General features: G+C 70.1%; 39 protein-coding genes and 1 pseudogene (1 of these 40 cut by a window edge). 25 read left to right on the top strand and 15 right to left on the bottom strand.

Features of this window, described 5'->3' with window-relative positions:
- The 10 genes and pseudogenes from IPV09_RS06140 to IPV09_RS14630 form a co-directional block, all read left to right on the top strand.
- A partial coding sequence (locus tag IPV09_RS06140; RefSeq protein WP_207474355.1) for a hypothetical protein occupies nucleotides 1-528 on the top strand: 528 nt, incomplete at its 5' end.
- Nucleotides 525-1412, top strand: a complete 888-nt coding sequence (locus IPV09_RS06135) for a hypothetical protein (protein ID WP_207474354.1) — start codon at nucleotides 525-527, stop codon at nucleotides 1410-1412. The genes IPV09_RS06140 and IPV09_RS06135, both read left to right, overlap by 4 nt.
- Nucleotides 1413-1535: 123 nt before the next feature.
- The gene (mtrA, locus tag IPV09_RS06130; RefSeq protein ID WP_207474353.1) at nucleotides 1536-2240 is read left to right on the top strand and encodes an MtrAB system response regulator MtrA; all 705 of its coding nucleotides are present in this window, start codon (nucleotides 1536-1538) and stop codon (nucleotides 2238-2240) included.
- Nucleotides 2241-2261: 21 nt separating this feature from the next.
- On the top strand, nucleotides 2262-3905 hold the full coding sequence (mtrB, locus tag IPV09_RS06125; protein WP_207474352.1) for an MtrAB system histidine kinase MtrB: 1644 nt from the start codon (nucleotides 2262-2264) through the stop codon (nucleotides 3903-3905).
- Nucleotides 3902-5668, top strand: coding sequence for an LpqB family beta-propeller domain-containing protein (locus IPV09_RS06120; protein ID WP_207474351.1), 1767 nt, complete (start codon nucleotides 3902-3904; stop codon nucleotides 5666-5668). Before mtrB ends, IPV09_RS06120 begins: the two co-directional genes overlap by 4 nt.
- Nucleotides 5669-5748: 80 nt before the next feature.
- The gene (locus tag IPV09_RS06115) at nucleotides 5749-6396 is read left to right on the top strand and encodes a ComF family protein (protein ID WP_207474350.1); all 648 of its coding nucleotides are present in this window, start codon (nucleotides 5749-5751) and stop codon (nucleotides 6394-6396) included.
- A gap of 184 nt (nucleotides 6397-6580) precedes the next feature.
- Nucleotides 6581-7210: a ribosome hibernation-promoting factor, HPF/YfiA family gene (gene hpf / locus IPV09_RS06110; protein ID WP_207474349.1), complete on the top strand. Its 630-nt coding sequence runs from the start codon at nucleotides 6581-6583 to the stop codon at nucleotides 7208-7210.
- A 92-nt stretch (nucleotides 7211-7302) separates the two neighbouring features.
- On the top strand, nucleotides 7303-8571 hold the full coding sequence (locus IPV09_RS06105) for a winged helix-turn-helix domain-containing protein (RefSeq protein ID WP_207474348.1): 1269 nt from the start codon (nucleotides 7303-7305) through the stop codon (nucleotides 8569-8571).
- A gap of 76 nt (nucleotides 8572-8647) precedes the next feature.
- Nucleotides 8648-11375 (top strand): annotated as a pseudogene (gene secA, locus IPV09_RS06100) (preprotein translocase subunit SecA).
- The gene (locus IPV09_RS14630) at nucleotides 11372-11521 is read left to right on the top strand and encodes an SEC-C metal-binding domain-containing protein (protein WP_370590238.1); all 150 of its coding nucleotides are present in this window, start codon (nucleotides 11372-11374) and stop codon (nucleotides 11519-11521) included. Before secA ends, IPV09_RS14630 begins: the two are co-directional and overlap by 4 nt.
- Before the next feature lie 9 nt (nucleotides 11522-11530).
- Here the strand turns inward: IPV09_RS14630 and IPV09_RS06095 are convergent, their stop codons facing one another.
- From IPV09_RS06095 to IPV09_RS06085, 3 genes are read right to left on the bottom strand one after another with little or no spacing between them, the layout of a single operon-like run.
- Nucleotides 11531-11980 (bottom strand): Rv3235 family protein, encoded by a 450-nt coding sequence (locus tag IPV09_RS06095; protein ID WP_207474347.1) that lies wholly within the window; start codon nucleotides 11978-11980, stop codon nucleotides 11531-11533.
- 56 nt (nucleotides 11981-12036) lie between these two features.
- The gene (locus tag IPV09_RS06090) at nucleotides 12037-13341 is read right to left on the bottom strand and encodes a hypothetical protein (protein ID WP_207474346.1); all 1305 of its coding nucleotides are present in this window, start codon (nucleotides 13339-13341) and stop codon (nucleotides 12037-12039) included.
- Entirely contained in the window at nucleotides 13338-13715 is a 378-nt protein-coding gene (locus tag IPV09_RS06085; protein WP_207474345.1) for a hypothetical protein, read from the bottom strand. Before IPV09_RS06085 ends, IPV09_RS06090 begins: the two co-directional genes overlap by 4 nt.
- A 133-nt stretch (nucleotides 13716-13848) precedes the next feature.
- Between IPV09_RS06085 and IPV09_RS06080 the strand changes: the two genes are divergently transcribed.
- The 3 genes from IPV09_RS06080 to IPV09_RS06070 are packed head-to-tail and all read left to right on the top strand — an operon-like array spanning nucleotide 13849 to nucleotide 15331.
- Complete coding sequence (locus IPV09_RS06080) at nucleotides 13849-14298, top strand: hypothetical protein (RefSeq protein WP_207474344.1); 450 nt, start codon at nucleotides 13849-13851, stop codon at nucleotides 14296-14298.
- Nucleotides 14298-15122: a Ku protein gene (locus IPV09_RS06075; protein ID WP_207474343.1), complete on the top strand. Its 825-nt coding sequence runs from the start codon at nucleotides 14298-14300 to the stop codon at nucleotides 15120-15122. The genes IPV09_RS06080 and IPV09_RS06075 overlap by 1 nt, the downstream gene beginning before the upstream one ends.
- Nucleotides 15122-15331 (top strand): hypothetical protein, encoded by a 210-nt coding sequence (locus IPV09_RS06070; protein WP_207474342.1) that lies wholly within the window; start codon nucleotides 15122-15124, stop codon nucleotides 15329-15331. Before IPV09_RS06075 ends, IPV09_RS06070 begins: the two co-directional genes overlap by 1 nt.
- A 31-nt stretch (nucleotides 15332-15362) precedes the next feature.
- Here the strand turns inward: IPV09_RS06070 and IPV09_RS06065 are convergent, their stop codons facing one another.
- Entirely contained in the window at nucleotides 15363-15839 is a 477-nt protein-coding gene (locus IPV09_RS06065) for a DUF2505 domain-containing protein (protein WP_207474341.1), read from the bottom strand.
- Between the two features lie 107 nt (nucleotides 15840-15946).
- Between IPV09_RS06065 and IPV09_RS06060 the strand changes: the two genes are divergently transcribed.
- Nucleotides 15947-16798 carry a PHP domain-containing protein gene (locus tag IPV09_RS06060; protein WP_207474340.1) on the top strand — a complete coding sequence of 284 codons (852 nt, stop codon included), beginning with the start codon at nucleotides 15947-15949 and terminating at the stop codon, nucleotides 16796-16798.
- 77 nt (nucleotides 16799-16875) lie between these two features.
- Entirely contained in the window at nucleotides 16876-18015 is a 1140-nt protein-coding gene (gene trpS / locus IPV09_RS06055) for a tryptophan--tRNA ligase (protein WP_207474339.1), read from the top strand.
- Here the strand turns inward: trpS and IPV09_RS06050 are convergent.
- The gene (locus IPV09_RS06050) at nucleotides 18009-19568 is read right to left on the bottom strand and encodes a DEAD/DEAH box helicase (protein ID WP_370590240.1); all 1560 of its coding nucleotides are present in this window, start codon (nucleotides 19566-19568) and stop codon (nucleotides 18009-18011) included. The genes trpS and IPV09_RS06050 overlap by 7 nt on opposite strands.
- Nucleotides 19569-19798: 230 nt before the next feature.
- Here IPV09_RS06050 and IPV09_RS06045 point away from each other — a divergent pair, with 230 nt between their 5' ends.
- Nucleotides 19799-20446 (top strand): ferritin-like fold-containing protein, encoded by a 648-nt coding sequence (locus IPV09_RS06045; RefSeq protein ID WP_207474337.1) that lies wholly within the window; start codon nucleotides 19799-19801, stop codon nucleotides 20444-20446.
- Nucleotides 20447-20757: 311 nt separating this feature from the next.
- Here IPV09_RS06045 and IPV09_RS06040 read toward each other — a convergent pair whose 3' ends face one another.
- From IPV09_RS06040 to ligD, 4 genes are all read right to left on the bottom strand, one after another.
- A complete protein-coding gene (locus IPV09_RS06040) occupies nucleotides 20758-21675 on the bottom strand; it encodes a type IV toxin-antitoxin system AbiEi family antitoxin domain-containing protein (RefSeq protein ID WP_207474336.1) in 918 nt (305 codons plus the stop codon).
- A 256-nt stretch (nucleotides 21676-21931) separates the two neighbouring features.
- Nucleotides 21932-22156, bottom strand: a complete 225-nt coding sequence (locus IPV09_RS06035) for a DUF3107 domain-containing protein (protein WP_207474335.1) — start codon at nucleotides 22154-22156, stop codon at nucleotides 21932-21934.
- A gap of 243 nt (nucleotides 22157-22399) precedes the next feature.
- On the bottom strand, nucleotides 22400-23368 hold the full coding sequence (locus tag IPV09_RS06030) for a PP2C family serine/threonine-protein phosphatase (RefSeq protein WP_207474334.1): 969 nt from the start codon (nucleotides 23366-23368) through the stop codon (nucleotides 22400-22402).
- 58 nt (nucleotides 23369-23426) lie between these two features.
- Complete coding sequence (ligD, locus tag IPV09_RS06025) at nucleotides 23427-24398, bottom strand: non-homologous end-joining DNA ligase (protein ID WP_207474333.1); 972 nt, start codon at nucleotides 24396-24398, stop codon at nucleotides 23427-23429.
- 99 nt (nucleotides 24399-24497) lie between these two features.
- Here ligD and IPV09_RS06020 point away from each other — a divergent pair, with 99 nt between their 5' ends.
- From IPV09_RS06020 to nudC, 3 genes are all read left to right on the top strand, one after another.
- Complete coding sequence (locus IPV09_RS06020; RefSeq protein ID WP_207474332.1) at nucleotides 24498-27737, top strand: ATP-dependent DNA helicase; 3240 nt, start codon at nucleotides 24498-24500, stop codon at nucleotides 27735-27737.
- Nucleotides 27734-30994 carry an ATP-dependent DNA helicase gene (locus IPV09_RS06015; protein WP_207474331.1) on the top strand — a complete coding sequence of 1087 codons (3261 nt, stop codon included), beginning with the start codon at nucleotides 27734-27736 and terminating at the stop codon, nucleotides 30992-30994. The genes IPV09_RS06020 and IPV09_RS06015 overlap by 4 nt, the downstream gene beginning before the upstream one ends.
- A gap of 73 nt (nucleotides 30995-31067) precedes the next feature.
- Nucleotides 31068-31961 (top strand): NAD(+) diphosphatase, encoded by an 894-nt coding sequence (gene nudC, locus IPV09_RS06010; protein WP_207474330.1) that lies wholly within the window; start codon nucleotides 31068-31070, stop codon nucleotides 31959-31961.
- An 11-nt stretch (nucleotides 31962-31972) separates the two neighbouring features.
- Here the strand turns inward: nudC and recD are convergent, their stop codons facing one another.
- The 3 genes from recD to IPV09_RS05995 are packed head-to-tail and all read right to left on the bottom strand — an operon-like array spanning nucleotide 31973 to nucleotide 40376.
- Nucleotides 31973-33826: an exodeoxyribonuclease V subunit alpha gene (gene recD, locus IPV09_RS06005; protein ID WP_207474329.1), complete on the bottom strand. Its 1854-nt coding sequence runs from the start codon at nucleotides 33824-33826 to the stop codon at nucleotides 31973-31975.
- A complete protein-coding gene (locus IPV09_RS06000; protein ID WP_207474328.1) occupies nucleotides 33823-37146 on the bottom strand; it encodes a UvrD-helicase domain-containing protein in 3324 nt (1107 codons plus the stop codon). Before IPV09_RS06000 ends, recD begins: the two co-directional genes overlap by 4 nt.
- Nucleotides 37146-40376, bottom strand: coding sequence for an exodeoxyribonuclease V subunit gamma (locus tag IPV09_RS05995; RefSeq protein ID WP_207474327.1), 3231 nt, complete (start codon nucleotides 40374-40376; stop codon nucleotides 37146-37148). Before IPV09_RS05995 ends, IPV09_RS06000 begins: the two co-directional genes overlap by 1 nt.
- A gap of 140 nt (nucleotides 40377-40516) precedes the next feature.
- On the opposite strand from IPV09_RS05995, the gene IPV09_RS05990 reads away from it, so the two are divergent.
- From IPV09_RS05990 to IPV09_RS05980, 3 genes are all read left to right on the top strand, one after another.
- On the top strand, nucleotides 40517-42616 hold the full coding sequence (locus IPV09_RS05990) for an ATP-dependent DNA helicase UvrD2 (RefSeq protein WP_207474326.1): 2100 nt from the start codon (nucleotides 40517-40519) through the stop codon (nucleotides 42614-42616).
- 117 nt (nucleotides 42617-42733) lie between these two features.
- Nucleotides 42734-42919: a hypothetical protein gene (locus IPV09_RS05985; RefSeq protein ID WP_207474325.1), complete on the top strand. Its 186-nt coding sequence runs from the start codon at nucleotides 42734-42736 to the stop codon at nucleotides 42917-42919.
- 101 nt (nucleotides 42920-43020) lie between these two features.
- Nucleotides 43021-43359, top strand: coding sequence for a WhiB family transcriptional regulator (locus tag IPV09_RS05980; protein WP_242681294.1), 339 nt, complete (start codon nucleotides 43021-43023; stop codon nucleotides 43357-43359).
- 10 nt (nucleotides 43360-43369) lie between these two features.
- On the opposite strand, the gene IPV09_RS05975 is transcribed toward IPV09_RS05980, so the two are convergent.
- The 3 genes from IPV09_RS05975 to IPV09_RS05965 form a co-directional block, all read right to left on the bottom strand.
- Complete coding sequence (locus tag IPV09_RS05975; protein WP_207474323.1) at nucleotides 43370-44188, bottom strand: hypothetical protein; 819 nt, start codon at nucleotides 44186-44188, stop codon at nucleotides 43370-43372.
- A gap of 160 nt (nucleotides 44189-44348) precedes the next feature.
- Complete coding sequence (locus IPV09_RS05970; protein ID WP_370590237.1) at nucleotides 44349-44510, bottom strand: DUF5679 domain-containing protein; 162 nt, start codon at nucleotides 44508-44510, stop codon at nucleotides 44349-44351.
- Between the two features lie 289 nt (nucleotides 44511-44799).
- The gene (locus IPV09_RS05965; RefSeq protein WP_207474321.1) at nucleotides 44800-46299 is read right to left on the bottom strand and encodes a zinc-dependent metalloprotease; all 1500 of its coding nucleotides are present in this window, start codon (nucleotides 46297-46299) and stop codon (nucleotides 44800-44802) included.
- 215 nt (nucleotides 46300-46514) lie between these two features.
- Here IPV09_RS05965 and IPV09_RS14625 point away from each other — a divergent pair, with 215 nt between their 5' ends.
- The 3 genes from IPV09_RS14625 to IPV09_RS05950 form a co-directional block, all read left to right on the top strand.
- The gene (locus IPV09_RS14625) at nucleotides 46515-47660 is read left to right on the top strand and encodes a S16 family serine protease (RefSeq protein WP_207474320.1); all 1146 of its coding nucleotides are present in this window, start codon (nucleotides 46515-46517) and stop codon (nucleotides 47658-47660) included.
- Complete coding sequence (locus IPV09_RS05955; RefSeq protein WP_255521253.1) at nucleotides 47657-48178, top strand: PPA1309 family protein; 522 nt, start codon at nucleotides 47657-47659, stop codon at nucleotides 48176-48178. The genes IPV09_RS14625 and IPV09_RS05955 overlap by 4 nt, the downstream gene beginning before the upstream one ends.
- A 65-nt stretch (nucleotides 48179-48243) precedes the next feature.
- Nucleotides 48244-48303, top strand: partial view of a UPF0182 family protein gene (locus tag IPV09_RS05950; protein ID WP_370590236.1) — the 5' end (the start) only. Its footprint extends 2775 nt past the window's final position; only the first 60 of its 2835 coding nucleotides appear in the window; the start codon lies at nucleotides 48244-48246; the stop codon falls past the right edge of the window.

Here is a 48303-nt window from a genome sequence, read left to right as displayed (position 1 = left end):
GCGGGCGTGGACACCGACGGTGACGGCGTGGCTGACACGTTTGCTGCTGGCGGCATTGACACCGACGGCGACGGCATTCCCGACCGCTGGCCGGGCGGCGGCATCGACACCGACGGCGACGGCATCCCCGACCGTTGGCCAGGAGGTGACCACACCGGCGCCCAGCAGCCGCCCGTGTCCCAGGCTCCCTCCGGTGGCGACCCGAGCACGGGTCCCGGCGACATTGACGTCGACCAGGGCAAGCTCACCAACGGTGCCAAGGAATGGGCCGAGATGTCCGAGCGGATGGCGGCGGTGCTGCACCGGGCCTCCAGCCGCGCTGCCGCCACCCACGAATTCGGCTTCGTCACCGGGCCCCACCAGCAGTACAACGAGATGACGGGTGCCATCACGGCCTGGTCGACGAGTGCGACCAGCGAGTTCAGCCTGATCAGCGACAACCTGGTGGCCGACATGCAGGCCTACCGACAGACCGAGGACGCCAACGCCGCCCAGACCACGGCGATCATCAAGGAGTGGGACGCATGACCAGGGGAACCACCGTCGAGGAGGTCCATCACGCGATCCTGGCGTTGCAGGCGCAGCTCCAGGCGACGTGGCAGGCCGAGAAGCAGCCGGCCGACCGTGCCCTGTCAAAGCTGGACTGGCGGCACTGCGCCGACAAGTCGCGCTTCCGGCGTGAGGTCGCCCGCCTCGAACAGGACCTGAGGCGGGCCACCGCGGACCTGCTGGACCTCTACGTCATCCACTTCGACCCCAAGAAGCGGGTCGTGGACAACCTGATGGACAACCACCACCGGGAGTGGTTCGCCGTGATGGGCGAGGTCGAGGGCCTGCGCAAGGACATCAACGAGCGGTTGGGGCACCTGGAATGGCAGTCGGTCGCCGGGGAGACCTACCAACAGGTGCTGCCCGCGCAGTTGGCGGCACTCGACGAACTGCACGGCGTCGCCATGGCCAATTACGAGGCCACCGAGCAGGTCGCCGTGCTGAACGCGAGCATCCACCAGGTCACCCGCGCGAGCATTGACGCGGTCCGCGAGACCATCAAGGACGACACCCAGCCCGAGGCCTACGCCGGGCGTGACACCGACTGGTTCGGGTTCGGCGCCGGTGGGCTGAAGGGGTACTACTACACCGCCTCCTACAATGCGGTGGCCCACCTGAACCAGCTGAACGCCTGGATCCGGGCCCTCGTCGACGGCTCGGAATGGGGACAGACCGCGGTCGACCTGGGGGACTCCCTCAAGACCGTGGAGACCTCACCGGCCAACCTCAAGCCCCACGGTGGCTGGCCGCGCGCCATCGCGCAGCAGGCCAATGCCTCCACTTTGGCGGCGCTGGGCAGCCACCAGAGCCAGGTGGCGACGGCGTCCACCTCGGCAACCGCCAAGGGGGTCAAGCTGCGCTGACCCGCCCCCGACCGGCCCGCGGCCCGCGGGGACAACGGGGTTCGGGGGCGTCAGTACCGCAGATGGCTACCATGGACTTGATTCGGGCCACGTGAGTCCGTTGTGGACACGAAAGGGTGGAGCATGGCAGACCCCCGTCACCACGTCCTGGTCGTGGACGATGACGCGGCCCTGGCCGAGATGCTGCAGATCGTGCTTGCCCAGGAGGGATTCGAGGCGACCTGGTGCAACACCGGGCTCAGGGCACTGCAGGTCTTCCGGGACTCCCGCCCCGACCTGGTACTGCTCGACCTGATGCTGCCCGGCCGTGACGGCGTGCAGATCTGCCGCGACATCCGCGCCGAGTCGGGCGTCCCCATCATCATGCTGACCGCCAGGGTGGACACCCGCGACGTGGTCACCGGACTGGAGGCGGGCGCCGACGACTACGTCTCCAAGCCGTTCAAGCCCAAGGAGTTGTTGGCCCGCATCCGCACCCGACTGCGTCGACTCGACGCCGACACGGCCCAGCAGGACAGCTACGCCATCGGTGACCTGACCATCAGCACCCGCAGCCACACCGTCAAGCGTGCCGGCGTCGACATCTCGCTGACGCCGCTGGAGTTCGACCTGCTGCTGGCGCTGGCGCGCAAGCCGCAGCAGGTGTTCAGCCGCGACGTGCTCCTCGAAGAGGTCTGGGGATACCGCCACGCCGCCGACACCCGGCTGGTGAACGTGCACGTGCAGCGGCTGCGCTCCAAGATCGAGAAGGACCCCGAACGTCCCGAGATCGTCGTCACGGTGCGCGGCATCGGCTACAAGGCGGGCGAGCCGGCCGCCCACGGCTGATCGCATGACTGTCGCAACCCCATGAAGCGCCTGCTGGCCGGCCCGCTGCGGCTGTGGTGGTCGTCGCTGCCGCTGCGCATCGTCGGCTCAACCCTCGTCGGTTCGGTACTGGTGCTGCTGCTGGGCGGCGCGTTCCTGATGCGGCAGGCCAGCGACGGCATCCAGCAGGGCAAGCGGGAGACCGCAGTGGCCGAGGCCAGCGTGGCCCTGGAGCGCATGCAGCAGCAGCTGCGCGACGCGGACCTGCAGACTGCTTCGCTCTACGACCGCTTTGGCCAGCTCGCCGACGAGGTGGGGGCCCAGCCCAACCAGTACTACCTGGTCATCCAGGGCCCGGTCTCGGGGTTCGTCGCCCCTGGCATCCGCTCCGAGAGCGTCCCGACCAGCATCATGACCACACTCAGCCAGCAGGCCCAGGGCATGTACGTCACCCCCACCGAGGTGCTCTACACCGATCCCGACCGCGGGTCGGTGCCGGGGCTGGTGGTCGGCGGGCTGCTGCTCAGCCCCAACGGCGTCGACTCCTACCCGGTCTACTTCATCTTCCCCATGGAACGGGAGCAGGCGACCGTCGAACTGCTGCAACGGGCCGTTCTCACCACCGGCGGGCTGCTGCTGCTGCTGCTCACCGTGATCTCCCTGCTGGTCTCGCGGCAGGTGGTGCGCCCCATCCGCCAGGCCAGCGTCACCGCCGGACGACTGGCCGAGGGACACCTCGACGAGCGGATGGGGGTACGCGGCTCGGACGACCTGGCCAGCCTGGCCAAGTCGATGAACCACATGGCCACCGAGCTGCAGTCCCAGATCGTCCAACTCGAGGACCTGTCCAAGGTGCAGCAGCAGTTCGTCGCCGACGTCAGCCACGAGTTGCGCACCCCGCTGACCACCGTCCGGATGGCCGCCGATCTAATCTACGAGGGCCGCGCCGAGCTGGACCCCTCCCTGCACCGGGCCACCGAGCTGTTGCGCAACGAACTGGACCGGTTCGAGGACCTGCTGGGTGACCTGCTCGAGATCTCCCGCTTCGACGCCGGTGCCGCCGTGCTCACCCTGGACGAGACCGACCTGGTCTCGTTGGTGCGCGACGAGGTGACCGCGCAAACGTCGTTCGCCACCTCGGCCGGTTCGTCGCTGCACGTCATCGCCGTCGCCCCCGCAACGGCGGAGGTGGACGCCCGCCGCATCCGACGCATCCTGCGCAACCTGATCACCAACGCCATCGAGCACGGCGAGGGCCGCCCCATCGAGGTGACGGTGGCGGCCGATGACCACGCCGTGGCCATCACCGTGCGCGACCACGGGGTCGGCCTGCAGGCCAGCCACGTCCGCGACGTGTTCCACCGGTTCTGGCGGGCCGACCCGAGCCGGGCCCGCCGCGTGGGGGGCACCGGTCTGGGCCTGTCGATCGCCATGGAGGACGCCCACCTCCACCACGGCTGGCTGGCCGCCTGGGGCCGTCCCGGACGCGGCGCGCAGTTCCGGCTGACGCTGCCCCGGCAGGGCGGTGTGGTGCTGCGGTCCTCGCCGTTGGCGCTGGCGCCGCCCGATTACACCACGCCGTTGGCGTTGCCCCCCGGGCCGACCCACCGGGACCCGGCCCCGGGGAACGATCGCGCAGCAGACGATCGCGCAGTGGATGATCGCGCAGTGGAGGAGGCCCGATGAGGATGCCGCGACGGACCCACCGCTGGCGTGCCCTGCTGGCCGTGCTGGTGACGCTGGCGGTGGGTGCCTGCGCCAACCTCCCCACCCAGGGGCCGGTGCAGCAGGTCGGGCCCAGCCCGACGGCGGCCGCCACCGGCGGTGTCGACATCGACCCCCAGCCGCCGGAGCCCGGCGCCGACCCTGAGCTGATCGTGGCCGGATTCCTCACCGCCATGAGCACCTTCGAACCCGACTTCGCCTCCGCCCGGCTCTACCTCAGCCCGTCCGCCCAGAAGGTGTGGAATCCCGACACCGGCACCACCATCTACCAGTCCGAGAACAGCCGGCCGATCACCACCGCCACCACTGCCTCGATCAACGTTCCGGTGGTGGGCACCCTCGACGCCGACGGCCGCTACCAGCCCTCGCAGGAACGACTCGTCCACGACTTCGAGATGGCCCAGGTCGACGGCGAGTGGCGGATCGCCAACCCACCCCAAGGGCTGCTGATCGCCCGCTACGTCTTCGACCGCTACTACTACCCGCTGCAGGTGAACTTCCTGACCGCCGACGGGGCCAGGTTCGCGGCGGAGTCGGTCTACCTGCACGCCACTGCCCTGACGCCCACGGCGGCGGTGAAGGCCTTGCTGGCCGGGCCCTCACCCTGGCTGGCACCGGCGGTCACCTCGGCCATCCCGGGCGACACCCGGATGAGCGTCAATGCGGTCACCGTCCGCGACGGAATCGCCGAGGTCTCGTTGACCGAGCAGATCCTGACCCTGGCCGAGGTGCAGCGCACCCAACTGGCCGCGCAACTGACCGCCACCCTGTCGCGGTTCGACCAGGTCAAGGGGGTGCGCGTCCTGGTGAACGGCCAGCCGTGGCAGGTGCCCGGCCAGGGGAGCGACGGCGTGGTCACCCTGGCCGGGTTCAGCCAGTTCCGCCTGCTCGACGACCTGACCGACTCGGCCCTCTATGCCGTCCAGGGGGGCCTGCTGGGAGTGGTGGACCCCAATGACGCCCAACGGTTCCGCACCCTGTCAGGCGTCTTTGGCACCGGCGGCTGGGGCGACGAGCCGGGCCAGTTCGCCGTGCACCGCTCCGGTGACTCGATCGGCATGGTCAACAACAAGCGGACCGCGCTGTACCTGGGTGGCCCGGACGCGCCGAGGGTGACCCCGCTGCACGTCGGGGTCGACCTGGTGCGGCCGCAGGTGATGGCCGACCGTTCGGTGTGGACCGTCGACCATGCCGGGGGCAACCCCGTGCTGGTGGTGGTCTCGGCGACCGGCCGGGTCACCGAACTGGCCCTGCCTGAACTGGCGGGTCGCACCGTGACGTCCTTCCGGGTCTCGCCCGACCGCACCCGGCTGGCCCTGGTCGTCAACCAGGGCAAGACGGCGCAGTTGGGCGTGATGCGCATCCGGGGCACCGACACCCTGGTCGTCGATGCTTGGCGCCCGCTGCAGATGACCTCGACCTCCGGCCCGCTGACCGCCACCCGGGACGTGGCCTGGTCCGATCCGGAATCGATGCTGGTGGTCGCGGCGACCAACTCCGCCAGCGCCTTCAACGTGTACCGGGTGCGCGGTGACGGTGCCTCGGTGGAGAACCTCGGCCCGTCCGGTGCCGGCGGGCAGCCAATGTCGATCGCGGCGTTCCCGCGTCGGCAGGGCACGTCGGCCAGTTTCCTCAGCGACGCCAATGAGGCGTTCCGGCTGGAGGGCGCCTATCGCTGGCAGCGCATCACCGGGGAGCTGACGGCGGTGGCCAAGGCCGGCTGAACCTGTGGACAACCAGCGGGTGCGGGTCCCGCCTGTGGATGGGCGCTGGTGCGTCCGGCAGCAGGGGCATCGTGGGCATCATGCGCACCATCGATGCCCTGGCCGACCTGCTGCTGGGGTCGGCGTGTCCCGGGTGCGGCGCGGCGGGGTGGAGCGTCTGCGCTGACTGTCTCCTCGAGGTGGCCGGGCCACGGCTGCAGGTGGACGTGGACGGGTTGGCCGTGGTGGGGCTCACCGGCTACCACGGGGTCGGTGGTCGGCTGGTGCGCTCCCTCAAGGACGGGGGAGCCTGGTCGGTGGCCAGGGTCTGCGGCCCCGGACTGTCGGCGGCGCTGGGATTGGTGGCACCAGTCGGCGTGGCGCTGGTGCCGGCGCCCTCGTCGGTCGAGGCGGTGCGTCGACGTGGCTTCCACCACTCGCGTGCCCTGGCCCGGGCTGGTGCCCGCGACGGGGACCGTGTCGTCGACGCGCTGCGCCGGGTGCGGCGGGTGCAGGACCAGGCCGGGCTCGACCACCGCCAACGCCAGTCCAACCAGCGGGGCAGCATGCACGCCGCACCCCCCGGGCGGGGCGGTGGACTGGCCGTCATCGTCGATGACGTGTGCACCACCGGGGCCACCGTCCTGGCCGCCCGTCAGGCGCTGGAGTCCAGTGGGTGGACGGTCCTGGGGGCGGTCGTGGTGGCCGTCACACAGAAACACCGTGATGCCACCAATTCGACGACCTAGTCAGTGAAATGGGGGCATCGGGGCGGTAGCGTTACGTCATGGTACGAGGCATCGTGAACCCACCCCCACGGGTGAGTTGCGGAGCCCGTGCCTTTTTTGCGCCCGTGGGGCCCAGCATCCCAGGGACCCGCCGGCCCACATCCGCAGCGGCAGCGATGCCACTGCCTGATCCAAGGAGGTCGCCATGGACATCATTGTGAGCGGAAGGCACTGCCACATCAGTGACACCATCCGCGAGCAGGTCACCGAGCGCGTCGCCACGGTGGAGCGGTTCAAGGACCGTGTCCAGCGTGTCGAGGTCGAGTTCACCGTGAACGAGACCAAGGGCTCACCCGATGACGCCGTCGAGGCGGAGATCACCCTGCGCAGCAAGGGTCCGGTCGTCCGCGCAGAAGCCACCGCCGAGGACAAGATGGTGGCCTTCGACAAGGCCATGGAACGACTCAAGACCCAGCTTCGCAAGGCCAGCGATCGCCGCAAGCACCACAAGGGGCTGCGCCACCACACCGGCGCGCTCAGCCACCCCGAAGTGCCGCTGGACTCGTTGCTGCCGACCGAATCCGACCAGGGCATCGACGCCAACGGGGCCGACAAGCATGTCGTCGCCGGCATCGAGGTCACTGGGGACGGACCGCTGGTGGTCCGCGAGAAGGAGTTCGCCGCCACACCGCTCACCCTCGAGCAGGCCCTGGACGAGATGGAACTGGTCGGCCACGACTTCTTCCTGTTCCAGGACGCCACCTCGGGGCGTCCGAGCGTGGTCTACCGCCGCAAGGCCTACGACTACGGGGTGATCCACCTGAACGTCAGCTGACCAGAGCCGGGCCGGGCCACGGTTCGGCGTCGCGCGAAGGGGGTGCCTGCGGGCACCCCCTTCGTCGTCCTCGGGGGCGCTAGTGTTTCGCCATGTCCGCCGCCCCGATCCCCCTGACCCTGGCCCAGGCGCGCCGGATCGCGCTGCACGCCCAAGGCTTCGGTCGACCCCGCCCCAGCGCCCGCCAGGTCACGATGCGCGACGTGCAGCACCTGATCACGCGGCTGGGGCAGTTCCAGATCGACACCATCAACATCGTCGAGCGGGCCCACTACTTCCCGTTCTATTCCCGTCTGGGGTGCTACGACAAGGCCCTGGTCGACCGGGCCCTGTCGCGGCCGCCGCGCCGCCTGTTCGAATACTGGGGACATGCCGCCAGCGTCATCGACATTGAGCTCCAGCCCGCCCTGCGGTGGCGGATGGCACGCAATACCGAACGGTGGGGGCCGGGTCTGGACACGGTGCTGGCCTCGCACCCGGGGCTCGACCGGATGGTCCTGGACGAGCTCGCCACCCGCGGCCCGCTGACCGCCCGCCAGATCGAGTACGACCAGGCCGAACGCGCACGAGACCAGTGGGGCTGGAACTGGTCGGCCGCCAAGTCGGTGCTGGAATCGCTGTTCTCCATGGGCCAGATCACCTCGGCGGGACGCAACGCCTCCTTCGAACGTCTCTATGACCTGCCGCACAAGGTGATTCCGGGCCGGGTGCTGGACACCCCCGACCCGACCGATGAGCAGTCCGCCGACGAGCTGGTGCGGCGCGCTGCCCAGGCGCTGGGCGTCGCCAGTGCCACCTGCCTGGCCGACTACTTCCGGTTGCGGCGCGACACCACCGAGCAGGCGATCACCCGGCTGGTCAGCGACGGCCACCTGGTTCGTGCGTCGGTGGACGGCTGGAAGCGTCCCGTCTGGCTGTGGCAGGACTACGTCGTGGGGGGCCGCGCCCGGGTGCCGCGACCGGTCCGGGCCCGGGCCCTGGTCAGCCCCTTCGACTCCCTGGTCTTCGAACGCCGGCGTGCCGAGGAGCTGTTCGGGTTCCACTACCGCATCGAGATCTACGTGCCCGAGCCGCAACGTCAGTACGGCTACTACGTGCTGCCCTTCCTGCTGGACGAGGAACTTGTCGCCCGGGTCGATCTCAAGGCCGACCGCGCCACCAGCACCCTGCTCGTCCGGGCCGCCTGGTACGAGGCCGCGGCCAGCGCGTCCGTCGAACGGATCGCCGTCGAACTGGCAGCCGAGTTGGGCGAACTGGCCCAGTGGACCGGCTGCGAACGGGTGGTCGTCCAGCCCCGGGGAGACCTGGCCGAGCGACTTTCGGCTGCCGTCGGTTCCGGGTGGGGACCCCATGACGCGTAGCCTCTAGGATGGAATGGTGCCTCCCTGCGGAAGTGGGGACGAGTCTCCTTAGACAGAAGGAAGCCAAGTGAGCTTTATCGATCGTCTGCTCAACACCGGCGACGGGAAGATGCTGAAGAAGCTGTCCCGTATTGCCGATCAGGTCAACTCCATCGAAGAGGACTTCGAGGAGATGACCGACGCCGAGCTGCGTGCCATGACCGACGAGTTCAAGGAGCGGCTCGAGAACGGCGAAACCCTGGATGACATCCTGCCCGAGGCCTTCGCCACCGTCCGTGAGGCCTCCCGCCGGGTGCGCGGCCAGCGTCACTTCGACGTGCAGGTGATGGGTGGGGCAGCGCTGCACCTGGGCAACATCGCCGAGATGAAGACCGGTGAGGGCAAGACCCTGGTGGCGACCCTGCCGTCCTACCTGAACGCGCTGACCGGCAAGGGCGTCCACGTCATCACGGTCAACGACTACCTGGCCAAGTACCAGTCCGAGCAGATGGGCCGGGTGCACCACTTCCTGGGCCTGGACACCGGCGTCATCCTCACCTCGATGACCCCGGCCGAGCGTCGCCGTGCCTACAACGCCGACATCACCTACGGCACCAACAACGAGTTCGGCTTCGACTACCTGCGCGACAACATGGCGCTCAGCAACGACGACCTGGTGCAGCGTGGCCACCACTTCGCCATCGTCGACGAGGTCGACTCGATCCTGGTCGACGAAGCCCGCACCCCGCTGATCATCTCCGGCCCGGCCGAGGACAACCAGCAGTGGTACCCCGAGTTCGCCAAGCTGGTGCTGCGCCTGAACCGTGACCGCGACTACGAGGTGGACGAGAAGAAGCGCACCGTGTCGGTGCTGGCTCCCGGCATCGCGGCCGTCGAGGACCGTCTGGGCATCGAGAACCTCTACGAGTCGGCCAACACCCCGCTGATCGGTTACCTGAACAACGCCATCAAGGCCAAGGAGTTGTTCAAGAAGGACAAGGACTACGTCGTCATCGACGGCGAGGTGCTGATCGTCGACGAGCACACCGGCCGTTCGCTGGCCGGGCGTCGCTACAACGAGGGCCTGCACCAGGCCCTCGAGGCGAAGGAAGGGGTGACGATCAAGGACGAGTACCAGACCCTGGCCACGATCACCCTGCAGAACTACTTCCGCATGTACGACAAGCTCTCGGGCATGACCGGCACGGCCAAGACCGAGGAGTCGGAGTTCCAGAAGATCTACGGCCTGGGCGTCATCCCCATTCCGACGAACCGGCCGATGGTGCGCCTCGACCAGAAGGACCTGATCTACCGCACCGAGGACGCCAAGTACGACGCCATCATCGAGGACGTCACCGAACGCCACGAGAAAGGCCAGCCGGTGCTGATCGGCACCGCCTCGGTGGCGAAGTCGGAGCGCATCTCGGCGGCCCTGAAGAAGGCCGGCATCCCGCACCAGGTGCTGAACGCGAAGCACCACCAGTCCGAGGCCGCCATCGTCGCCCTGGCCGGGCGCAAGGGCGCGGTCACGGTGGCCACCAACATGGCCGGTCGCGGCACCGACATCATGCTGGGTGGCTCCTCGGAGTTCCTGGCAGACCAGGTGCTGAAGGAGAAGGGCCTGGACCCGGTCGAGACCCCTGACGAGTACGAAGCCGAATGGGAGCAGACCCTCGAAGAGATCGAGGTGCAGACCAAGGCCGAACACGAAGAGGTCGTCGAGGCCGGCGGCCTGTACGTGATCGGCTCCGAACGCCACGAGTCGCGCCGCATCGACAACCAGTTGCGTGGCCGCTCCGGTCGTCAGGGTGACCCCGGTGAGAGCCGTTTCTACCTGTCGCTGCAGGACGACCTGATGCGCCTGTTCCAGCCGGAGGTCATCGAACGGGCCATGCTCACCTTGAAGGTGCCCGAGGACCAGCCCATCGAGCACAAGTGGATCTCGTCGTCCATCGAGAATGCCCAGAAGCAGGTCGAGGCGCAGAACTTCGAGATGCGCAAGAACGTGCTGAAGTACGACGACGTCATGAACCGCCAGCGCCACGCCATCTACGGCGACCGGCGCCAGGTGCTGGACGGTGCCGACGTCGAGGAGCAGTTGCGCGACACCGTCAGCCGGGTGGTCGAGGACACCGTCCGGGGCCGCACCGAGGGCTTCCACGACGAGTGGGACCTCGAGAACCTGGTCACCGACCTCAGGACGCTGTACCCGGTCGGACTGGACACCGACGAGATCGAGGAGGTCACCGAGCAGGACGCCCTGGTCGAGGCCTTCGTCGAGGACGCCCAAAAGGCCTACGACAAGCGCGAGGAGTCGCTCGGCGAGGACACCATGCGGGAACTCGAACGGCAGGTGCTGTTGACCGTGCTGGACCGCAAGTGGCGTGAGCACCTCTACGAGATGGACTACCTGCGCGAGGGCATCGGTCTGCGCGCCATGGCCCAGCGCGACCCGTTGGTCGAGTACCAGCGCGAGGGCGGCCTGATGTTCAACTCCATGATGGAGGCGTTCATGGAGGAGGTCGTCGGGTACCTGTTCAACCTCGAGGTGAAGACCGAGGTCGAGGGCGTCGGTCTGGTCGACCAGCCGAACCTGCCCACCCCGAGCGCCCCGGCCGACGAGGACGTCCCCGTCAAGCCGTTGGCCAAGGGCCTGGGCGGCCGCAAGGCTGCGAACCTCAGCTACAGCGCCCCCGACGAGCAGGGCGGCACCGAGGTCAAGCGTGAGGCCACTGCGGCACGGTCGAAGCGCCCGTCGCGGCGTCCGGCGGCCAAGGGGGCACCGGCCAAGGCGGCACCGGCCAAGGCGGCACCGGCCAAGGTGACGGCGGCCGCCACGGCGTCCGGGTCGGCGGGTACGAGCACGGCGACGGCCGAGGCGGACGAGCCGAAGAAGTTCGCGGGCACCGGGCGCAACCAGCCCTGCCCGTGTGGTTCGGGCAAGAAGTACAAGGCCTGCCACGGAGCCTGAGACCCGGCCCTAGCCGGGGCGGGTTGGCAGCAGTGGGCCCACGGGCGCCAGGCGGACACACGTCCACCGGCGCCCGTTGTGCTCCATGCGGCAGACGAAGGTCTGGCGTCGGCCCCGGCGCTGCACCGTGAAGGAGCCCTCGACGGCACGCTCGGTGGCCAGGTCGCCGCGGGCCGCCAGCAGCGTCGCCGAGGACCAGTCGAGGAGCGCACGCCACTGCTCGAGGGCCGTCTCGACGTCGAGGGTGACGGCCCGTCCCAGACCCGCACGGCCGCGGCGCCGCTGCAGGAACTCCAGCACGGAACGCGCCAGGTGGGCGACCAGGGTGCTGGCCGCCTGACGATGGTCGGCGCCGTCGGTCTCGGCGACGAGTTCGGTGACGACCAGGCCGTCGGCGGCCAGGACGACGTGGGTGGGGACAACAGCCCCGGGGCGCAGTGGTGCTGGGATCTCGGACATGGCCCCAGCCTGCGAACCGGACGAGCGCTGCGCAAGCAGTCCTGTGGACAACTCGCTCAGGCGAACAGCAGCAGCAGCCCGGCGCAGGTGTAGAAGACCATCACCAGCAGCAGTGGCACCTGGGCGGTGGTGCGACGTGCCGCCGGCAGCGTGCGCAGGGCGATGTCGTGGACCGCGGCGACCCCCAGCACGTGGCCACCCACGATGAGCAGCACCTGCGCCCAGGCCACCAGGCTGGCGTAGTCGTAGATGGCGCCGTTGACGCCCAGCTCGGCCGTGCCGAACCAGTTGTCGCCGCGCCCCAGGGGGTCCGACAGGTTGATCGCCACCCGCTGCCCCTCGATGATCAGCAGGGTGGCGTAGTGGGCCAGGGCGTAGGCCGCCACGATCGGCACCAGCGAGCGTCCCAGGGAGTCGAGCTGTGGGCCCCGGTCGGTGATGCCCGAGGCGCGGGCGACGACCAGCGCACCCACCAGGTAGGTGCCACCGACCAGCAGCAGGCAGCCGAGCAACCCCACCGAACCCCAGAAGACGCTGGGCAGCGACGAGGACTGGACAGCGCGCACCCACCAGACCCCCCCGCTGAGCGAGTCGAAGGCGGTGCCGCCGAGCAGGACGCAGCAGAGCGCCCACAGGCCCCGGGGTGGCTCAGCGCTGGAGACCTGCCGCAGGGGACTGGTCAGGCCGATGACGCCGTCACGTCGCTGCCACGGGCTCAGCAGGGCCACCGCCCCGGCGTAGGCCTCGAACGGGTCAGCCGAGGCCAGCCAGCGACCGCCGCGGACCAGCGCCCCCGCGATCGTCCACAGGGCGTAGCCGAGGACCCACCACCTCAGCACAGCGGTGGTGGCGCGGTCGGGCTGGACCAGTTCCAGCCAGGTGAAGGCGACCAGGGCCGCGGCAGCAGGGTAGAGCCCCAGCGCTGTCGGCCGGTCGGCGTCGGGGCGGTGGGCACCACGCCAGGCCATCAGGGTGCGCACCGGTGAGAGGGTGCGCCACGCCCGGCCGAGGAGCAGCGAGACCGGCACCAGGCCCACCCAGATCCAGACGAACAGGTAGCCCGGGAACGGGTTGCTGATCTTGTCGGGGCCGAGCAGCAGGGCCACCAGGGCCACGGCCGTCACGGCAGCGACCAGCAGTCGGGCGACCCACAGCAGCACCGGGTGGTCGACCAACCGGGTCAGACCGGGCAGGGGGCGTCCGGCCGGATGCTCCCAGCGGGGCTCACGCCACGCCCACACCAGCAGGACGAAGGTGATCGCCACCGCCACCGCGGCACCGACGACGACCAGTTCGAAGGGCAGTGGCAGGTCCTGCCGTGACCCCACCCCGTGCAGCGGCACCAGTCCAGCGGGACTCACTGCGCGTCACGCACGACGACCTGGGCGACCAGCTTGGTCGGGTCATGGGTCTCGAGTTCGAAGGTGCCGACCAGGTCGGCGACGAATGACAACGAGGCCGGGACGCCGGGGCTGGCGTCGATGGTCTGGTCGTAGCCGTGCAGGTGGACGTGCAGGGCGGCGTCGGAGTCCACGGTGACGGTGACGGTCGCGCCCTGGGCGACCTCGACCTTGACCGCATTCGGCGTGAGCACCCCGTCCCGGTAGGTGACCGCGATGGTGACGTCCTCCGGGGGCTTGGCCTCGGTCGCCTGGTCGCCACAGCCGGCGAGCAGCACCGCTGCGGCGCTGCCTCCCACCGCCGTGGCGAGGAACGATCGGCGGCTCGCACGCATGGTCAGCACTCTCCTGGGGGACGATTCCGTGCCGAAGACACCCCCCGGCAGGCTAGTTTTGATCCTAGCCCGCCGCTGTGGTGGGCCCAGAATGCTGCAGGGCGCCGGACACGGTGACCGGGAAGGACATGCGATGACCGGGGTCCTCGTCTGCATCCCCGCCGACCGCGACGATCCGCAGGCGCTGTTCGCCGGGCCGGTGCCGGCCATCACCGCCAACCAGGCCCTGTACGAGACCCTCGACTACGGCCCCGACGCGGACGAGGAGGCCGAGTACGCCGCCCTGGTCCTGGCTTCGGTCTGGGCGCTGACCCGGCACGGTCAACGCTTCGTGGTCACCGCCGAGGTCGACCCCGGCCAGATCGGTGTCGGCGAGGAGGCCGACAACGGGGGAGTCATCGTCACCGGTCTGCGCCGCAACCAACTGGTCGCCTGCTTCGCTGACGAGTCGGCTGCCCTCGCGCAGTCCGCGGCTGCGGCCGTGACGGGCCAGGGCATCGACGAGGCCTGGGCGCACGAAGAGGTGTCCGCGTTGCTGCAGCACGAACTGCTGTGGCACACCATCGAGGAATGGGGAGTCTGATGGCACCACGCTCAATCTGGAAGGGTGCGATCTCGTTCGGCCTGATCACGATTCCGGTCAAGGTCTACGGAGCCACCGAGGAAAAGGACATCAGCTTCAACCAGGTGCATCCGGCCGACGGTGGCCGGATCAAGTACAAGCGGGTCTGCGAGAAGTGCGGCGAGGAGGTCCCCTTCGCCGAAATCGCCAAGGGCTACACCGCCGCCGACGGCAGGGTCGCCATCCTGGAGAAGTCCGACTTCGACGAGCTGCCGCTGTCGTCCAACAAGTCCGTCGAGGTCGTCCAGTTCGTCGAGGCCGAGGCGGTGGACCCCACCTACTTCGCCAAGACCTACGTGCTGGAGGCCGAGGGGTCGGGCGGCAAGCCCTACGTGCTGCTGCGTGACGCCATGGTGAAGACCGGACGGGCCGCGGTGGTCAAGGTCTCACTGCGCCAGCGCGAGTCGGTGGCGCTGATCAGGGCCCGGGACAATGTGCTGGTGATGCACACCATGCTGTGGCCCGACGAGATCCGCGACGTGAGCTTCGCCGAACCACCCGGCGACGTGAAGGCGTCCAAGGCCGAGGTGGCCATGGCAACCTCCTTCATCAACGAGTTGGAGTCCGAGTTCGACCCGACCGAGTTCACCGACTCCTACCGGGAGGCACTGGAGAAGGTCGTCGAGGCCAAGCTGTCGGGCGTGCCGATGGCCGAAGCGGATCAGGAGGAGGGGGAGACCGCCGAGGTGGTCGACCTGGTGGCGGCGCTCAAGGCGTCGGTTGCCGCGGCAAAGAAGAAGCGTGAGGCTGCTGCCGAGGCCTCCAAGAAGAAGGCGGCTGGCTGATGATCGCGCGTATCCACCTCGATGACGAAGCCGAGGCGACGAAGTTGGCCGAGGCCCTCGACGGCCGCGGCCACGAGGTGGCCATCATCAAGGAACGCTTCGCCGGTGAGGACGACGGGGAGGCCGTCAGCTTCGTCGTGTGCACCCCCGCAGACCAGAACGTCCTCGCCGACCTGATCGGCGAGGACGTCTTCGTGGAGTACGACTGAGGGCAGCTGCCCCCGACGGTGGGGCGGTGGGTCAGGCCCGCTGGGCCAGGTAGTCCTTGCCCACCTGCTCCTGGGCGTCCAGGGCCCGCTTGGCGACCGGGGCGGCCTCCTGCTCGAGCTTCTTGCCCAGCAGCGGGATCTTGACGCTCATGTCGGCCTCGTAGACCACCTCGGTGCCCTGCCCGCCCGGACGCAGCACCGCCGTGCCGGAGACGTTGACGGGCATCTTGTCGACGGTCATGGTCAGGGTGCCGTTGCGGGTCCCGTCGGCGGCGGGTTCACCCCAGGTGATGATCTGGTTCAGCGGCAACACGGCACCGATGAACTTCTGCACCTGCGCTGGGGCGGGCAATTTCATGTTGACGGTGGTGGTGTTGCCGTCCACGGCAATGGTGCGTTCCTTGGCGCCGAACCGGTCGCAACAGGCAGCGAGGTAGGCCTCGTCGGTCATCATGGCGAAGACCTGGTCGGGGGTGGCGGCATAGGACTGCTGGGAGTTGATCTGCATGGTTCCCATTGTGGCCGACCGGGACGGCCCGGCGGGCGAGGTCCGGCGGGAATCCACCCCCGGGGGTCGGCCCATCCTGAGGGGTGGGGGTGCGGCATGATGTTGGCATGCGCATCGACCTGCACACCCACTCGACCGTCTCCGACGGCACCGACACCCCCACGGCCCTGGTGCACAAGGCCCATGATGCCGGGCTGGACGTCATCGCCCTGACCGACCATGACACCTTTGACGGCATCAGCCAGGCGGTCGAGGCCGGCAAGCGGCTCGGGGTCACGGTGGTGCGCGGTGTCGAGATGAGTTGCGAGGTCGACGGTTCCTCGGTGCACCTGCTCGGGTACGGCTGCGATGCCTCGAACCGGGCGCTGGCGGCCGAACTGGCCAAGAACAGGGCCGGACGCGCCGGCCGGCTGCAGGCATTTGCCGATCGCTTCACCGAGCTCGGGATGCAGCTCAGCGTCGCCGACATCAAGGAGCAGTCGGGGCTGTCGCCCTCGGTGGGGCGCCCCCACGTGGCGGACGCGCTGGTCAAGAAGGGCTACGTGGCCGACCGTCGGGAGGCCTTCGAGACGTGGCTGGCAGATGACAAGCCGGGTTACATCGGTCGTTACTCGACCCCGCTGGAGGACGGCATCGACCTGGTCCACGGGGCCGGCGGGGTGGCCGTGCTGGCCCACCCCTGGGGACGCAACAGCCGTGACCACCTCACGGTGGAGTACATCGAGCAGTTGGTGCGCGACCACGAGCTGGAGGGCATCGAGGTCGACCACGTGGACCACGACGAGGAGACCCGCAGCCTGCTGTTCGACATGGGGGCCCGGCTCGGACTGATCCGCACCGGTTCCAGCGACTACCACGGCACCGGCAAGCAGGGGGTGCCGCTGGGTCTGAACACGACCCGTGAGAGTGCCTACCGCGAGCTGGTGGTCCGCATTCGCCGCCGCGGGGGCAAGGTCTGAGCATCGCCACTGGCTAGAGTTGTCCCCGGCCCGCCGGCAGGGGTGGGTCAGGCGTTCCAGCAACCGGGAAGAAGACGATGAGCGTGACCGAGGACAGCAGCACCACCATGGCGGGCGAGGACACCACCGGCGACGAGATCGCGCAGAGCTCGAGCGGTGCGTCCCTGGCCCGGTCGGTGGCACGCAGCGCCCAGATCGCCGCCGACATCCGCGTCAATCCCGGCCGCTACCGGATGCTCACCGGGGATCGACCCACCGGCAACCTGCACATTGGCCACTTCTTCGGCTCGCTGCAGAACCGGGTGCGGCTGCAGCAGTTGGGCATCGACTCCCTGGTGCTGATCGCCGACTACCAGGTCATCACCGACCGCGACGGCGTCGGCCAGATCCGCGACCGGGTGTACTCGCTGCTGGCCGACTACATTGCGGCGGGGCTCGACCCCGAGGAGTGCACCATCTTCGCGCACTCCGCGATCCCGGCGCTGAACCAGCTGATGCTGCCGTTCCTGTCGATCGTCACCGACGCCGAACTGCGCCGCAACCCCACCGTCAAGAGCGAGCTGGAGGCGACCGGGGATCGTCCGATGTCTGGCCTGATGCTGACCTACCCGGTGCACCAGGCCGCCGACATCCTGTTCTGCAAGGCCAACCTGGTGCCGGTCGGCAAGGACCAGTTGCCGCACCTGGAACAGGCCCGGGTGATCGCCCGTCGTTTCGATGAACGCTACGGACGCGCCGACGCGGCCAGGCCGGTCTTCCCGCAACCGGAGGCGCTGCTGAGCGAGGCCACCAACATCCTGGGCATGGATGGGGCCAAGATGAGCAAGTCGCGGGGCAACACCATCGAGTTGGGATTTGACGCTGACCAGACCGCCAAGCTGATCAAGAAGGCCACCACCGATTCGCAGCGCCACATCACCTACGACCCCGACAACCGTCCCGAGGTGTCCAACCTGGTCATGCTGGCCGCGCTGTGTCTGGACCGCACCCCCGAGTCGGTGGCCGAGGAGATCGGCGACGGCGGCGGCGGTGGACTGAAGAAGCTGGTCACCGAGGCCGTCAACGAGTTCTTCGCCGGGCACCGTGCCCGACGAGCGGAACTGGTCGCCGACCCCGGCTATTTGGAGCAGGTGCTGGCCGCCGGCAACACCCGGGCCAACCAGATCGCCGAGGCGACCCTGGCCGAGGTGCGCCAGGCCATGCAGATGGTCTACTGAGCGGCTGCCGTCTCGACCTGCTCGGCGCCGGCCTGGCCGGCGCCACGGGAGCGGCGGCGGCGACGACGCGGACGATCCGAGGCCTCGACGTCCGAGCTCGGGGCCGGCTCGGCCGCGATGGGTTCGGCGGCGGTGGCGGTGGGGGTGGCGGCAGCCGTGCTGGCCTCGCCGTCGACCGGCTCGCCGTTGCGCAGCCGACGACGGTTCCGCTTGGGCCGCTCGCCCCGCTCCTTGCGCTCCTCCCGGTGACGACCGTGGTGGTCCTTGCCCTTGTGTCGCTCGCCCTCGTCCTTGGGCTTGGGGGGCTGCAGGCGTCCCTTGGTGCCCTCGGGAATGTCGAGGTCGGTGAACAGGTGAGGGCTGCTGGAGTAGGTCTCGACCAGGTTCTCGAAGTCGAGTTCCAGTGACTTGTTGATGACCTTCCAGCGGGTGACGTCTGCCCAGTCGACCAGGGTCACGGCGACGCCCTTCGCGCCGGCCCGGCCGGTGCGGCCGATGCGGTGCACGTAGGTCTTGTCGTCCTCGGGGCACTCGTAGTTGATGACGTGGCTGACGCCTGAGATGTCGATGCCGCGCGAGGCGACGTCGGTGGCGACCAGCACGGTGATCTTGCCCTCGCGGAACTTCTTCAGCGCCTTCTCGCGGGCGGCCTGATTGAGGTCGCCGTGGATGGAGCTTGCCGGGAAGCCGCGGTCCTCGAGCTCATCGGCCAGCCGCTGCGCCGAACGCTTGGTGCGGGTGAAGATCATCACCTTTTCCACGTCGCGGGACTGCAGGATCTTGCCGACGACCTCGGGCTTGTCCAGGTCATGGGCCTGGTAGACGAACTGGGTGGTGTCGGGCACGGTGGCGTGGGCGTCGTGGCCCTCGGCGCGAATGTTGACCGGGCGCGACAGGTGCGCGCGGGCCAGGGCGACGATCTGCGACCGCATGGTGGCCGAGAACAGCAGGGTCTGGCGGCCCTTGGGAGTGCGTGCGAGCAGCCGCTCCACGTCGGGCAGGAAGCCCAGGTCGAGCATCTCGTCGGCCTCGTCCAGCACCGCGATCTGCACCGCCGACAGGTCGAGGGAACCACGGTTGGTCAGGTCGAGCACCCGACCGGGCGTGCCGACGACGACGTCGACCCCGTCAGCGAGGGCCTCGAGCTGCGGTTCGTAGGCGACGCCGCCGTAGACGGTCAGCACCCGGACCTTGCGCAGCGAGCCCGCGATGGTCAGGTCGCGGGAGACCTGCATGGCCAGTTCGCGGGTCGGGCACAGGATCAGCGCCTGCGGCTTGCCGGGGTGCTTGAAGTCCTCGCCCTGGTGCTGCGGGGGAGTGACCCGCTGCAGGACGGCCACGCCGAAGGCGAGGGTCTTGCCGGTGCCGGTGCGGGCCTGGCCGATCATGTCGAGTCCGTCGATGGCCAGGGGCAGCGCCATCGCCTGGATCGGGAACGGGTGGACGATGCCGGCATCGGCCAGCGCCTGGGTGATCTCGGGCAGGACGCCGAGGTCTGCGAAAGTGGTGGTGTCTTCGTCCGTGAGGGACGCTTCGGTGATGGAATTCAGGATCGTGCCTTCGGTCGTCCGAGGCTTGACCTGACCGGATCTTCCTCGGTTGTGTGCACTGTCGCGCGCGGAACAGCAGTGGTCGTGCGACGGGCTCTGCCGGTTCTCGGCGTGCCGCGTCGTCCGCGAATACTCAGGCGACAGAGGTCGGACATGCTGCCCAACCAGTGACAGTCTAGCCGCCCCGGCCTGTGAGACCCATTTTCCGGATACGGCGGCGCTAGCCTGTGCCTGTGACTGCGACCTCATCTGACGACATCGCCATCGCTGGTCTCTACGGCACCGGGTGGTTGCTGTGCTACGAGTCGCTGGCCGAGTTGGCCGGTCTGGCGCCCACCACCATGGAGGCCCTGGGCGTGGCGCGCTCGTCGTCGGCGGTGGTGGACGCGGCTCGCACCTGTCTGGCGCTGGTGCCTGAGGAGCAGGCGGACCACTGGGTCGGCTCGACGCGCAGCGCACTTGCCTCGGTGCAGCGGCACACGCCATCGGCCAGCTGGGCGGAGGCGCTGCTGAAGAACGTGCTGCTCTTTGGTGCCGGGATGGACCTGGCCGATCACACCAGTGCGCAGTGGCCCCCGGCGGTGGCGGCGGTGCTGGAACACAATCCTGGCCGGGAGTTGGCCGAGCTGCTGACCCAGACCCTGTCCGACCTGGAGCTCGACGACGAGCAGGTCTCGCGCACCAGTCTGTTCGGACGACGGGTCGTCGCCGAGCTGTCGGCCCAGGCGCAACGCATCGTTTCGCGCGACACCCGGCTCATCCGCGCCCTCACCGGTGTCGAGGGCGGGACCACCGACGAGGTGTCCCGGGCCGTCGAGCTGCTGCAGACGCTGGTGGAGGGTGCGGCACAGCGCATGCTGGCGCTGGGGTTCCAGCCCTGAGGCGGTCTGGTGGGCTCGGAGTCGGGCGGATACACGGGTGGCGCGGGTCTACCCGGTGGTCCCGGTTCCAGCCCTGAGGCGGTCTGGCCAGCCACGCCTGACCGGATACCCGGGTCGCGCGGGTCTACCCGTGGTCCTTGCCGGGTAAATCGGCGCAAGCGGGGTAAATCGGCGCAAGGGTTAATCGGCGCAAGCGGGGTAAATCGGCGCAGTCCGGGTGAATCCTCAGGGCCGATGATCGTGCAGGCCGAGCGGACTCGTGCATGCCGGCCGAGGTCGACGCGGACTGCAAGCCGAGGCGGTTGCTCTGCTCAGGCGGCGGGACGCCGTCCCCGGGCGCGTTCGAAGGCGCGCTCAATCTTGGCCTTCATCAGTTCGGGGTGTCGCACCTCGTGCTTGTTCCACCGCACCACGATCCACCCGAGGTCCTCGATCCGTTCCTGCCGACGCTTCTCCTTCCAGAAGACGTCGGCCGGTGACTGTCCGGGCGCGGCCAGCTCCTGGTACTTGCCCTCGCCGTCGTATTCGCCGATGACGCCCAGTTCGGGCCAGGCGAAGTCGACGGTCGCGGTCACGACACCACGCTCGTCGACGATGTCGTACTGCTGGACCGGTTCTGGGATGCCGAGTGTTCGCATGTTCCAGCGGCTCACCGACTCCATGGGGCTCTGGGACAGTGCCGACGCGAACTGGGCCATGGCACGGGCGGCACCCATGCCGTGGCGGCCGGGCAACGCGGCCATGACCTGGACGATGTCCTGCTGGAGCTGGTCACTACCGTGCGCCCCGGACGCGCGCCATCGCGCCGCCTCCCAGGTGATGACGGCAGCGCGCCCGGGCCTGAACCGGGCCAGGTCGACCACGGTCCTCGCGATGGTGGTGAGGCGGTGGCCGTTGACCACGGTCTCATGGTCGTGCGCCAGGGGTGCCGAGCGGATGGTCCGGGTGGCACGCTGCCAACTGGTGCCGTCACCGGGGACGGTGATCTGGACGGTGCGTGGAAATCCTGCGACGGGCAGGTCGTGGATGAGGGCGGCGCTCTCCAATGCGAGTGTGTCGCCACGACAGCCATGGACGAGGGCGAGATGTCGGGCGGCCTCGTCGAGCACCTCGCCGACGACGTAGGCGCCCCGGCCCACCCGCGTCAGTCGACCCGCAGCGACGGCCGCCGTAATGTGGTGGGTGCTCATGCCCTGGGCCAGAAGTTCTGCCGTGCTGAAAACCTGCATGACCCCAGCCAACCTGCAGGTCCCGCCGGTGCAACAGGGGTCTGGTGTTGTCCATCCGGGCCCAGGTGTCGTCCATTCGGGCGAAGTGGTGTCCGCCTCGTCGACGGGGTAGGAATCAGCCTAGGGGACCGCCCGCCGGGTCCCGTTTACCCGGGCTGGCTCGATCTACCCGGGATAGCCTGATTTACCCGGGGAGGACGCCGGGTAAATCACTGCAGCCCGGGTAGATCACTGGAACCCGGGTAATCCAAAGAGGTCAGACGGAGCCGAAGCCGACCTTGCGGGCGTTCTCGGGGCCGAGGTCGATGTAGCCGATGGACTGCGCGGGCACGATCACCCGGCGTCCCTTCTCGTCGCTGAGGTCGAGCAGGCCGTTGCTGGCCAGCGCGTCGGACAGCTTCTTGCTGACCTCCTCGCCGGTCAGGGTCGACTCGATGCTGACCTCGCGGGTCACGTTCAGAATTCCGATCTTGATGTCCACGTGCCCCAACGTACCGGGTGGCAGCAGCGTCCAGCGCCAGTCCGCCCCATGATTCGCGTCCAGCGGACAACGGCGCGGTCGACAGCTTGCCGCGTGGTCAAAGGCGGCGTGTTCACGTTCCCGGTGGTGGAGCTCACGCCGGGGCTCGTTGCGTCGTCGCCCATCGGACGAGCTCCCGCTGCGACCCGTCGTCGGCCATCGGGTGAGCTACCCGCTGCGGCCCGTCGTCGCCCGACTGGTGAGCTACCGCTGCGTCGTCTCATCGGGCAGCGGGCGTGCTACCCGCTGCGTTGCCTCGTCATCGTCGGGGTGCACCTGCGCCGCCGCGACGTCGACCGCCGCCACAGCCGCGTCACCGACCGGTTCCACGCGGGCCAGGCACACCGAGATGTTGTCCCGCCCGCCCTGGCTGTTGGCCCAGCCGACCAGCGCCCGGGCCAGGACGTCGGGGCCGTCGCCGGGCGGCATGGCATGCCAGAACTGGCGCAGCAGGGTGGCCATGGAGGCTGCCTCTGAGGCGTAGTTCCACAGCCCGTCGCTGCACACCATCAACCAGCCCGGTCCCTCGACGCGGTGGGCCACCGTCCGGGGCTTCAGGTCGGTGGCCTCGGGGCCGAGCCACTTGGTGATGGCGTGGGCATGGGCGGAGTTCTCGGCCTCCTCGCGGGTCATGCCCAGTTCCATCTGCGTCTGGGCCACCGAGTCGTCGGTGCTCACCTGCACCGCAGCGCCACGGTCGGGCAGCCAGTAGGCGCGGGTGTCGCCGATGTTGGCCACGGCGACGGTGTCCTGTTCGACGACGGCGGCGACCAGGGTGCAGGAGCCGGCGAGGCTGCCGTCAGCCCCGTCTGCCAGCACGGCACGATTGGCCGACTCGAAGACCTGGCTGAAGATCTCACCGGCCTGGCCGAAGTCGAAGAGTCCCTTGTCCAGCCGCGATGCCAGCAACTCGGTCACGACGGTGGACGCCGTCAGCGAGGCACGGTCGGCATTCGGGGAGGACGAGACCCCGTCGCTGACCACCAGTACGCCACGTCGTCCGCCCGGGGCCGCCCACAGCGAAATGGCGTCCTGGTTGAGGTGGTGACGCCGACCCACGTCGGTGGAACCTGCCAGCCACGGCGCCGCGCTGGTGGTGTAGTCACGTCGCATCGGATTGAGCGCGCTCAGGTCGCGGGTGTCGCCCTGCGCGTCATCCTGGCCCTGGCCCATCAGTATCCCCCTCGTGCGACGCCGCCGGTGCAGCGCCCATCGTCGACAACGTAGTTCATCACGCCGAGGGCTCGTCGGGCCACATGGGCAGGGGCGCCGCCTCGCCGGCCTCCAGCATGGACGCCCACAAGTCCCCGTGTTGCTCGAGCCGAGCGGGAATCTCGCCGATGGTGAAGGACAGGTCGTCGCCTGGGCCGACCGCCGCGACCTCGTCCCAGGTCACCGGCGTCGAGACCCGCGGCTGCTCGCGTCCGCGCACCGAGTAGACGCTGACCGTGTTGCGGTCCCCACGGTTCTGCAGGTGGTCCCAGTAGATCTTGTGGCCCCGGGCCTGCTTGGCCATCGTGGTGGTGAACCGGTCGGGATGCTCCGCGGCAAGCCGTGCCCCCAGCCGGCGCACCTGTTCCACGACGTCTCGCCACGGCGCCGGCTCGATGGCGGCCATCAACTGCAGACCCTTGGACCCGGTGGTCTTCACGTGGGGCAGCAGTCCTTCGGAGGCCAACGCGGTGGCGGCCATCAACGCCGCCTGGCAGGAGTCGTGCATGGTGATGCCCGGCCCGGGGTCGAGGTCGACCACCAGTGTCGTCGCCAGCACCGCGTCGTCCCCCTCCAGGGCGACGGGGGCCTGCTCAGTTCCAGCGTCCGGGAAGGGAGCGTCGGTGGTGCGCCACTGCGGCGTGTGCAGTTCGATGGACGACAGGTTCGCCAGCCAGACCAGGGTCGCGGGGTGGTCGGCCACGACGTAGTCAATGATCGAGTCCTGCGCCCGCACCTTGGCCGTCCGCACCCAGGCGGGGGCACCCTGGGGGGCGTTCTTCTCGTAGAAGGATTCCGAGTCGCTGCCATTGGGGTAGCGCAGCCGGGTGATGCAACGATCGGCCAGGTGCGGCAGCATGACGTCGGCGACGCCCAGGTAGTACTCGATCAGCTCGGCCTTGGTGGTCTGGTCGGGAAACAGCACCCTGTCCAGATTCGTCAGTTGCAGCACCCGGTCCCCGACCTGGGTACGAACCGGTGGTGTGGTCACAGGTGGCCCTTCGACATGTGTGCGACCTCAACGCTGCCACAGTTTCGTCCGCGATGGGGGTGACAACTTCTGTCGCAGGGTCGTGATTGCATGGTGACCGTGCACATCTCCGATCCCAGCAGCCAGCAGCCGACCACCGGTGCGGCGGGGCTGACCCCTGCCCACCGGCAGGTGGTGGCTGCGGCGGTGGACGAGACTGCCGGCCCGGTGCTGGTGGTCGGGGGTCCGGGAACCGGCAAGACCCACACCCTGGTGGAGTGCGCCGCGACCGCCCTGTCAGGCGGCTTGACCGGTCCCGAGGTGCTGCTGCTGACCACGACCCGTCCGCTGGCGCAGAGGCTGCGCAACGACCTGATGCGCCGCATTGGTGGAGCCCAGGTGGCGCCGCGGGTGATGACCGCCCACGCCCTGTCCCACGGCATCGTCAGCGACTTCCCGCTGCCTGAGGAGCCGCAGTGGAACCTGCTGACCGCTCCCGAGCAGGAATTCCGGTTGCGCGAGTTGCTGTCCCGCCACGACACCTCCCACTGGCCCGAGGACCTGCGCCGGGCGGCCAGCACCCGCGCGTTCGCCTCGGAGGTGCGGGCGGCGGTGGCAAGGGTGCGCCAACTGGGACTCGACCCCGAGGACGTCTCGGAACTGGGACGCGTCGCGGGCCGCCCCGAATGGGACGTGCTGGGCGCGTTCATGGGCGAGTACCTGGACGTGGTCGATGCCACCTTCGAGATGGACTACGCAGAGCTGGTCCACCGGGCCAGGCTTCGACTGCTCGACCCCGACATCCTGGCGGCGGTGGTACGCGCCACCCCGCTCGTCCTGGTCGACGACCTCACCGAACTCGACCCCAGCCAGGTGCAGTTGCTGGCCGACCTGGTGGCCGGTGGGTCGCGGCTGGTCGCCTTCGCCGACCCGAGCACCTCGGTCTACACCTTCCGCGGCGCCGGCGGGCTTGCCCTGAACCGGTTCGGGGACATCTTCGGTTCGCGCGCGCCGGCGTCCCGGGTCGACCTGCAGGTGGACCTTGACCGCGGACGCCACCTCACCGGCGCGCTGGCGGCGCTGGCGGCGAGGCTTCCCCGCAACGACGGCCAGGCCATCCCCGTGGCGGCCGGCGATGCCCTGCCCGGTCAGGTCCAGGTACGGATCCTGGATTCGCCCGGCGCCGAGATCGACCACATCGTCGACCAGGTTCGCGCGGCCCACCTCGAGCAGGGCTGGGCGTGGCACGAGATCGCGGTGATCACCCGTTCGCATCGCGGCGGTCTGCTGCCGATCGCTCGAGCACTGACCGCGGCCGGCGTGCCGGTGCAGCTGGCCGGCACCGACATCGCGCTGGGCGAGGCACCAGCGGTGCGCCCGCTGCTGGTGGCGCTGCGCGCCGTCATCGCCGACCGGGTGCCCGCCCAGGGGCCCGGAGCGGAGCTGCGCGAAGCCGGTGTGCCCGAAGCTGAGGTGCTCGACCCCGGGGCCGTGGTGACGGCCTCCTCGCCGGAGGACGCCGTCGCGCTGCTGAGGTCGCCGTTGGGCGGACTCGACAGCCTGGAGGTGCGGCGGCTGGGACGCCAGTTGCGCGCTGCGCACCCCGACCAGCCGCTGTCCTCGGGGCAGTGGTTCGCCCGCGCACTCGACGATGGCATGCTGCTGGCCGACCTGCCGGGGGAACCGGCCCGCAAGGCCCTCGAACTGTCGCAGCGGCTGGCCCGCGCCCAGCAGGTGCTCGACGACGCCGGGGACGCATCCGCGGTGCTGTGGGCGCTGTGGAACGGCACCCAGTGGGCAGCCCGCGCCGAGCGGGACGCGTTGTCGGGCGGCGATGCCAGTCCGGCGGCCAATCGTGACCTCGATACGGTGCGGGCCCTGTTCGACCTGGCTGCCCGCGACACCCAACTCGTCGGCACCCGATCGGTGCGCCAACTGCTCGAGGAACTGGTCACCCATCAGATTCCCGCCGACACCGCCCGCGAGTCGGACCTTGCCCGTCGGGGTGTCGAACTGTTGACCGCGCACCGGTCCAAGGGGCGCCGCTGGCCCGTGGTCGTGGTGGCGCAGGTGCAGGAGGGCATCTGGCCGGCCACCCGGCGCAAGGGCACCATCCTGGACGTCTCCCGGCTGACCCCTCAGGGGGTGGCCGAGCTGGAGCCCTACAGCAGGCTGATCGACGCCGAACGGCGCTCCTTCCTGCTCGCCTGCAGCCGCGCCACGCATCGGCTCTGGGTCAGTGCAGCGCAGGGCCACGAGGGGGAGGGTGACCAGGCGTCCCGGTTCCTGTCCGAACTGGGTGTGCCCGTCGACATCGTCCACGGACGACCCCAGCGGGCGCTGACCATGCCGGCCATGGTCGCGCGGCTGCGTCGCGCCGTGCTCGACCCGGAGTGCTCACCCGGCATGCGGGAAGCTGCGGCCACGCGACTGGCGCGGCTGGCCGCGTTGCGTGACCGGCGGGGTCGCCCCGTTGTGAGGGGAGCAGACCCGACCAGCTGGTGGGGGATCCACGACTACACCGAGGCCGCGGCCCCCGTCGTCGCGCCCGAGGACCCCGTGAAGCTGTCCGCCTCTGACCTGGCCACCCTGCAGGACTGCCCGCGCCTGTGGTTCCTGTCCCGTCGGGCCCAGGCCGAGGCCGGCCGGGGTGCCGCCGCCAGCATGGGTTCGGTCATCCACGCCCTGGTGGGGCACGCCCACAGCGACGACCTGGACCCCGAACAGCTGCAGGAACACCTCGGTGAGGTCTGGGACCAGATCCCGTTCGAGGCTGCCTGGTTGTCGGCCTCCGAACGTGCCGTGGCCGAGGAGGCGCTCACCCGCTACGTGAAGTGGGCCGAGCAGCGGGGCAGCACCCTGCTGGGCACGGAGGTGCCGTTCTCGACCCACGTCCAACTGGGGGAGGAGCGCATCCACCTCAAGGGCACGGTCGACCGCCTCGAACTGGATGGGCAGGGCAGGTTGCGGGTGGTCGACTTCAAGACCAGCAGGAGCAAGCCGACCAAGGCTGCCGCCGCCAGCGACGTCCAGTTGGGCCTCTACCAATTGGCCGCCACCGCCGGCGCCTTCGACCAGCTGGCCCCCGGCGTCACCGAGGTCGGCGGGGCAGAACTGGTCTACCTGCGCCTGGGCAAGGACTTCCCGGAGGTGATGCACCAGGCGCCGATCTCCGAGGAACCATGGCCGGGGGGACAGACCGAGTCGGAGGCCCCCAGCTTCATCCACGAGGCCGTCGCGCAGGCCGCCGACACCATTCGCGCGGAGCGCTTCGACGCGCAGCCCTGCACCCGGTGCCAGTTCTGCCCGTTCCGGGTCTCGTGCCCGACGCTGGCCACCAATCCGACGGTGGCCCGATGATCACCCAGCTGCCGACCCGACTCATGTCGCGTCCCGAGCAGGTCTCCGAAGCGCTCGGCATTCCCTTCAGTGACGAACAGTTGGCTGCGATCACCGCACCGCTGGAGCCGACGGTCATCATCGCCGGCGCCGGCTCGGGCAAGACGACGGTGATGGCCGCCCGCGTCGTGTGGTTGGTGGGTACCGGGCAGGTGAGCCCCGACCAGGTGCTGGGCCTGACCTTCACCCGCAAGGCCGCCGGGGAACTGGCCCAGCGGGTCCGTACCGCCCTGACCACCGCCGGGGTGCTGCGCGAGGGCACCGATGAGCAGGGCGAAGAGGTCATCATGACCTACGACGCGTTCGCCGGGCGGCTGCTGGCCGAGCACGGCCAACGCATCGGGGCCGAGACCGATCCGATGATGATCACCGGAGCCGCCCGTTTCCGGCTGGCCGACCGGGTCGTGCGGGAGGCACCGGGCCCGCTGCTCAGCCTGTCCCGGTTGCGGCCGGCGACCTTGGTGGAGCGGCTGCTGGCGCTGGACGCGGCGCTGTCGGCGCACCTGGTGAGCACCGATGAGGTCCGCGCCGATGCCGCCGTCGTCGCCTCCCGGCTCGCGATGGCCGCACCGAACCGGCGCGGGGACGTCTACCTGTCGGTGAAGAAGGCGCAGGGGGCCGTGGCCGAACGGCTGGAACTGCTCGACCTGGTGGACTCCTACGCGGCGCTGAAGAGGCAGCTGGGCCTGGTCGAGTTCGCCGACCAGATGGCGTTGGCGGCGCGGATCGTGGCCGAGGTGCCGGCCGTGGCAGGCATCGTGCGCGAACAGTTCCACGCGGTGCTGCTGGACGAGTACCAGGACACCAGCGCCGCCCAGGCCAGCCTGCTGCAGGGGTTGTTCGCGGGCGACCCCGTCGGTCACCCGGTGACCGCCGTGGGTGACCCGTTCCAGGCCATTTACGGTTGGCGGGGGGCGGCGGCCAGCAACATCCTGCACTTCCATTCCGATTTCCCCCGCCAGCGGGAGCCCTGTTTCGAGCCCGCGGTGAGGGTGCAGTTGAGCGTCAACCGGCGCAGCGGTCAACGCATCCTGGATGTCGCCAATGAGTTGGCCACCCCGCTGCGCAGCGATCCCATGCTGCGCAAGCACGACCAGACCGGGGCCGGTACGCCGCAGCCGCTGGTGGCCCCGCCGGACAAGCAGGGCGGCGAGGTGCGGGCCGCCAGTTTCACCACCTGGCCCGAGGAGTCCGGGTGGGTGGCCGATCGCATCGTCGACCTGCGCGGCCGGGGCCGGTTGGCGTCGTGGAAGGACTGCGCGGTGCTGCTGCGCCGCAACAGCGACATGGCCGAAATGTTCGCCGCTCTCAGCGACCGCGGCGTCCCCACCGAGATCGTGGGGCTGGGCGGCCTGCTGGAACTGCCCGAGGTGGCGGCTGTGGTCGCGACCCTTCGCCTGATCGATGACGTGACCGCCAACCCGGCGCTGGTGCACCTGCTCAGCGGTCCCCGGTGGCGCATCGGTCAACGTGACCTGGCCCTGCTGGGCCAGCGCGCCCGTGACCTGGCCGCCGGTTCGCGGGGGAGCGCTGAGCGGGACCGTGACCGCGACCTGTTCAGCGACCTGGCGCAGGCGCTCGCCGAGACCGACTCCTCAGACGTGCTGTCGCTGCTGGATGCGGTCGACGACCCGGGGGACCTGCCTTACTCGAGCCAGGCGCGCACCCGCTTCGCGGCGTTCGGGGCCGAGTTGGCCAGGCTGCGTCGCCACAGCGACGAGCCGGTCCTCGACCAACTCCGCCGGGTCATCGCCGTCCTGGGCCTGGACGTGGAACTGGCCACCGGCATGCCCGGATCCCCCGGCCCGGAGCAGTTGGCCGCCTTCACCGATGCCGTCGCCGGGTACGTGGATGTCGACGCCGAGGCAACCCTGTCGGGGCTGATCGACTGGCTGGACGCCGAACGCGACTTCGGGGTCAGCCTGGAACGAGCCACCCCGTCGGAGCGCAACTCGGTCAAACTGCTCACCGTGCACCGGGCCAAGGGCCTGGAGTGGGACGTGGTCTTCCTGCCAGGCCTGGTCGACAAGGTGTTCCCCAGTGACAGGGTCACCGACAACTGGACCTCGAACGCGGCCGCCCTGCCGGCGCACCTGCGCGGCGACGCCGACTCCATCCCGCAGGTCGCGGCGATGGACGAGCCGGGCATGAAGGCCTACGGGGACCAACTGTCGTCGGAGGCGCGGATGGCCGAGGACCGGCTGGGCTACGTCGCCGTGACCCGTGCCCGTGAGGTGTTGATCGCCAGCTGCCACACCTGGAAGCCGGGCGCCCAGAAACCGCGGGTGCAGTCGCCCTACTTCGAGGCCGTCGCGACCGAGGCCATCGCCCAGGGCCACGTGGACGCCGTCGCCCCACCCGAGGCCGCCACCAACCCGCTGGCCGGCCCCGACCAGGCGTTCGCCTGGCCGGTCCCGGCCAAGGCCGAGGAGCAGGCCAGACGCCGCGACGCGGCCGACCTCGTCGAGCGGGCACGTCAGCGTCATGCCGTCACCGGCGTGTGGGCCGATCCGGACCACCTGCCGCTGGACGAGCTCGCCGAGCTCGCCGACTGGGACGCCACGCTGGACCTGCTGGAAGCCGAGGCGATGGGCGCCCAGACGAAACTCCCGGAGCCGGACTCCCTGTCTGCCAGCATGCTGGTGATGGCCGGCCAGAACCCGTCGGCGTTCGCGCGCCAACTGGTGCGTCCGATGCCGCACCCGGCTTCGCGGGCAGCGGCGCTGGGCACCCGTTTCCACGCCTGGGTCCAGCGCCACTACGGACTGGCGCAACTGGTCGACCCCCTGGTCGAGGCCGGTGAGGAGGTGATCGAGTCCGACGCCCAGCTGGCGGCTCTGCAGGAGTCGTTCCTGGCATCGGACTGGGCCAGCCGGACCCCGGTGGCGGTGGAGGTGCCGTTCGCGCTGGTGCTGGGCAGCCAGGTGATCCGCGGGCAGATCGACGCCGCCTTTGATGCTGACGACGGGGTGCACCAGCACCTGCTGGTGGACTGGAAGACCTCCGAACGTGACGCCGATGACCTGCAGTTGGCCATCTACCGCCAGGCCTGGGCATTGGCCCGCGGCGTGGATCCCGTCACGGTCGACGCGGTCTTCGTCCACGTCAGGTCCGGACGCGTCCAACGGCCCGCGCACCTGGCAACACGTGAGGAGCTTGAGCAGCGACTCGTGGGCGGCATGAAGGCCCTGGACGAGCTGCGGACCGGCGGAGCGTGATCACCTCACCTGCCGGTACCTGCGCCGCGACGATGGGCCGGGGCACCGGTGTCGATTTCGATAGCCTCACAGGGTGAACCGACCCGATGACACCCTGCACAGCCCCCTGCACCGCGCCGGGGAGGCGCGGGTCGACCCGACGGTGCTGGTCGAGCGGTTCGCCGACCCCGCGTCACGGGTGCTGGTGATGGACCGCTCCACCGCCTACCGGATCGAGCCGGTCGCCGGAGGGTACGACCCGCTGCGTCACGTCTACCTGGGCTGGTCCGAGCCGGAGCACGCCCCGGCCGGCGACCCGGGGCACCACGACTGGTTCGCCCGGCGGGCCGACGTCGAGGGTCTGGGGCTGCGGGAGGCGCCGCTGGCCACCGATCCCCTCATGCGTGACCTGACCACCACCGCCGCCGCCGTCCTGGCCTGGCACGACGCCGAGCCGCGCTGCGAGCGCTGCCATGGGGAATCGGTGCCCGACCGCGGCGGTTTCATCCGGACCTGCCTCGACTGCCGCGCCTGGCTGTTCCCGCGGCACGACCCGGCCATCATCATCGCGATCCTCGACCCCGACGACCGGCTGCTCCTGGCCCACCAAGCCAGTTGGGCCCCCCACCGCGTCTCGATCATCGCCGGTTTCGTGGAGGCGGGGGAGTCCCTCGAGCAGGCCGCCAGCCGGGAAGTGGGTGAGGAGGTCGGGCTGTACCTGACTTCGGCCCGATACGTCAGCAGCCAGCCCTGGCCCTTCCCGCGCTCCCTGATGCTGGGCATGGTCGGCACCGCCGCCGGCGACCCCGTCCCCGACGGGGTCGAGATCGCGTGGGCCCGCTGGTTCAGCAGGGGCGATTTCCTGGCCGCGGTCGCGTCGGGGGAGATCAGCGGACCGTCCGGGCGATCGGTGGCCAGCAAGCTGATCCAGGCCTGGTTGGCCGGCGATCTGCCTTCCCACCGCGACCTGGCCCCGGCGACCACCTGAGCATCGGGTTCCTATTCCTGGCGCCACCGTGAGGCCAGACCGGAGGCCCGGCGCGTCTCGGTGCCGATCGCGTCCCGAAGTTGGTCTGCGGTGCCGATGATGGTGGCCCGCTCCCGGGCGCGGGTGACGGCGGTGTAGACCAGGTCGCGGGTCAACAGCGGCGATCCGCGTGGCGGCAGCACCACCGTGGTGTGCTGGAACTGGCTGCCCTGGGCCTTGTGCACGGTCATCGCGAACACGTCGTCGACGCCCCGCAACAGGGCCGGACTCATCAGGCGGTGCTCGTGCTCGTCGCCGATGGCCACCTGCAGCCGGTCGCCCTGCCGGATCACCACCCCCGTGTCACCGTTGGACAGGTTCAGGGCCGAGTCATTGGTGGTCAGCAGCAGCGGGCGTCCCGGATAGGACGGGGCCCCCAGACCGAACCCGGGCCTCCGCGTGCGAATCAGGTCAATGGTGTGGTGGGTCCAGGCCGAGACGCCGAACAGGCCGTCGCGGTGGCCGCACAGCACCCGGTGCTGGTCCAGCAAGCGCAGGGCCAGGCCGGCGTCACCCTGTTCGGCTGCGGTGGCAAGATCCAGCCACTGGCGTTCAATGCTGGCGGCCAGTTCGGGGAAGTCGTGCCACGAGGTGGCGCGGGACAGTTCGACCTCGATCAATTCCACCTCGGTCTGGGGCCCGGACAGGGTCGCCAGCGCCGCATCGGCGTCCCGGTCGCGGATGGCCTGCGCCAACTGGTGGATGGCTCCCTTGTTGCGGTAGCCGGTCTGCAGCACCGTCACCGCGGATTCGCTGCGGCCGCCGCCCAGGCTGATGCCCGAGGCGGTGATGTCGGCCAGCACCGACCCGGCGCTGACCGACTTCAGCTGCTGCGGGTCACCCACCAGCAGCAGTCGGGTGTCCGGGCCCACCGCCGAGAGCAGGGTGGCGAAGATTTGCAGGTCAACCATGCTGACCTCGTCGACCACGACCAGGTCGTAGGGCAGGGGGTTGGTCGGCCCGTGCCGGAACTCCCCGGTCATCCCCCTGGCCCCGAGCAGGCGGTGCAGCGTCTGGCCGCTGCCATAGGCGGGCATCAAGGAGCCCGCGGCACGCAGTGCCTCGGCCTGGCTGGTGACCGACTGGTGCAGCCGGCTGGACGCCTTGCCGCTGGGAGCGGCCAGTGCGGCCCGGACGGTGGTGGCGGACTGTTCCTGCACCGCAGCCAGCACCCGCGCCACGGTGGTCGTCTTCCCGGTGCCGGGCCCACCGGCCAGGACGGTGGTCCAGGAGCCGACCGCCGACTCGATGGCCCGACGCTGCAGGGGATCTTCCCGGGTGCCCTGCGGATGTCGCTGCAGGCTGCGGGCCAGCAACTGCTGGTCGACGTGCGGCGGCGCCAACTGTTCGCGCTGGTGCAGCAGGTCGGCGACCAGGTCCTCGGCGGCCCAGTGGCGCTCGAGGTAGACCAGCGAGTCGACCAGCCGCAACGGCACCGTGTTGGGTTCGGAGTTGAGGTCACCGACCAGCGGCTGGCGGGCGAGTTCGTCGCGCCACTGGCTGGGGGTGGGCCAGTCCAGCTCGGCCAGCAGATCCAGGCGGGCCTGCTGGAAGGCGCTGCCGGTCAGGTCCCGGGACTGCAGGACGTCGTCGACGAAACGTTCGCTGGCGGTGTCGAGATCCAGGCAGGTCGACCCCGACCGGCCACTGGCGAAACACAGTGCGGCGGTCAGCTTGACCAACTCGTCGGCCGACGCGAACATGCGCGCGACGGTGCTGGCCAGTTGCACGTCACCGGCGGTGACCAGCCCGTGGCGGTGGGCCCGGGCCAGGGCAGTGTCCTGGTCGCGGACCAGCACCGAGACGTGGTGGGCGTCCAGGCTCATCGCGGCCCTCCCAGGATCGTGTCCGCAGCCTGGACGAAGCCGGCCGGGGGTCGCCAGGTGAACACCCCGGCAGGCATCCCGCCCAGTTCCGGGGTGTCGGGCCCCGCCATGCCGCGCACGAACAAGTAGCCGACACCGCCGAGGTGACGCCCGGGGTCGTAGCCGGGCAGCCGCCAACCGAGCAGGCGGTGCAGAGCCACCGAGTACAGCAGCGCCTGCAGCGGGTAGTGGGCGGCCACCATGGCCTGGGTCATCGCCTTCGCGTTGTAGTGCTGCACGGTGAGCTCCTCGTCAGGCAGCAGCGGCATGGTGTTGGTCTTGTAGTCGACCACCACGAATCGCTGGGTGGGGCCGCTGCCGACCCGGAGCACCGCGTCGATGGACCCGTTGAGGAAGCCGTTGAGTGTTTGTTCAGCGGTAGGGGTGGCGGCCAGCACCCGCCCGTAGTGGGCCAGCGGGTCGCTGGCCGGCAGCAGGCGGCGATCGCTGAACAGTGCGGCCAGGTCACCCACGGTGGCGACCAGGTCCGGGCTGCCCATGGTGAGCTCGAAGTCCAGTTCGGCGAGCCTGTCCGTGGCCGGCAGGTCGGCCAGGGTGCCCCCGGTCAGCGAGCCGAGCGGTGAATGGAAGACCTTGACCAGGGCATCGACCAGCGCCTCGGGCTCCACCTCCGGCCCGAACGCGGACAGGTACGGTGCGCTGGCCACGGTGACCTCGTGGGGCAGGTCCGCGGCCTGCGGGTCGACGTGCTCGAGGATGGCATGCACCAGGGTGCCGAAATCCGCGCCACCGGGGATTCCCGACATCGGCGACGGCATCGCCGCCGCGGGCCGGTGGTGCGCGACCTCGGTGGGCTCGACCAGGTCCGGCTCGTCCAGCCCCCCGACGCTGGAGCCGTGCTCGCCGCCGGAACCGAGGGGTCCGACCTGATGGGGCCCGAGCTCGTGGAGTGCCGCGGTCAGGCCCGAATAGGAGGTGCGTCGCCAGCTGCGGTCGATGCTGCGGGTCCACCGTCGGGGCGCTCCCAGCGGGTCCTCGGCCGGGGCCGGGGCGGGCGGCTGCCGGCCGGGGCCGTCCTTGGGGACACGATGCACGTGGATGGGCGCGAAGCGTGGCGAGCCCAGGTGGTGCACCATGGCGTCGACCTGCCCCTTGACTGGCAACGGACCCACCGACGCCGGCGGGGCGAACGGGGTGTCGTTGACCAACAGTCGATGCAACGCCGAGGCGTGGACGTCCTTGGAGGCCCCCCACCACAGCCGGAGTGCCACCTGCGCCCGCGTCATGGCGACGTAGGCCAGCCGCAGCTCCTCCTGGAAGGACTCCTCGTCGACCCCCGTGCTGGCTGCTTCGGAGACGTCCAGCAGGGGCCGTCCCTCCCCGTCATGGGTCAGGCGTGGCTCGTCCGGCTTGACCTTGACACCGACCGGGTCGAACAGGTCGGGCAACATCACCACCGGAAAGCCCAGCCCCTTGGCGCTGTGCATGGTCATCACCTGGATTGCGTCGATGTCGGCGCCGACCCGGCTCGCCACGTCGGGGGCGTCCTGCTGGGTCTGTTCGACCAGCCAGCGTCGCACTGCCTCGGGGCTGGCCCGGTGCGACAGCGCGTGGTCATGGGCCATCTCGGCGACCTGCAGCAGGTCGGACAACAGTTGGACGCCTCGCGGCTGCTGCAACAGCCGTTCATGGACCGAGAACGCCGAGAACAGCGCATCGCTCATCGCGGCGAAACCATCGTCGAGCCACACCTGGGACAGCTCTCGCACGGTCCGGGCCAGATCATCGATCCGGGTCTCGTCGGCCTCGACCAGGCCGGGGATGTCCCAGCCGACCAGAGGCGTCAGCGCTGCCCGGCGCAGTGCCCCGTCGGTGACGTTCAGCAACAGGTCCAGCACCATTGCCCAGGCACGGCCCGCCTCACCCTTGAAGACACCGTCGGCGCCGGCCTGCACCGCAGGGATGCCGGCGGCGGTGAGGGCCTTGGCGACCTTGTCCGACCTCCAGCGGGAGCGGACCAGCACCGCGACGTCACGCCGACGGAGCCGGGTGGCCACCTCGGAGCGGGGCAGCTGCACATGCGGCGGGTCGTCGAACAGTTCCCTGGTCTGGGCGACCAGGTCGGCGACGGCGGCGTCGAACATGTGCGTGCCGAGCGCCGCGTTGGTGCCGAGCAGGCGCAGCTGGACGGGGTGGGTCCACTGTCCGGGCGCCTGCTGCAGGCCCGCCGCCGGATCCGCGGTGCCGGTGGGTGTGGTGATGTCGCGGCCGAGTTGGGCGTTGTTGAGCACCGCCTCGACCCCGGACAGCAGCGCCCGGCTGCTGCGGTAGTTCTTCTGCAAACTGAATCTCTGGTGGTCGGCGGCGGCGGCCACGTAGGCCTGCACGTCGGCCCCGCGGAAGCGGTAGATCGACTGCTTCGGGTCACCGATCAGGACCAGCAGCGTCGAGTCGTGGAAGGCGTCGTGCACCAGTTGCCACTGCTGCTGGTCGGTGTCCTGGAACTCGTCGACCATCACCAGCCGGTAGCGGGACGCCAGGATGGACCGTGCCGTTCGTGGCGCCTGGGAGAGGTCGGTGGCCAGCGCCTGCGCCAGACGATGGGTCATGTCGTCGAACCCGTAGATCTGCTGGGTGCGCTTGCGCCTCTCGAACTCGACGCGGGCGCGCTCGGCGAGCGCGGCCCGCGCCGAGCCGGAGCGTTCGTGCAGCACCACCCGCTCCCGGTGCAGCGCGGCATCGACCAACCGCTGCGTGGCCTCACGGCTGGGCATGGTCCGGGCACCCATCTGGTCCTGCAGGAACAGGTCGTCGGCGATCTCTGCCATCAGGGCGTCCAGGGTGTCGGACTGGGTGTCGCCCGGGTCGTGGTCGACGTGGATGCCCAGACTCAACAGCATGGTCTGGCAGAAGCTGTGGGTGGTCGTGATGGTGGCCTGGTCGAACTGTGCGGCCGCCTGCTGCAAGTTGGCCAGGAACCCTTCGGGGTCGCGGGCGTGGGACGCGGCGAGCGCCGGCCCCAGCGTGCCGCCGGCCCGGATGGTGTTGATGGTGGTGGCGAGTCGGTGGTGCACCCGGGTCCGCAGCTCGGCGGCCGCCTTGATGGTGAAGGTGACCAGCATCACCTGGTCAATGCGGCAGAACCCCTCCCCAAGGGCACGCACCGTCAGGTCGGAGATGGCGGTGGTCTTGCCGGTGCCGGCGCTGGCCTCGACGACCAGGGTGCGCACCGTGAGCTCCAGCCCCGCAATGTCGAGGGGCTGCTGCTGGGCCACCTGCAGGTGCGCCGCGGCGGCGGCATTGATCGGAGTAATGCTCATCACAGGACCCCCAGGTGAACCGAGCCGAACAGTCGCGACCCCATGGACTCGATGGAGACTCGCGAGCAGCCGCCGTCATGGCCGGCCGAGCAGGTGGTGCGGTCCCCGACGGCGCTCCACCTGGCGGAGGTGAACTGCCCCCACGAGTCGTCGAACTCGCCCTGCCAGGCCGTCCTGCCCGCGAAGAGGTCGTCGGGACGCTCACGAATGGCCCACAGGGTCTGGGGAGGCGCCGCCAGCGGATGGGTGTGGCCATGCACGTAGAGGGCGACGTACTCCGCCATCACGGCCGCCACCGAGCCCATGCCCGATCGCTGGTCCAGGGTGAGCACCTGGGTCCTGGTCGCCTCCTCGAAGACGGCGCGTGGGGCCCGCCCGGTCGCCAGCGACAGGGCCAGCGCATTCAGCCAAGCCTCGATCACGTGGTGGCCCTTCACCCGCGCCGTCTGCACCGTCAGGTGGGAGTCCCCGCGGGCCAGCACCGAACCGACCAGTCGGATCGTGCCGTGTGGGTGCCCGACGTCGAGGGCAACGGCATGGTGGCGAAGGGGTGTCGGATCCTGCGCGAGTCGGGTGGCGAGTTGGCCTGCCTGGCGGGCCGCGCGCTCCACCGCCATCACCCCCGCCTCGGTGGGTGGGATGAGCGGGCTGGTCTTCTGGTGCGCGATGAGGGCCTCGATGTCCTCGCCCTGGCGCAACCGGTCGACCATGGTGTCCTTCACCTTCCAGAAGCCGAGCCCGTCTGATTCCAGGGTGATGGCGGTGCTCATCTCGTCCTGCCAGCTGCCCAGTCCGAGCCCGGCACGCTGGCTGAGGAAGCTCCTGACCGGATGCTTGAAGAACGCGATCAGGTCCTGCAGCCGAATGACCTGCGGGTGCGGGGCGGGCGGGAAGTCGTGCAGCAGCAGCCCCTCGGGGTAACGGTCGGTGTGCTGCATGCCGACATGGTCCAACCGCGCCACCGCCCGGTGGGCGCGCCGGTCGAAGCTGAACGGACGCCGGTCGGCGTCGGTGGGCCCCTGGTCGTTGGACAGGAAGTTGCCGCGGGAGAAGGCCTGCGCCGGCAGGACGCCGCGGCCGTCCGGTTGCACCGGCGGGGCCAGGGGCGCCCCCGCCGCCGCGGTGGCCTGCACCAGTTCGCTGATCGCCACCGGCTGGTCGCGGGTGTCGAGGCTTGACGGGTCCTGGGCCTGGTAGGTGATCACCAGTCGCTCGGTGGCCGACATGATCGCGTTCAGCAGGTGCTGCTGGTCGACCTCGCGGGCATGCGGGATTCCCGGGCGGGACCTGCCAGCCAGGATGTCGTCGCCCACGGCCCTGTCCTTGCGGGGGAACGAGGTGTCGTCCAGGCCCAGCAGCACCACCACCCGGTGGGGGATGCCAGTCAGGTCACGCAGACCGGTCACGACCATGGCCCCGGTGCCGAAGCTGGGACGCGTGCGCTGTTCACGGGACAGCTCGGCGATCACCTGCCGCACGTCGGCACGTCCCAGGATCGTCGCGTCCGGGTGCGGACCGGCCCACCGCGACAGGGCCGCTCGGGCGGCCGCCACCTGCCAGCGCTGCGCACGGGGCATCTCGACGACGTCGCTGATCAGGTTCTGGAGGCGCTCGTTCCACACCGCGGCGGTGGCCGGCTGGCACTCGTGGAAGAACTTGCGAATCCGCGAGATGAACTCGGCCAGCTGGCCCGCCCCGGCCGAGGCCTGCGAATCGAGGTGGCCGGCAGGGGCGGTCCACTTGAACTGCACCAGGGGTGAGTCCGCCAGCGCCGCGCCCAGGGCCAGCGCCTCCACCCCGGCGATCCAGGTGCCCCGGTCGTAGTTGATCCCGAACTCCCGGCGATGGGCACGATCCAGGCCCCAGCGGATGTCAGCCTTGGCCAACAGCTGCTTCAGTGCCTGCCCGCCATCACCATCGAAGCCCCACCGGGTCGCCACCGGCGTCGACAGGCACAGGTCGAACAGGTCCTGCCACGTGGCCCGCCCCGACCTCAGGGCCAGTACCCGGTCGAGCAGGGACAGGACCTCGTTGGGCTGACGGGCGCGGTCGTGGCTCACCGAGGTGCGCAACCAGTGCCCGGGATGGGCATCCGGCGCCGTGGGCGTGACCACCATCGCCGCATCGAGGACCGAGGCGAACTCGTCCAGGTTCGGGCAGAGGACGGCGACGTCCCGCGGCTCCAGGGTGGGGTCGTCCTCGAACAGTCCGCACAGGTGGTCGCGGAGCACCTCGACCTGGCGGTTCGGGCCGTGGGAGGGCAGCACCCGGATGGTGTCGTCACCGTCGGTCACCGCCGTCGGGGCCACCGGCTGGCCCCGCACCGCTGACTGCAGCGCTGCCAGCATGGAAGCTGGGCCGGGCGGCGGGGCCGGCACCTCGATGCTGCTGACCTCGTCGGCGCAGGCCAGCCAGCCGACGCGGGCGGTCGCGTGCACCTGCGCCAGACGCTGCAGCACCGCGCCGTCGACGGGGCTGGAATGGTCGAGCTGCCAGACCCGGACCTGGCAGACCCTGGCCAGGTGTGCCACCAGCTCGACGTCCTGCGGGTGCAGGGCGTCGACGGCCAGCAGGTGCACCCGGGCGGGCAGCCAGGCCGGCGGTGCGGCCACGAGGCGGGCCAGCAGGTCGCGGTGCTGGGCCAGCGGATGGGCAGCACCTGCCTTGCCGACCAGGCGCTGCCACAGCTTGGCCTGCCACCGGTAGCCCTCGTCCAGCTCGTGGCCGTCGGCGTCGGTGGACCGGCCCTGGTCCCAGGCGTCGATCATGGCGGGGGCGTCACGGCAGTAGCTGCGGGCCAGGCGCGCGACCCGGTGACCGGTGGCCAGGCGCCGTCCGGGGCGGGTGCCGTCACTGGCCAGATGGTCGGTCAACGGCTGGGCCCAGGCCTCGCCGGCGACCTCGTCGAAGACCTGCAGCGCCAACCGGGCCAGCTGTGAGGTGGCCCACGGGTCGTCGTCGGGATGGGGCAGCTCACCGGCGGCGAGACTGACGTGGAGACGCCTGCGCAGGCCGGGGACGGTCAGGAACTCCACCCCCGCGCAGACACCGTAGCCATTGTTGCTGGCCACGGCCTGGGAGACGTGGCGCTGGTGCGCAGGGCCGGGGACGACCGCCAACTGCAAAGCGAAGGGGTCACCGGTGCCGTCGTCCAGCGCGGACGCCATGGCGGCCACCAGGTCGTCCAATCGCGACCCGGTCACCACGCTCAGACCACGCACCTCGTCCACCAGTCCCTCTCGGCAATCACCTGTTCCGGGGCAGCACCCCACAATGAATCACCCTAGGGCCCCGCGCCGACAAAACCTGCGCCAGGTCGTCCGGACCACGCCCGGGTCGCCGCCCACGGCGGGGGCCTACAGTGAAGGGCGTGCCTGAACTGGACCCCGTCACCGACGTACCGACCGCTGCGAGCAGCGAGGCGATCCTGGCTGCCCTCGACCCCGACCAGCGGGAGGTCGCCGAGGCCGTCGAGGGTCCCCTGGTCGTGATAGCGGGGGCCGGTACCGGCAAGACTCGGGCCATCACCCACCGCATCGCCCATGCCGCGACCATCGGGGCGGCAGATCCGACCCGCACCCTCGCCGTGACGTTCACCACCCGCGCCGCGGGGGAGATGCGGGGACGGCTCGCCGAGTTGGGGGTCACGGGGGTGCAGGCACGCACCTTCCATTCCGCGGCGCTGCGGCAACTGCAGTACTTCTGGCCACGGTCCTACGGCAGCGAACTGCCGCCGGTCAGCCAGTCGCGCTACGGGCTGGTGGCCGAGGCCGCGGCCCGCAACCGGCTCTCGCACGAGACCACCACCATCCGTGACCTGTCGGCCGAGATCAGCTGGTCCAAGGTCTCCAACGTGACCCCGGGCAGTTACCCCGCGCTGGCCCGCGGATCCCATCGTGAGGTCAACGGCATCGAGCCCACGGTGGTCGCCAAGGTCATCACCGACTACGAGAACATCAAGCGTGAGCGGGGGGTCATCGACTTCGAGGACATCCTGTTGTGCACCGTCGCCATGCTGCACGAGTTTCCCGAGGTCGCCGCCCAGGTGCGTGACCGGTACCGGCACTTCACCGTGGACGAGTACCAGGACGTCAGCCCGTTGCAGCAGGCGGTGCTGATGGCCTGGCTGGGACAGCGCGAGGACCTGTGCGTGGTCGGCGACCCGGCGCAGTCGATCCACTCCTATGCCGGCGCACGACCCGACTTCCTGACCAACTTCACCCAACGCCACCCCGACGCCAAGATCGTCCGCCTCGACCGGGACTACCGCTCCACGCCGCAGGTCGTCGACCTGGCCAACAAGGTCCTCCACCCGCCACAGTTCACCCATCGCGGCCCGAAGCTGCTGCTGCGAGCCCAACGACCCGATGGCCCGGCCCCGGTCTTCGAGGGCCACACCACCGACTCCGACGAGGCCCGGGCCGTGGTCAGTTGGCTGCAGGGCCTCAACCGGGGCGGCACCGAGTGGCGCGAGATGGCCGTGCTGTTCCGCATCAACGCCCAGGCCCCGGCCTTCGAGGCGGCGCTGACCGAGGCGGGGGTGCCCTACGTGGTGCGCGGCTCGGAACGGTTCTACGAGCGCCCTGAGATCCGCCAGGCGCTGCGGCTGTTGGCCGGGCACGCCCAGAACACCCCGAACGACCCGGGTCTGGCGGCGGTCAAGGCCATCCTGTCCGGGTCCGGCTGGTCGGACGAGGCGCCGGTCGGCGCCGGGGCGGCGCGGGAGCGCTGGGAATCGCTGTCGGCCTTGGTGGACTTGGCCGCCGAGATCGCGCAGACCGACTCGACCCTGGACCTGGCCGGGGTCGTCGACGAGTTGCAGGCCCGTGCCGCCCGCCAGGAGGTGCCCGTGGGCCAGGGCGTCACCCTGGCCACGCTGCACTCGGCCAAGGGCCTGGAATGGGACGCCGTCGCGGTGGCGGGAGTGGCGGAAGGATCCATCCCGTTCGTGCTGTCGACCACCCCGGCTGCCATCGACGAGGAACGTCGGCTGCTCTACGTCGGGGTCACCCGAGCCCGCGAACACCTGCGGCTCAGTTGGTCACGCAGCGGCGGTCCCGGTCGTGCCGGGCGGCGGATGTCACGATTCCTGGCCGGACTGACACCGGGCACCTTGAAGGAGCCGGTGGCCGCCACGAGCCGCAAGCGCCGTGATCGCAGCGCGCTGTCGCAGAAGTGTCGGGTCTGCGAGGAGTCGTTGACCAGCGCCGCCGAGCGCAAACTGGGACGCCACGCGGCCTGCCCGTCCGACTACGACGAGCGGCTGCTGCTCGACCTGAAGCAGTGGCGCAAGCAGGTGGCCGACGGTTCGCCGGCCTACATCGTGTTCACCGATGCCACCCTCGTCGCCATCGCCGAGGCGATGCCAGCCTCCGCCGAGGACCTGCTCGAGGTGTCCGGAGTGGGGCCGACGAAGGTCGAGCGCTACGGGCAGGCCGTGCTGGAGATCCTCGACGCGCACCGGCCCTGATCTTTTCCGCATCGATGCGTTAAATCGGTTGCGGTGCCCCCTGGGGGCAGTTGTAATGTGTCTCACACACGATCCCCGGCCGACGCCGGCTGATCCCATGCGAGAGGAGGTGGACCGATGATCATCAACACTGTGACCAGCGCCGAGGCGCGGGACGTCGTCGCGCCCCGCCTCGCCGTCGCCGGCAGTGTCCGCGTGCGTGCCCGCGGCGCCAATGATGGCCTCGGCAACGGGACCACTGTCGAATTTTCCACCTCGCAGGACAACTCCACGGATTCGCCCCCAGACAGGCACAGCTGCTGAGCTGACCAGCCATGTCGGGCCGTGAATCCACCACCGGGATTCACGGCTCTTCTGTTTCCCGGACCACCAGCACACACGTTCCAGGAAATCCAGGAGACACCATGCCCTTCGACCAGCTCGACATCTACGCAGTGGACGTCGCGGCCGAGTTGTCGTGCCTCGATCATGACCCCGAGTTGTTCTTCGCCGCCGATCCGTCCGACGTCGAGGCCGCCAAGCTCGTCTGCCAGACCTGTCCGTTGATGCAGGAATGCCTCGACGGGGCCCTGCGGCGCGGCGAGCCCCACGGCGTCTGGGGCGGTCAACTGATCGTCGACGGCGCCATCGTGGCCCGCAAGCGTCCGCGCGGCAGGCCTCGCAAGAATCCGTTGCCAGAGCCCGAACCGACCCCGCTGCCAGCTCAGCCGCGCGCCGAGGCCAGCGGACGCGAGGCGGCCTGAGGGTGCGTCCTCACGCCGCCCGCGGTACGGGAAGTGAGGCTGCACAGCACCACCGGTGGGGCCGGACCGGTTCGTGACCGGTCTGGCCCGTCGTGTCCAACCATGACCAGCCCGACGTCAGGTCCTGGCCCGACTGCCACCGCCGCACGGCCAGGACGATCTGATTGGCCGCCCAGTCACCCATCCATTCGGCCACCTCGGGGCGCGGGGCCGCATACCCCATGCGGTGGGCCAGCAACGGACGCTGGGCCATCGAGGTCAGGTCGTGGCAGCGGGTGCACCCCCGGGCCGACAAGAAGGTCCCGACGCGGCAGATGTCGGCCCCCAGGTCGGCCACCACGTGGGGCACGCCCGCTTGCCGCAACAGCCAGGTGGCAACCCGGTCGTGCTCGCTGTCCTCGAGGATCACCAGCCCCGGGTGGACGGCCAGGTCGTCGGGCTGCGGCAGGGTACGGCGCGCCACCGGGATGCGGGTGGACAACCCGCTGCGAAGGCAGGAGTACCCACGCGAGACCAGGGTGGTCTGCCACAGCGCCGACCGGGTGACCAGGCCCCCCGAGCTCAGCCATGCCGCCAGTCGGCGTGCCTGCACCCCGGTGGGCAGCGGCACCCGTTGCGGCCACGGCGTCAGGGACAGCAGCCACTCGAGCAGCTCGGGACGCAACCCCCGCAGATGCCAGCGCCGCCCCGCACAGGCCAGCAGCACGTCGCCGCCGGCCAGCGCCTGCACTCGCGCCCGGTGGTGCAGCCGCCACCGGTCGTCGGCAGGGCAGGGGATCATGTCGGTGGTCGGGGCAGCGTCGACCAGCGGTGTCAGGTGTGAAGTCATGGTCACAGCCAACGCCGGTGCCGGCCCGCCGAAAAGGCCCCGACCCCAGCGGACAACGCCCGCACTGACATGGACAACGTCGGAGCCCTACCGGACAACACCAACGCCCGGGAACGACGAAAGGGCCAGCCGCAGTGGCTGGCCCCTTCGACAGGATGGATCAGGCGCGACCCAGAATGCGGTTCAGGTTGGTGCCGCACTCGGGGCACTTGCCCTTGGCCATGCGCGTGCCCTTGTCGTTCACGACGACGTTGCCCTCGGCAGTGCGCTTCTGCTTGCACTTGACGCAGTAGAACTCACCCTTGTAGGTCTCGTCAGCCACGTTGTCCTCCTTGATTGGTCCGGTCGCAGGCCCCATCCGTGATGGACATCGACCTCCGCTACGCGTCAATGCTACCCAGATCACGCTCAGCTGCGGGGTTTTCCTGCGTACGGCGCGCCGCTGGGGGTCGATCCCGGGGCGCCCCGGGACAAAGAAATGACCCCCGGGTGGAGATTCGCATGCCTTCCCCTGCACGCAAGTCCACCCGAGGGCTGACCCCAACCTAGTGGCGCACCAACGCGCCCGTCAAGACATTGCGGCGAGTCGTTGTGCGCCCCGGCTAGGCAGGTCAGTCATCGCGGCCCTCCTCGCGCAGCAACTCCTGAAGGCCCAGGTCCCAACTGTCGGGCTCAGCGGTCGCCTGCTGGCCGGGCGCGGCGAACCCCATCGGGTCGTCCAGCCCCTCGGCGGTGGGAAGAAGATCGGGATGGGCCCACAATCCGTCGCGATCGGCCTGTCCGCGGGCGCTCTCGACGGCCGCCCACAGGTTCGTGGCGTCCCGGATGCGCCGCGGCTTCAGCTCCAGACCGACCAGCGCCTTGAACACCTCTTCGCTCGGCCCGCCCACACCCCGACGTCGACGAAGCGCTTCGAACAGTGCCGGCTCGGCGGGCATCCAGCGTCCGGCGACGGTGTGGACCACGTGGTCGACCCAGCCCTCGACCAGGGCCAGCAGGGTCTGCAGGCGATCCAGCACCTCGGACTGCTCCGGAGTGGGGTGCGGGTCGAAGAGCTGGCCCTGCACCTGCGCGCCGAGTTCATTGAGCTTGGCCGGGTCGAGCTGGCTGAGGTCGCTGAGGTCCAGAGAGTTCTCGATGGCCGACAGGTCGATACGGGTCTCGCGGGCGTAGTGCTCCACCAGTGCCTGCAACTGCGGGCCGAGCCAGGTGACGTGCTGGAAGAGTCGCTGGCGCGCCGTTTCGCGCAGCACCAGGTACAGCAGGACGTCCTCCTGGGCCACGTCCAACTCACCGAACTGGGCCTCGATATTGGACGACAGGATCGCCACCCGCGGTTCGGACAACTGGAATCCGAGGTCGGAGGCCGAGACCACCGAGGTCGACAGGTTCGCCAACGCCTGGGCGAACTGCTGGGCGTACATCCGTCGGGCCGCATCGCGCATCATCGGGGCCAGCATGCTCGTGAACATGGCCAGGGGATCCGACTCGCCACCCTCGCCGGCCAGACCGGGGGCGTTGCCCAGGGCCTCGGCCAAGGCGTCGATGACGGGTTCGGCCAACGGGCGCCACGACGGGAAGGTGGCTTCGATCCACTCCGCGCGACTCCACACCGCCGCCGGGTTGCGGACCTGCGGGAACTCGACGGCCTCGTCCAGCCACATCTCCGCCAGGCGGGCGGAGTCGGTGACCCGGGCCTTCTGGGGGGTTGTCGGGCTGGGGTCGCTGCCCAGCGAGGCCGACAACTTGCGCACCTGGTCCTTCAACCATGCCCAGTCGTCGGGCTGCTGGCCGCTGCCCTGGCCGGGCGCCTGGAAGCCCATGCCGCCGCCGGGGCCCTGACCGGTCATTGCCCCGAGCTGGTTCATCAGCGCGCCGAAGTCCAGACCCTGCCCGGTCGGCAGGTTCAGCCCCAACTGGGCCAGCAGCGCCGCCAACGGGTCCTGCGGTTGGCCACTCGACGGTGTGCCCGCGCCGCCGGAGTTGCCCGAGTCGCCCGCGCCGCCGGAGTTGCCCGAGCCGCCGGAGTTGCCCGCGCCGCCGTCACCGGCGGACGTGCCCTGGTCGGGTCGGTCCTCGGGCAGGTCGTCCTCATGATCGGGATGCGACATCAATGCTCCTTGTCATGTGCCGAGTGGTGTCGTGCACGCAGTGGCGAGGTGCCACAATCGGCCGGAATGCTCTCGGGTTCCATTCAACCCTAGGACGCAAGAGTCCCGCAGATCAGGCCCGCGGGAAGACGGTCGATGTGGTTGGGGTCACACGGTAGGGTGCAGGCACCGGAAGGCTGTGGCTGACGAGCCGACACCGAACGCGAGGAGGCATCGTGAGCGACCGACCAGCGGGCCGCCATGAGCTGGGGCACAGCCCCGCCGACGCCATGCCCCCGCTGCCCGAGACCCCGCGCCGGCGTCGCTGGCAGGTGAGCCAGCAGACGATCACCGCGGTGCTGTCCTCGGTGGTCTTCCTGGTCCTGGCCCTGGTGCTGGCGTTGGCCCCGGTTCCCTACACCGGGTGGTCGCCCGGCAGCACCGTCGACCTGGCCGGGGCGAATGCCAACGGTGCCCCCGCCGTCCAGATCCAGGGGCTGCCGACCACCCCGCTGAACGGCGAACTGCGCCTGACCACCGTCTCCCAGACCCGGGTCGACTCCCACGTGGGGCTGTTCGAGGCGATGTTCAACCACGCGATGCCGCACCGCGACGTGTTGCCGCGCAAGTTCATCTACCCGCCGGGCAAGTCCACCGCCGAGGTCAAGGCCAAGGACCTGCAACTGATGACCGATGCCCAGGCCGATGCCGTCGTGGCGGCGTTGCGGGCCGCCGGCCAGCCCGTCAGCGAGCTGCCGATGGTGGTCGGGGTCTCTCTGTCCGGCCCAGCCATGAACCGGTTGCAGCCCGGCGACATGATCACCAAGGTCGACGGGCGCGCCGTCCAGACCGTCAATGACATCGCGACCGCCGTCCAGGCACACCGTGTCGGCGAGCCGGTCGTGTTCACCATCGAGCGGGCCGGCAAGGCAGAGACGGTGACCGTGACCAGCGTCGCCGCTCCCAACAACCCCCAGCAGCCCTACATCGGCTTCCGGTTGGGCGTGGGCTACCGCTACTCGCCCAGCATCAGCTACGGCATCGACCCGAACATTGGCGGGCCCAGCGCCGGGCTGATGTTCGCGCTGGCGATCTACGACCTGATCATCGAGGACGACCTGCTCGACGGGCGCAAGGTGGCCGGCACCGGCGGCATCACCCCCGAGGGCAAGGTGCAGCCGATCGGTGGCATCCAGGAGAAGATCCGGGGTGCCGAACGGGCGGGGGCGCAGGTCTTCCTCGTCCCCGCCGACAACTGCAAGGACCTGGCGGGTCTGACCACCCGGATGGAACTGGTCAAGGCCGCCACGCTGCGCGAAGCCATCGGCGGGTTGCAGAAGTTGAAGACATCCAAGGACAAGACGGGGGTGCCTCGCTGTTGAGTGAGAACCAGACCGAGGGCACGGACGCACTGATTGCTGCCCTGATGGACATCGAACGCCACGTGACCAGCCAGGGGTGGGACCAACCCGCCCGGCTGTTCGCGCTGGTGCGCACCGACGAACTGGTGCGCAACGAGCCGTCACTGGCCGCCCACCTCAGCCAGGGCAATGAGGACTCGCTCAGTTCCATCGAGCAGGAGGACTTCCACACCGGTGAGAGCCTGGAGGAGACGCTGGCGAAGCTGACCTGGCCCGCCAGCGTCCACGGCTGCGCCCTGGCCGTGGAGAGCTCCTTCCTGCCGCCGGGCTTCGAGGACCAGATTCCCTCCGACCCGGACGAGGCGGCCGAGTTCGTCGCCCGGCACGAGCGCCGCCAGGACATGCGGGTCGTGGTCGGGGCCCTGCGCGACGGCTCCCGGCACGGGGTCGGCCGACTCGTCAGCCACCCCGACGACCTGCTCGGTGGCGACAACTTCGCCCCCGGGCTCATCGCAGCAGTAGTGGGGACCCTGACATGAGCATCCCGTTCCTGGGACGAGCCGCGCGCTCGCCCCGCCCGCGTCCGACCGGCCGAGGAAGAGGGGTGTGGCGCTGGGTCCTGCTGGGCGCGGTGGTGCTGGTCACCGGCTTCCTGCTGTTCTCA

This window comes from Tessaracoccus sp. SD287, assembly GCF_017355265.1.
Classification (GTDB): Bacteria; Actinomycetota; Actinomycetes; order Propionibacteriales; family Propionibacteriaceae; genus Aestuariimicrobium.
The sequence above is the reverse complement of the archived record's forward strand: the minus strand, read 5'-3'. Positions and strand labels throughout refer to the sequence as shown.

Excerpts from the sequence above, each read along its gene's own strand:
- IPV09_RS06135 (WP_207474354.1), top strand. The coding sequence starts at position 525 with ATGACCAGGGGAACCACCGTCGAGGAGGTCCATCACGCGATCCTGGCG.
- mtrA (WP_207474353.1), top strand. The coding sequence starts at position 1,536 with ATGGCAGACCCCCGTCACCACGTCCTGGTCGTGGACGATGACGCGGCC.
- mtrB (WP_207474352.1), top strand. The coding sequence starts at position 2,262 with ATGAAGCGCCTGCTGGCCGGCCCGCTGCGGCTGTGGTGGTCGTCGCTG.
- IPV09_RS06120 (WP_207474351.1), top strand. The coding sequence starts at position 3,902 with ATGAGGATGCCGCGACGGACCCACCGCTGGCGTGCCCTGCTGGCCGTG.
- IPV09_RS06115 (WP_207474350.1), top strand. The coding sequence starts at position 5,749 with ATGCGCACCATCGATGCCCTGGCCGACCTGCTGCTGGGGTCGGCGTGT.
- hpf (WP_207474349.1), top strand. The coding sequence starts at position 6,581 with ATGGACATCATTGTGAGCGGAAGGCACTGCCACATCAGTGACACCATC.
- IPV09_RS06105 (WP_207474348.1), top strand. The coding sequence starts at position 7,303 with ATGTCCGCCGCCCCGATCCCCCTGACCCTGGCCCAGGCGCGCCGGATC.
- IPV09_RS06095 (WP_207474347.1), bottom strand. The coding sequence starts at position 11,980 with ATGTCCGAGATCCCAGCACCACTGCGCCCCGGGGCTGTTGTCCCCACC.
- IPV09_RS06085 (WP_207474345.1), bottom strand. The coding sequence starts at position 13,715 with ATGCGTGCGAGCCGCCGATCGTTCCTCGCCACGGCGGTGGGAGGCAGC.
- IPV09_RS06080 (WP_207474344.1), top strand. The coding sequence starts at position 13,849 with ATGACCGGGGTCCTCGTCTGCATCCCCGCCGACCGCGACGATCCGCAG.
- IPV09_RS06075 (WP_207474343.1), top strand. The coding sequence starts at position 14,298 with ATGGCACCACGCTCAATCTGGAAGGGTGCGATCTCGTTCGGCCTGATC.
- IPV09_RS06070 (WP_207474342.1), top strand. The coding sequence starts at position 15,122 with ATGATCGCGCGTATCCACCTCGATGACGAAGCCGAGGCGACGAAGTTG.
- IPV09_RS06065 (WP_207474341.1), bottom strand. The coding sequence starts at position 15,839 with ATGCAGATCAACTCCCAGCAGTCCTATGCCGCCACCCCCGACCAGGTC.
- IPV09_RS06060 (WP_207474340.1), top strand. The coding sequence starts at position 15,947 with ATGCGCATCGACCTGCACACCCACTCGACCGTCTCCGACGGCACCGAC.
- trpS (WP_207474339.1), top strand. The coding sequence starts at position 16,876 with ATGAGCGTGACCGAGGACAGCAGCACCACCATGGCGGGCGAGGACACC.
- IPV09_RS06040 (WP_207474336.1), bottom strand. The coding sequence starts at position 21,675 with ATGCAGGTTTTCAGCACGGCAGAACTTCTGGCCCAGGGCATGAGCACC.
- IPV09_RS06030 (WP_207474334.1), bottom strand. The coding sequence starts at position 23,368 with ATGGGCCAGGGCCAGGATGACGCGCAGGGCGACACCCGCGACCTGAGC.
- IPV09_RS06015 (WP_207474331.1), top strand. The coding sequence starts at position 27,734 with ATGATCACCCAGCTGCCGACCCGACTCATGTCGCGTCCCGAGCAGGTC.
- recD (WP_207474329.1), bottom strand. The coding sequence starts at position 33,826 with ATGAGCCTGGACGCCCACCACGTCTCGGTGCTGGTCCGCGACCAGGAC.
- IPV09_RS06000 (WP_207474328.1), bottom strand. The coding sequence starts at position 37,146 with ATGAGCATTACTCCGATCAATGCCGCCGCCGCGGCGCACCTGCAGGTG.
- IPV09_RS05985 (WP_207474325.1), top strand. The coding sequence starts at position 42,734 with ATGATCATCAACACTGTGACCAGCGCCGAGGCGCGGGACGTCGTCGCG.
- IPV09_RS05980 (WP_242681294.1), top strand. The coding sequence starts at position 43,021 with ATGCCCTTCGACCAGCTCGACATCTACGCAGTGGACGTCGCGGCCGAG.
- IPV09_RS05975 (WP_207474323.1), bottom strand. The coding sequence starts at position 44,188 with ATGACTTCACACCTGACACCGCTGGTCGACGCTGCCCCGACCACCGAC.
- IPV09_RS05965 (WP_207474321.1), bottom strand. The coding sequence starts at position 46,299 with ATGTCGCATCCCGATCATGAGGACGACCTGCCCGAGGACCGACCCGAC.